The 57,105-nt window shown below is 70.4% G+C and carries 52 protein-coding genes (2 of these 52 running past the window's edge); 25 read left to right on the plus strand and 27 right to left on the minus strand.

Features of this window, described 5'->3' with window-relative positions; all coding sequences use genetic code 11:
* The 3 genes from ACFP1K_RS10235 to ACFP1K_RS10245 all read left to right on the plus strand — a co-directional run.
* On the plus strand, positions 1-283 hold the end of the coding sequence (locus tag ACFP1K_RS10235; protein WP_380749642.1) for a TetR family transcriptional regulator. Its footprint begins 380 nt before the window's first position; only the last 283 of its 663 coding nucleotides appear in the window; its start codon lies off the left edge, out of view; its stop codon occupies positions 281-283.
* A gap of 88 nt (positions 284-371) precedes the next feature.
* Positions 372-1,529 (plus strand): steroid 3-ketoacyl-CoA thiolase, encoded by a 1,158-nt coding sequence (locus tag ACFP1K_RS10240; RefSeq protein ID WP_380749648.1) that lies wholly within the window; start codon positions 372-374, stop codon positions 1,527-1,529.
* Positions 1,526-2,530 (plus strand): MBL fold metallo-hydrolase, encoded by a 1,005-nt coding sequence (locus tag ACFP1K_RS10245; protein WP_380749651.1) that lies wholly within the window; start codon positions 1,526-1,528, stop codon positions 2,528-2,530. The genes ACFP1K_RS10240 and ACFP1K_RS10245 overlap by 4 nt, the downstream gene beginning before the upstream one ends.
* A gap of 612 nt (positions 2,531-3,142) precedes the next feature.
* Here the strand turns inward: ACFP1K_RS10245 and ACFP1K_RS10250 are convergent.
* Entirely contained in the window at positions 3,143-4,366 is a 1,224-nt protein-coding gene (locus ACFP1K_RS10250) for an FAD-dependent monooxygenase (RefSeq protein ID WP_380749654.1), read from the minus strand.
* Positions 4,367-4,564: 198 nt separating this feature from the next.
* Here ACFP1K_RS10250 and ACFP1K_RS10255 point away from each other — a divergent pair, with 198 nt between their 5' ends.
* Both ACFP1K_RS10255 and ACFP1K_RS10260 read left to right on the plus strand, forming a co-directional pair.
* Positions 4,565-5,506 (plus strand): TetR/AcrR family transcriptional regulator C-terminal domain-containing protein, encoded by a 942-nt coding sequence (locus ACFP1K_RS10255; RefSeq protein WP_380749657.1) that lies wholly within the window; start codon positions 4,565-4,567, stop codon positions 5,504-5,506.
* A gap of 62 nt (positions 5,507-5,568) precedes the next feature.
* Positions 5,569-6,240, plus strand: a complete 672-nt coding sequence (locus ACFP1K_RS10260) for a FadR/GntR family transcriptional regulator (RefSeq protein ID WP_380749660.1) — start codon at positions 5,569-5,571, stop codon at positions 6,238-6,240.
* On the opposite strand, the gene ACFP1K_RS10265 is transcribed toward ACFP1K_RS10260, so the two are convergent.
* Together ACFP1K_RS10265 and ACFP1K_RS10270 are read right to left on the minus strand one after the other, a co-directional pair.
* Complete coding sequence (locus tag ACFP1K_RS10265) at positions 6,237-6,479, minus strand: hypothetical protein (protein WP_380749663.1); 243 nt, start codon at positions 6,477-6,479, stop codon at positions 6,237-6,239. The genes ACFP1K_RS10260 and ACFP1K_RS10265 overlap by 4 nt on opposite strands.
* A gap of 329 nt (positions 6,480-6,808) precedes the next feature.
* On the minus strand, positions 6,809-7,390 hold the full coding sequence (locus ACFP1K_RS10270) for a hypothetical protein (protein WP_380749666.1): 582 nt from the start codon (positions 7,388-7,390) through the stop codon (positions 6,809-6,811).
* Between the two features lie 545 nt (positions 7,391-7,935).
* Here ACFP1K_RS10270 and ACFP1K_RS10275 point away from each other — a divergent pair.
* The 3 genes from ACFP1K_RS10275 to ACFP1K_RS10285 all read left to right on the plus strand — a co-directional run bounded on the left by ACFP1K_RS10275 (position 7,936) and on the right by ACFP1K_RS10285 (position 11,342).
* Complete coding sequence (locus ACFP1K_RS10275; RefSeq protein ID WP_380749669.1) at positions 7,936-9,492, plus strand: serine/threonine-protein kinase; 1,557 nt, start codon at positions 7,936-7,938, stop codon at positions 9,490-9,492.
* A 100-nt stretch (positions 9,493-9,592) separates the two neighbouring features.
* On the plus strand, positions 9,593-9,973 hold the full coding sequence (locus ACFP1K_RS10280) for an effector-associated constant component EACC1 (RefSeq protein WP_380749672.1): 381 nt from the start codon (positions 9,593-9,595) through the stop codon (positions 9,971-9,973).
* Complete coding sequence (locus ACFP1K_RS10285; RefSeq protein ID WP_380749675.1) at positions 9,960-11,342, plus strand: caspase family protein; 1,383 nt, start codon at positions 9,960-9,962, stop codon at positions 11,340-11,342. Before ACFP1K_RS10280 ends, ACFP1K_RS10285 begins: the two co-directional genes overlap by 14 nt.
* Before the next feature lie 27 nt (positions 11,343-11,369).
* Here ACFP1K_RS10285 and ACFP1K_RS10290 read toward each other — a convergent pair whose 3' ends face one another.
* The 8 genes from ACFP1K_RS10290 to ACFP1K_RS10325 form a co-directional block, all read right to left on the minus strand.
* Positions 11,370-11,963: a superoxide dismutase family protein gene (locus tag ACFP1K_RS10290; protein WP_380749678.1), complete on the minus strand. Its 594-nt coding sequence runs from the start codon at positions 11,961-11,963 to the stop codon at positions 11,370-11,372.
* A 256-nt stretch (positions 11,964-12,219) separates the two neighbouring features.
* Positions 12,220-13,179 (minus strand): aldo/keto reductase, encoded by a 960-nt coding sequence (locus ACFP1K_RS10295; RefSeq protein WP_380749680.1) that lies wholly within the window; start codon positions 13,177-13,179, stop codon positions 12,220-12,222.
* A 220-nt stretch (positions 13,180-13,399) separates the two neighbouring features.
* Positions 13,400-14,428 carry an ABC transporter permease gene (locus ACFP1K_RS10300; RefSeq protein WP_380749683.1) on the minus strand — a complete coding sequence of 343 codons (1,029 nt, stop codon included), beginning with the start codon at positions 14,426-14,428 and terminating at the stop codon, positions 13,400-13,402.
* Between the two features lie 148 nt (positions 14,429-14,576).
* Positions 14,577-16,073, minus strand: coding sequence for a sugar ABC transporter ATP-binding protein (locus ACFP1K_RS10305; protein ID WP_380749686.1), 1,497 nt, complete (start codon positions 16,071-16,073; stop codon positions 14,577-14,579).
* Positions 16,073-17,137, minus strand: coding sequence for a sugar ABC transporter substrate-binding protein (locus tag ACFP1K_RS10310; RefSeq protein ID WP_380749689.1), 1,065 nt, complete (start codon positions 17,135-17,137; stop codon positions 16,073-16,075). Before ACFP1K_RS10310 ends, ACFP1K_RS10305 begins: the two co-directional genes overlap by 1 nt.
* A gap of 64 nt (positions 17,138-17,201) precedes the next feature.
* The gene (locus tag ACFP1K_RS10315) at positions 17,202-17,954 is read right to left on the minus strand and encodes an SDR family NAD(P)-dependent oxidoreductase (RefSeq protein ID WP_380749692.1); all 753 of its coding nucleotides are present in this window, start codon (positions 17,952-17,954) and stop codon (positions 17,202-17,204) included.
* Positions 17,951-19,255 carry an L-fuconate dehydratase gene (locus ACFP1K_RS10320; RefSeq protein WP_380749695.1) on the minus strand — a complete coding sequence of 435 codons (1,305 nt, stop codon included), beginning with the start codon at positions 19,253-19,255 and terminating at the stop codon, positions 17,951-17,953. The genes ACFP1K_RS10315 and ACFP1K_RS10320 overlap by 4 nt, the downstream gene beginning before the upstream one ends.
* Positions 19,252-20,118: a fumarylacetoacetate hydrolase family protein gene (locus ACFP1K_RS10325; protein ID WP_380749698.1), complete on the minus strand. Its 867-nt coding sequence runs from the start codon at positions 20,116-20,118 to the stop codon at positions 19,252-19,254. Before ACFP1K_RS10325 ends, ACFP1K_RS10320 begins: the two co-directional genes overlap by 4 nt.
* Before the next feature lie 254 nt (positions 20,119-20,372).
* On the opposite strand from ACFP1K_RS10325, the gene ACFP1K_RS10330 reads away from it, so the two are divergent.
* The 3 genes from ACFP1K_RS10330 to ACFP1K_RS10340 all read left to right on the plus strand — a co-directional run bounded on the left by ACFP1K_RS10330 (position 20,373) and on the right by ACFP1K_RS10340 (position 23,233).
* Positions 20,373-21,575 carry a cytochrome P450 gene (locus ACFP1K_RS10330; protein WP_380749701.1) on the plus strand — a complete coding sequence of 401 codons (1,203 nt, stop codon included), beginning with the start codon at positions 20,373-20,375 and terminating at the stop codon, positions 21,573-21,575.
* Between the two features lie 108 nt (positions 21,576-21,683).
* Positions 21,684-22,373 (plus strand): maleylpyruvate isomerase family mycothiol-dependent enzyme, encoded by a 690-nt coding sequence (locus ACFP1K_RS10335; RefSeq protein ID WP_380749704.1) that lies wholly within the window; start codon positions 21,684-21,686, stop codon positions 22,371-22,373.
* 56 nt (positions 22,374-22,429) lie between these two features.
* Positions 22,430-23,233: an SAM-dependent methyltransferase gene (locus ACFP1K_RS10340; protein ID WP_380749707.1), complete on the plus strand. Its 804-nt coding sequence runs from the start codon at positions 22,430-22,432 to the stop codon at positions 23,231-23,233.
* Positions 23,234-23,267: 34 nt separating this feature from the next.
* On the opposite strand, the gene ACFP1K_RS10345 is transcribed toward ACFP1K_RS10340, so the two are convergent.
* Positions 23,268-24,293, minus strand: a complete 1,026-nt coding sequence (locus ACFP1K_RS10345; protein WP_380749710.1) for a GDP-mannose 4,6-dehydratase — start codon at positions 24,291-24,293, stop codon at positions 23,268-23,270.
* A 322-nt stretch (positions 24,294-24,615) separates the two neighbouring features.
* Here ACFP1K_RS10345 and ACFP1K_RS10350 point away from each other — a divergent pair, with 322 nt between their 5' ends.
* The 3 genes from ACFP1K_RS10350 to ACFP1K_RS10360 are packed head-to-tail and all read left to right on the plus strand — an operon-like array spanning position 24,616 to position 27,707.
* Positions 24,616-25,905 carry a glycosyltransferase family 4 protein gene (locus ACFP1K_RS10350; RefSeq protein WP_380749713.1) on the plus strand — a complete coding sequence of 430 codons (1,290 nt, stop codon included), beginning with the start codon at positions 24,616-24,618 and terminating at the stop codon, positions 25,903-25,905.
* The gene (locus ACFP1K_RS10355; RefSeq protein ID WP_380749716.1) at positions 25,906-26,619 is read left to right on the plus strand and encodes a class I SAM-dependent methyltransferase; all 714 of its coding nucleotides are present in this window, start codon (positions 25,906-25,908) and stop codon (positions 26,617-26,619) included. It abuts the gene before it with no gap.
* The gene (locus tag ACFP1K_RS10360; protein WP_380749719.1) at positions 26,616-27,707 is read left to right on the plus strand and encodes a prenyltransferase; all 1,092 of its coding nucleotides are present in this window, start codon (positions 26,616-26,618) and stop codon (positions 27,705-27,707) included. The genes ACFP1K_RS10355 and ACFP1K_RS10360 overlap by 4 nt, the downstream gene beginning before the upstream one ends.
* A gap of 16 nt (positions 27,708-27,723) precedes the next feature.
* Here ACFP1K_RS10360 and ACFP1K_RS10365 read toward each other — a convergent pair whose 3' ends face one another.
* Entirely contained in the window at positions 27,724-28,362 is a 639-nt protein-coding gene (locus ACFP1K_RS10365) for a class I SAM-dependent methyltransferase (RefSeq protein ID WP_380749722.1), read from the minus strand.
* A gap of 147 nt (positions 28,363-28,509) precedes the next feature.
* Here ACFP1K_RS10365 and ACFP1K_RS10370 point away from each other — a divergent pair, with 147 nt between their 5' ends.
* From ACFP1K_RS10370 to ACFP1K_RS10380, 3 genes are read left to right on the plus strand one after another with little or no spacing between them, the layout of a single operon-like run.
* Positions 28,510-28,986: a pyridoxamine 5'-phosphate oxidase family protein gene (locus tag ACFP1K_RS10370; protein WP_380749725.1), complete on the plus strand. Its 477-nt coding sequence runs from the start codon at positions 28,510-28,512 to the stop codon at positions 28,984-28,986.
* A gap of 37 nt (positions 28,987-29,023) precedes the next feature.
* Complete coding sequence (locus tag ACFP1K_RS10375) at positions 29,024-29,218, plus strand: ferredoxin (protein WP_358549913.1); 195 nt, start codon at positions 29,024-29,026, stop codon at positions 29,216-29,218.
* A 23-nt stretch (positions 29,219-29,241) separates the two neighbouring features.
* Positions 29,242-30,327 carry an alcohol dehydrogenase catalytic domain-containing protein gene (locus ACFP1K_RS10380; protein ID WP_380749732.1) on the plus strand — a complete coding sequence of 362 codons (1,086 nt, stop codon included), beginning with the start codon at positions 29,242-29,244 and terminating at the stop codon, positions 30,325-30,327.
* A gap of 116 nt (positions 30,328-30,443) precedes the next feature.
* Here ACFP1K_RS10380 and ACFP1K_RS10385 read toward each other — a convergent pair whose 3' ends face one another.
* The 7 genes from ACFP1K_RS10385 to ACFP1K_RS10415 form a co-directional block, all read right to left on the minus strand.
* Positions 30,444-31,451 (minus strand): sugar phosphate isomerase/epimerase family protein, encoded by a 1,008-nt coding sequence (locus tag ACFP1K_RS10385; protein ID WP_380749735.1) that lies wholly within the window; start codon positions 31,449-31,451, stop codon positions 30,444-30,446.
* Between the two features lie 37 nt (positions 31,452-31,488).
* A complete protein-coding gene (locus ACFP1K_RS10390) occupies positions 31,489-32,631 on the minus strand; it encodes a Gfo/Idh/MocA family protein (protein ID WP_380749984.1) in 1,143 nt (380 codons plus the stop codon).
* A 49-nt stretch (positions 32,632-32,680) separates the two neighbouring features.
* Entirely contained in the window at positions 32,681-33,742 is a 1,062-nt protein-coding gene (locus tag ACFP1K_RS10395; RefSeq protein ID WP_380749742.1) for a substrate-binding domain-containing protein, read from the minus strand.
* A 190-nt stretch (positions 33,743-33,932) separates the two neighbouring features.
* The gene (locus tag ACFP1K_RS10400; protein WP_380749745.1) at positions 33,933-34,991 is read right to left on the minus strand and encodes an ABC transporter permease; all 1,059 of its coding nucleotides are present in this window, start codon (positions 34,989-34,991) and stop codon (positions 33,933-33,935) included.
* Positions 34,988-36,496 (minus strand): sugar ABC transporter ATP-binding protein, encoded by a 1,509-nt coding sequence (locus tag ACFP1K_RS10405; protein ID WP_380749753.1) that lies wholly within the window; start codon positions 36,494-36,496, stop codon positions 34,988-34,990. The genes ACFP1K_RS10400 and ACFP1K_RS10405 overlap by 4 nt, the downstream gene beginning before the upstream one ends.
* Before the next feature lie 76 nt (positions 36,497-36,572).
* Complete coding sequence (locus ACFP1K_RS10410) at positions 36,573-37,739, minus strand: ROK family transcriptional regulator (protein WP_380749756.1); 1,167 nt, start codon at positions 37,737-37,739, stop codon at positions 36,573-36,575.
* 195 nt (positions 37,740-37,934) lie between these two features.
* A complete protein-coding gene (locus ACFP1K_RS10415) occupies positions 37,935-38,831 on the minus strand; it encodes an SDR family oxidoreductase (RefSeq protein ID WP_380749759.1) in 897 nt (298 codons plus the stop codon).
* Positions 38,832-39,061: 230 nt separating this feature from the next.
* On the opposite strand from ACFP1K_RS10415, the gene ACFP1K_RS10420 reads away from it, so the two are divergent.
* The gene (locus ACFP1K_RS10420) at positions 39,062-40,120 is read left to right on the plus strand and encodes an NAD(P)H-dependent amine dehydrogenase family protein (protein WP_380749762.1); all 1,059 of its coding nucleotides are present in this window, start codon (positions 39,062-39,064) and stop codon (positions 40,118-40,120) included.
* Between the two features lie 11 nt (positions 40,121-40,131).
* On the opposite strand, the gene ACFP1K_RS10425 is transcribed toward ACFP1K_RS10420, so the two are convergent.
* From ACFP1K_RS10425 to ACFP1K_RS10440, 4 genes are all read right to left on the minus strand, one after another.
* Complete coding sequence (locus tag ACFP1K_RS10425; protein WP_380749765.1) at positions 40,132-40,734, minus strand: DUF305 domain-containing protein; 603 nt, start codon at positions 40,732-40,734, stop codon at positions 40,132-40,134.
* A gap of 67 nt (positions 40,735-40,801) precedes the next feature.
* Positions 40,802-41,905 (minus strand): MBL fold metallo-hydrolase, encoded by a 1,104-nt coding sequence (locus ACFP1K_RS10430; RefSeq protein WP_380749768.1) that lies wholly within the window; start codon positions 41,903-41,905, stop codon positions 40,802-40,804.
* 48 nt (positions 41,906-41,953) lie between these two features.
* Positions 41,954-43,306, minus strand: a complete 1,353-nt coding sequence (locus ACFP1K_RS10435; protein WP_380749771.1) for an MFS transporter — start codon at positions 43,304-43,306, stop codon at positions 41,954-41,956.
* Positions 43,303-43,878, minus strand: a complete 576-nt coding sequence (locus ACFP1K_RS10440; RefSeq protein ID WP_380749774.1) for a helix-turn-helix domain-containing protein — start codon at positions 43,876-43,878, stop codon at positions 43,303-43,305. The genes ACFP1K_RS10435 and ACFP1K_RS10440 overlap by 4 nt, the downstream gene beginning before the upstream one ends.
* Positions 43,879-44,124: 246 nt before the next feature.
* On the opposite strand from ACFP1K_RS10440, the gene ACFP1K_RS10445 reads away from it, so the two are divergent.
* From ACFP1K_RS10445 to ACFP1K_RS10465, 5 genes are all read left to right on the plus strand, one after another.
* Positions 44,125-46,731: a glycoside hydrolase family 9 protein gene (locus tag ACFP1K_RS10445; protein ID WP_380749777.1), complete on the plus strand. Its 2,607-nt coding sequence runs from the start codon at positions 44,125-44,127 to the stop codon at positions 46,729-46,731.
* Positions 46,732-47,038: 307 nt separating this feature from the next.
* Entirely contained in the window at positions 47,039-50,749 is a 3,711-nt protein-coding gene (locus tag ACFP1K_RS10450) for a multifunctional oxoglutarate decarboxylase/oxoglutarate dehydrogenase thiamine pyrophosphate-binding subunit/dihydrolipoyllysine-residue succinyltransferase subunit (RefSeq protein WP_380749780.1), read from the plus strand.
* A gap of 78 nt (positions 50,750-50,827) precedes the next feature.
* Positions 50,828-51,001: a DUF6104 family protein gene (locus ACFP1K_RS10455; RefSeq protein ID WP_380749987.1), complete on the plus strand. Its 174-nt coding sequence runs from the start codon at positions 50,828-50,830 to the stop codon at positions 50,999-51,001.
* Positions 51,002-51,102: 101 nt separating this feature from the next.
* Positions 51,103-51,897: a DUF4097 family beta strand repeat-containing protein gene (locus ACFP1K_RS10460; RefSeq protein ID WP_380749783.1), complete on the plus strand. Its 795-nt coding sequence runs from the start codon at positions 51,103-51,105 to the stop codon at positions 51,895-51,897.
* Positions 51,894-52,673, plus strand: coding sequence for a PadR family transcriptional regulator (locus tag ACFP1K_RS10465; RefSeq protein ID WP_380749786.1), 780 nt, complete (start codon positions 51,894-51,896; stop codon positions 52,671-52,673). The genes ACFP1K_RS10460 and ACFP1K_RS10465 overlap by 4 nt, the downstream gene beginning before the upstream one ends.
* Before the next feature lie 21 nt (positions 52,674-52,694).
* Here the strand turns inward: ACFP1K_RS10465 and ACFP1K_RS10470 are convergent, their stop codons facing one another.
* Positions 52,695-53,660 carry a zinc-binding dehydrogenase gene (locus ACFP1K_RS10470; RefSeq protein WP_380749789.1) on the minus strand — a complete coding sequence of 322 codons (966 nt, stop codon included), beginning with the start codon at positions 53,658-53,660 and terminating at the stop codon, positions 52,695-52,697.
* A gap of 655 nt (positions 53,661-54,315) precedes the next feature.
* Between ACFP1K_RS10470 and ACFP1K_RS10475 the strand changes: the two genes are divergently transcribed.
* Both ACFP1K_RS10475 and ACFP1K_RS10480 read left to right on the plus strand, forming a co-directional pair.
* A complete protein-coding gene (locus ACFP1K_RS10475; protein ID WP_380749792.1) occupies positions 54,316-55,047 on the plus strand; it encodes an Ig-like domain-containing protein in 732 nt (243 codons plus the stop codon).
* 253 nt (positions 55,048-55,300) lie between these two features.
* Complete coding sequence (locus tag ACFP1K_RS10480) at positions 55,301-55,975, plus strand: L,D-transpeptidase (protein ID WP_380749798.1); 675 nt, start codon at positions 55,301-55,303, stop codon at positions 55,973-55,975.
* 1 nt (position 55,976) lies between these two features.
* On the opposite strand, the gene ACFP1K_RS10485 is transcribed toward ACFP1K_RS10480, so the two are convergent.
* Positions 55,977-56,894 carry an ArsR/SmtB family transcription factor gene (locus ACFP1K_RS10485; protein WP_380749805.1) on the minus strand — a complete coding sequence of 306 codons (918 nt, stop codon included), beginning with the start codon at positions 56,892-56,894 and terminating at the stop codon, positions 55,977-55,979.
* Between the two features lie 113 nt (positions 56,895-57,007).
* On the minus strand, positions 57,008-57,105 hold the 3' end of the coding sequence (locus ACFP1K_RS10490) for a hypothetical protein (protein ID WP_380749810.1). Its footprint extends 343 nt past the window's final position; only the last 98 of its 441 coding nucleotides appear in the window; its start codon lies off the right edge, out of view; it ends in the stop codon at positions 57,008-57,010.

Raw genomic sequence — 57,105 nt, forward strand, 5'->3', positions numbered from 1 at the left:
GGGGCTGATGCGCGAGCCCGAGCTGGCCGACGCGCTGATCCGTTCACTGATCATGGCCGAGGTCGAGACGCCGTTCGGCGACCGCATGGCGGGGCTGCTGCTGCGGGTGTCCGGGCTCACCGTGGAGTCCGCGGACGAGGTGCAGTTCACGCTGGCCAGCTCGGTGTCCGGGGTCTGGGTGCAGGAGCTCCTCGAAATGCTGCGCGGGCGGCGCACGTACGAGCAGATCCAGCAGCGCATCGAGATCGTCGCCGAGCGGCTGCTGGCGGACTTCGGCTCCTGACAGGCAGGGGTTCCCGGTCGAACTGTAACCCGTTACTGTCTGGGGCTAGAACAATGTTCGGACCTGTCTCGGACCGTGGAGGAGCCGCATGGGCGCACCGGTGATCGTCGAAGCCGTCCGCACGCCGATCGGCAAGCGGAACGGCGTGCTGGCCGGGATCAAGCCCCAGGCGCTGCTCGCCGCGGCCATGAACGGCGTCGTCACCCGGTCGGGACTCGATCCGTCCGCCGTGGAACAGGTCTTCGCCGGCTGCGTCACCCAGGCGGGCGAGCAGGGCGGGCACATCGGGCGGCACGCCTGGCTGTACGCCGGGCTGCCGCACCAGGCCGGAGTGACCACCGTGGACGCCCAGTGCGGGTCGTCCCAGCAGGCCGTGCACCTGGTCGCGGCGCTGATCCAGGCCGGGGTCATCGAGGTGGGGGTCGCCTGCGGCGTCGAGTCCATGAGCCGCCAGCCGCTCGGCAGCAACGTACTGCCCGCCGACCCCCGGCCCGCCGACTGGTCCATCGACCTGCCCGACCAGTTCACCGCCGCCGAGCGCATCGCCCGGCGGCGCGGCCTCACCCGCGAGCGGCTCGACGCGTTCGGCGCGCGCTCGCAGCGGCTCGCCGCCAAGGCGTGGGCGGACGGGCGCTTCGACCGCGAGATCATCCCGGTCACCGCCCCCGTGCTCGGGCCGGACGGGCCGACCGGCGAGGAGCACACCGTCCTGCGGGACCAAGGGTTGCGCGAGACGACCGTGGAAGGGCTGGCTCAGCTGAAACCTGTTCTCGGTCCGGAGGGCATGCACACCGCGGGCACCTCGTCGCAGATCTCCGACGGCGCCGCGGCCGTCCTGCTGATGAGCGAGGCCGCCGCCGCCCGGCACGGCCTGCGCCCCCGGGCCCGCATCCTCGGGCAGGCGCTGGTGGGATCCGAACCGTACTACCACCTGGACGGCCCGGTGGACGCGACCGCGAAGGTGCTGAACTCCACCGGCATGAAGATCAGCGACCTGGACGTGTTCGAGGTCAACGAGGCGTTCGCGTCGATCGTCCTGTCGTGGAGCTCGGTGCACTCACCCGACCTCGACCTGGTCAACGTCAACGGCGGGGCCATCGCGCTCGGCCACCCCGTCGGGGCCACCGGCGCCCGGCTGGTCACCACGGCCCTGCACGAGCTGGAGAGATCCGGCTCCGCCACGGCCCTGGTGACCATGTGCGCCGGGGGCGCGCTGGCCACCGCGACCGTCCTCGAGCGCGCGTGAAGACCCGCCGCCGCCCCTACAGCGACCAGCGTCCCACCGACCTCGGCGGCGGGGTGTGGAGCGTCCCCGTGCCGATCCCCGGCAACCCTCTCGGGTACACGCTGGTGTACGCCGTCGAGTCACCCGGCGGGATCGTGCTGATCGACGCCGGCTGGAACCACGAGGACGCCTGGACCGCCCTGCGCGACGGCCTGGCGACCGTCGGCGTGAACGTGAGCGACCTGCGCGGCGTCGTCGTCACCCACTACCACCCCGACCACGCGGGCCTCGCCGGGCGGGTGCGGGAGGAGTCCGGCGGCTGGATCGCCATGCACCAGGCGGACGCCGATCTGGTCCGCCTCTACCGCGAGCTGGCCGGCGACGACGGCCGCCATCTGCAGGTCGAGATGATGCGCAAGGCGGGCGCCGGCGCGGACGCCGAAGCCATGGTCACCGCCGACCGCCCCATCCCCCCCGCCCAGCCCGACGTGGAACTCCAGGACCACGACCTGATCGACCTCCCCGGCCGCCCCCTGCGCGCCATCTGGACCCCCGGCCACACCCCCGGCCACCTCTGCCTCCACCTTGAGGACACCGACCGCATGTTCACCGGCGACCACGTCCTCCCCGGCATAACCCCCCACATCGGCATCTACCCCTACGACCGCTCCGACACCGACCCGCTGACCGACTACCTGGCCTCCCTGGACCGCCTCTCGGTCTACACCACCACCGAAGCCCTCCCCGCCCACGAGTGGACCTTCCCCGACGTAGCCACCCGAGCCGCCGAAATCCACCAGCACCACGAACAAAAACTGATAACCCTAGAAGCCCTCCTAACCCCCACCCCCCACACCATCTGGCAAATAGCCGAAAAAATGACCTGGAACCGCCCCTGGCCCGACCTAACCCCCATCCAACGAGGCCTAGCAGCCGGCGAAGCCGCCGCCCACCTCCGCACCCTAGAATCCCGAGGCAAAGCCCACCGCCACCCCAACGCCCACTTCTCCACCACCCCCTAACGAGACCTATCGGGCCAGCCGCTGACACAAAGCCCAGCAGCCCCCAGCGAGTGACCACTCCCTCCCCCCACACCCCCTGCCCCACCGCACGCCCCCCGCGCACCCCCGGCCCACGCCCCCCGCATACCCGGCCCGAGTACATCCCCGCCCCCCGCCCGTACCCCGGCCCGAGTACATCCCCGCGCACACCGCCCGCGCCTCCCCGCTCACACCTCGGCCTGCGCGTACCCCCGCCCGCGCACCCCCACCCCGCACCCCACGCCACGCACTAATCCGGCGCCGAGACGGCGGGACATGGTGCGGCGAAGTCGGCGCCGTATTGCGGCGGACAACCCGCAGTGGGTGCAGCGCCAGTGAAATGGTCCTCGCGGAGGACGCGCTCCGCGCGGAAAGCCGCAAGGGCTGTTCCCATGCGGGGGACACCCCCGCACCCCCGAGCCTGCCGGGCTCACCATGCTCCACCGCGACACCTTCCGGTCCCCCCTGACCCGGTTCCACACTCCGCCGTACGATCCCCGGCTCTCGTCCCCCTTGATGGGTGTGCGTTCCGGCACGAGGTCGGCGGGGCGCGGCACAGCGAAATACCGGTCGTCGGAGCTGGTCGCTCTGCCGTCAGCGATTTGCCGTGTCCGCGTGGCCGGAGGGGAGTCGTGAGTAGGACTTCAGCACGATGCCTTCCGACTTCTCGAACTGCTTGGCTATGAGCCGGCGCAATGGCCAGCGTGTCATCATGCGCATGGACAGGGCGCGTAGCGAGATCATCAACTGGGATCGCGGGGCGAAGCCGTTGATGCCTCCGGGCGGCAACTGCATGCCGGCGGCGACGTAGTCCCGCATCTCCTCCTGATAGCGGGAGAACGCCGCCTCGTGGTCGTCAGTGGACGCCAGTTCCCCCGCCAGGATGTAAGCGCCCACGATCGACATGCTGGTTCCAAGACCCGTCAGAGGGGAGCCGCAGTAACCGGCGTCGCCTACCAGCGCCACCCGTCCCCGCCACCACCGGTCCACACGTACCTGGCAGACCTCATCGAAGTAGAAGTCGCGCGCCGCCGGCATCGCGGCTAGCAGTGAGGGAACGCGCCATCCCGCCTCCGCCATCCTCCCGGCGAGAATCCGCTGCTGTTCGACCGCATCGAGCCGGTCGTAGTCCAACGGCGCCGAGGTGAAGGAGAGCGAGGCCTTGGCCGTCCCGCCGCGTTCCGGCCGTATCCCCGCCACCAGCCCGCCGGGGGCGTTGTACATCAGGAACCAGTTCTCCAGGTCGCCCGGATCAGGCACGGTGAAGTACGCGGTGTACGCACCAAGGTGCCGCACGTACTCCGACTCAGGTCCGAACGCGAGCCTGCGGACCGCGGACCGCGTCCCGTCGGCACCCACCACGAGGCCGAACCGCCGTACCGTCCCGCTCGCGAAGCCGACCTCGACCCCGTCCTCCCCCTGAGTGAGCGACACGATCCGATCACCGAAGAGGTACTCCACGCCCTCACGCGTGGCGTCGTAGAAGATCCGCGACAGATCCCCCCGCATGATCTCGATCTCCGCCACGATCCCCTCCCCTCCGAACGCCTCCGCGGGCAGCGAAGCCAACCGGCGCCCGTTCCGGCCGACAAGCGCGAGCCCACGCTCGTCGACACTGTCCCGGCGCACCTCGGGCATCACCCCCATCCACTCGACGACATCCCGCGCCACCCCGCGCAAATCGACCGCGTGACCCCCCGCACGAGGAGCCGGCGCCCGCTCCACGATCGTCGGCTCGAAGCCGTACCGGCGCAGCCAGTACGCCAGAGCAGGCCCGGCGATCCCGCCGCCGGAAATGAGCACGGTCTTGTCCTTCATGACGCCCCCTGATGTTGTGTACGGCGTACGCGCCGATGCGTACAAGCTACATTTCCCTCATGGAAGGCGCAATACCGATGAAGAACCCTCCAGAACGTACTAGTACACCCATCTCAGATAGCACCAGGACGTGCGCAGACTCACCGTGGAGCCACCTCTGGTGTACTAGTACAGAGAGCCGCCACCCCAGGAGCCGACGTGACCGACAAGAACCCCCCGTACCTCCGTATCGTCGACGACGTCCGCCGCCGCATAACCTCCGGCGACCTGCGCCCCGGCGACCGGATCCCGTCGGCCCGGAGGATCACCCAGGACTGGGGCGTCGCCATCGCCACCGCGACCAAGGCCCTCGCCACGCTCCGCCAGGAGGGCCTCACCACCGTCCACCCCGGTGTCGGCACGGTCGTCGCCGCCCGGACCCGGCAACCACCCCCGGCCCGCCCCCGCGAGGGAACCGACACCGACCTCACCCGCCGGCGCATCGTGCGGGCCGCCATCGACATCGCCGACGCCGAGGGCATGGCCGAGCTGTCCATGCGCCGCATCGCCACCGCCCTGGGCGTGGCCACGATGTCCCTGTACCGCCACGTCCCCGGCAAGGACGACCTCGTCCTCCTCATGATCGACGCCGCCCTCGGCGAGGAACCGTTCCCGGCGGCACGCCCGGACGGCTGGCGAGCCAGGCTCGCCTTCTGCGCCAGGCTGCAATGGACGCTCTTCCGCCGCCACCCGTGGCTGGCCCCGGCGATGTCCCTCACCCGCCCCCAGCTCGCCCCGAACGCCCTGATCCACACCGAATGGGTGCTCGGCGCGTTCGACGGGACCGGCCTCGGCCAGCACGAGCGCATGTACGTCCACATCATGATGTTCAGCTACGTCCGCGGCCTCGCCACGGCCCTCGAACCCGAGGCGGACGCGGAACGCGAGACCGGGATGACCAGCGACGAGTGGATGGAGTCGCACGAGCAGGCCTTCGAGACACTCGGTGCCACGGGCCCGCTGATGGCCGTCCTCCAGCTGGACGACTTCGACTTCGACCTGGACAAACTCTTCGAGTTCGGCCTGACCCGCTTCCTCGACGGCCTGGAGACCTTCCTGAGCCCGCCGCAGGACGCACGGTTCACAAGCACGTCACAGTGATCCCCTACACTCGAAGACATCGGATGTCTGTGCGCGACCAGTGTTCATGAGGTGATGTGCAGGTGGCGGTCACCGACGCCGCGATCGACAAGATCAAAGGAATGATCGTCTCCGGCGAGCTGGCCCCGGGCGCCAGGCTCCCCAAGGAGGCCGACCTGGCCGAACGCCTCGGCCTCTCCCGCAACTCCCTGCGCGAGGCCGTACGCGCCCTCTCCCTGATCAACGTCCTCGACGTCCGCCAGGGCGACGGCACCTACGTCACCAGCCTCGAGCCCCGCCTCCTTTTAGACGCCCTCTCCTTCGTCGTCGACTTCCACCGCGACGACACCGTCCTAGAGTTCTTCCAGGTCCGCCGCATCCTCGAACCCGCCGCCACCGCCCTGGCCGCCACCGCCATGACCCCCGAGGACATCAAAGACCTCAAATCCATCCTCGACGCCCTCCCGGAGAACCCCACCATCGAAGAGCTGGTCGCCAACGACCTCGAATTCCACCAGCGAATCGCCATAGGCTCCGGCAACACCGTCCTGGCCTCCCTCGTGGAAACCCTCTCCGCCCCCACCACCAGAGCCAGAATCTGGCGCGGCCTGACCCAGGAAGGCGCCACCACCAAAACCCAGGAACAACACCTCGCCATCTACGAGGCCATAGCCACCCACCAGCCCGACATAGCCCGCTCCTGGGCCACCGTCCACATCTCCGGCGTCGAAGAGTGGCTCCGCCGCGCCCTCTAGCGCCCGCGTCTGCTGATCGGCTCGGGCCGGTTGGCGATCCAGCGCAGCAACCGGAACGCCCGCTCGCTGATCACCTTGGATCCGAACAGCGCCGCGGCGGCGACGGTGAGCACGAGACCGATCAAGGCACAGACGAGCACCGTGCCCATCACCGGATGGGCCAGCCAGGCCAGCGCGGGACCGCCAAGTCCGGCGGCGCCGAAGCCGAGCGCGCGGATGTGCCCTGATGGACGGTTCATCGCACGTCACCGGCCGTGGATCCGGTAGGTGACCACAAGGGGACGAGCAGGCCCCTCAAGTAAGGCTTGCCTGCCTCAGGGAGGGATATTGTCACCCCTCCCGCTTGCGGGGACGCCGATTCTGGCTGCACAGTCGAAGTCATGGACACTTCGGACCTCTTCCGAGTTGAGGTCTGAAGGGCCACCCCTGAACTCAGTGATCTCTTGCTTGGCCGCGGAATCACTGAAGGAAGGGGTGGCCGGTTCACTGGGGGGATGTTCGCATCGACGTCGCGCGGCCTCGTGACCGGCACGCGGGACGACGTGCTGCTTGTGTCAGGCGGACATGGCTAGGATCTTCCGTCTTCCGGGACGAACTGCCCTGCTCTCTTCGCGCGCGGCGGGCGCTCGAACCGTGAGCCCGTGAGCCCCACCTGCTGATGACCGTCCTCCCAGCGCGTCTCCGGCTCTCTACGGATCCCGGGCCTGACCGGCACCGTGTCCTGGACGGCGGGCACTACATCCTGGACGGCGGGCACTACATCCTGGACGTCGGCAGGCGGCGCAGGCGAGGTGAGCTCGGGCGAGGCCATCTGCAGCATCCGCATCACGGCGTTCAACTGGGCGTCCGTGTCGGAGTCGGGATAGAGCAGCATGTCGATGAACCAGGCGAGCACATCGCCGGCGTGGAAGAGCCGCAAGGTGTCCTGAGCGGTGGTGTGACCGAGCCCCGGGTAGCAGCGGACCCCCTGCTCCAGCAGAGCCCTTTCGAGGTCGGCCCCCATGACGGCTTTGATCCTTGTCGTGGGTTCCCCGGAGATGTCGCGCAACAACGCGGTCACCTCACCGCGGCCGACGGTCAGATAGGGCTGTCCTCCCAGGCGCTGCCGCAGCGTCTGAGCGAGTTTGACTAGATGCGTCCTGGTCGGCATCGCGCCTCCCTGAAACCACGGGAAAAAAGTTAAACACCTTAAATCCTTACTACCCTGAATCGTGGCGAGATGTCGCTGGCAGCGCCCGGAGCCAGCCAGGGAGTGTGGGTGTTCTTCCTGGTCACAGGCAGCACATTGCTGTAAGTAACGAAAATCTCACCTTTGTCACCCAAACGATCAATCGCCATTTGTAACGTGCAGTTTTCGGCTCGATCAGATATTCCTGCATGAGAGCACCAAATCTGGAATAGTGCAGAAATGTTCCTATCCGACGCGACCTAGTGGATCGGATGGGCGGATAAGCACAGATCGCCGACGATGTACGCCTTACCGGCCGGGCGCCATCTGCTGCCGAGACACGAGGCCGTCCCGGGCCCACCCAAGCCTCCTGCGACAGACCTGATCGCCGTGCGCCTGGCACCCTGACACACGTACCGTGCTCGTCGAACTGCTCGACAGGGTCGCGAGTCACCGCAGTGTCATGTAATGGGGTGAGATGATCGGGAAAGTCACAATGGCAGGGGTGGCGTGGTAGGGATGGGCACATGTCGGAGGTGGCGTCGCTTTCGGGGGAGGATCCCGAGCGACTAGGTGAGTACCGGTTGGCCGGGCGACTCGGCGAAGGCGGGCAGGGGACCGTGTTTCTTGGGGTGTCCGCTTCGGGGGGGCGGGTGGCGGTCAAGCTTATGAAGTCGCGGCTTGATGATGAGCGGGCGCGGCGGAGGTTCGCGGGGGAAGTGGAGGCGGTGCGGAGGGTGGCGCCGTTCTGTACGGCGCAGGTGTTGGACGCGGATCTGTATGGGGATCGGCCGTACATCGTCAGTGAGTACGTGGAGGGGGTGTCGCTGCAGCGGCATGTCACCACCGAGGGGCCGCGGACCGGTGGGGCGATGGAGCGGATCGCGGTGGGGACGGCTACGGCGCTCGCCGCGATCCACGGTGCCGGGGTGGTGCACAGGGACTTCAAGCCGGGCAACGTGCTGCTCGGGACGGACGGGCCGCGTGTGATCGACTTCGGGATCTCCCGGCTGATGGACACCGTGACCACGACGGGGCGGGTGCCGGTCGGCACTCCCGCGTACATCTCCCCCGAGCAGCTCAAGGGGGAACGGGCCGGGCCGGCCGCCGACATGTTCGGCTGGGCCCTCACCGTCGCGTTCACCGCCAGTGGCCGGCACGCGTACGCCGCCCCCTCCCTGGAGGCCGTCTTCGGGCGCGTCCTGTTCGGCGAGCCGGACCTCGACCCGTTGTCCGGCCCGCTGCGTGAGCTGGTCGAGGAGTGCCTCCAGCCCGACCCCGGCGACCGCCCCACCGCGGAGGAGGTTCTCCGCTACCTCATCGCCCGCCGTACGTCCGCCGCTCCTCCGCCGCCGCCCGCGGAGACCCGCGCCATCGACGGCGACACCACGGAGGATCCCGCTCTGGTGGAGAGCCGCGTGCTGGAGGCCGGGGCCTCACTGGCGGCGCAGAAACCACCGCTCGCCGAGGATCCGTCCATCCGGACCCGGGAAGAAGCGGCCACGCTGCCCTTCGACGGGCAGATCGACGAGGACTCCAACCCCCCCACGCTCACCTTCAAGCTGGACCCGGTGGAGCCCGACGACGAGGACATCACGACCACGCCTCCCATCGACGACGACCTGACGACCCACCCGGCACCACCCCGCCGACCCCGCCCGCGCTGGGCCGGCCGGATATGGGCACTGGCCCTCCTCGTCGCCGGCACCGCCGGGATCGCGCTGTGGCTCGGCATCACCGCCCAGCAGGACGACCCAAGCTCCATATTCACCGGAAAGTGGACCGGCACCGCCGCACATCCCAGCGCCGGTCAGGTCTTCCCCGTGGAACTCGACCTCTCCCGAGGCGCCACCGCCCCCGGCAGCCTGCGCTGGGGCCTCGACCTCCACTGCACCGGCACCTTGATCAACAACAACACCACCCCCTCCTCGGCCACCTACCGCCTCGTCCAGATAAGTGGCAGCCCCTGCTACCCCGGCACCCTGACCCTCACCTCCACCGCCCCCGACCAGCTCATCTTCCAGGTCGTCCGCCAAGGCGAGAAGCTCCCCCGCTACTCCGGCACCGCCGTCCGCACGCCATGACCATGCGCACGAATTAGCGATAAGGACGTGCAACCGCCGACCACATCCCGTATTACTACGGATACAGCGGCGGTATACGAGGCATCGGAACAGGGGTGCCGTGGAGCGAGTTCGTCTAGCGATCACCGGTGACGACGCGGACGTGGCCACCGAGTCACTGTGGGAGTGGTTGTCCGGCGAGCCGGAACTGCGTGGCAGGCTCACATCGAGCACCGCGTCCCCGCGACGCGACACCATGGGCGTCGCGGTCGAGTTCGTGGTCGCCGTGGCCTCCGGCCTCGGAGCGTTGAACGCGCTCTCCCGGTCCCTCGTGGCCTGGCTGCGCGAGCAACGTTCCGACGTGACGGTGGAGGTCACCGGCCCCGGCGAGAACAAAGTGACCCTCACGGCCGCCCGCATCAAACCGGCGGACGCCGAGCGCATGCTGGAACGCGCGTTCCAGCTGTCGCAGGAGGAGAAGAACCCCGATGCGACTCGCTGATCCAGTCAGATCACGAGCAGTACTGATCGGAACGGCGAACTACCAGTCGCCACAAATGCCCGGTCTGCCGGCGGTACGGAACAACGTGGCCTCTCTCCAGCGCGTCCTGACGGATCCGCGGCTCGGAGCGCTCCACCCGTCGAGCTGCCGCACCATCGTCGACCCGCACGACTTCCGCGAGTTGTACCGTTTCACGCGCGCCGCCGCCATGGAGGCGCAGGACACCCTGCTCGTGTACTACGCGGGACACGGCCTCATCGGGCCTCGGCGCCACGAGCTGTACCTGTCGCTCACGGACACCGACCCCGATGACCTGCGGATCACCGCGCTGGACTTCGAGATGCTCCGCGAGATCATCCGGAGCAGTCCGGCCGTCAACCGGGTGCTCATCCTGGACTGCTGCTACAGCGGGCGCGCGGCGGTGCCGGCGATGGCCGGCGAGGAGGGCGCGGTGCTCGGCCAGATCGATATCTCCGGCACCTACACGCTGACATCCTCCCCGGCCAACCGTCCCTCCACCGCACCGTGGGACGAGACGTACACCACGTTCACCGGTGCGCTCCTCACCCTGCTGACCGAAGGTCTCCCCCAGGGGCCCGAGTTGCTGAGCCTCGGCCACATCTACCGTGCGCTGCGGCACAGCCTGATCACCGCGGGGCACCCCACACCGAGCCAGCTCGGCACCGACACCACCGATTCGCTGGCACTCACCCGCAACGCCGCCCACGGCGCCCCGCCCTCCCCGGCGCAGGCGCGGACCGCGCTGGCGGCACCCGAGGCGGGCGAGACCACGGAGGCCACCACTCCGTCCTCCGCGGCGAAGCGTCACGCCGTCGAGGACGGCCTCGACGTGAAAGGCAACAGGCTCGTCCACATCGCAGGGCCGGTGACCACGGTCGCCGCACAACTGGCGATCGCGGGACTGCTGTCGAGTTGGCTGGGGGAGACCTCGAGCTCGCAGGCGCTCGTCGTGATCTGGTGGGCCTGGCTCATCTGTGCGATATGGGCACTCGCGACAATCGTCATCAGGCTGACCAAGCCGTTCTCTCTGCGCGTCGACCGCCAGGGCATCGCCACCCGCCAGCGGAAACGCCGTATGGAGATCGACTGGAACGAGATCTCCTACGTCACTCTCCAGCCCCGCGGCGCGTTCCGGACGAAGGCGATCTGTGTCTATCCGTATTTCGGGAACGGCCACTCCCCCGCCGCGCACATGGCCGCGGAGTTGCCCACCACCCGCCGCTACCCACCGTGGCGCGAACCCAGGACGAATGTCCTCGTCATCGCCCACACCTGGCAGTTCACCGTCCCGCCCGCGAAGGTCGTAGCCGCACTGGAGCACTTCGGCGGTTCACGTTGGAGAGCCTGAAGACAGGTCGGACCAAGGCGGGCAGCCTCAGAACCCGACGTTGAGACAGGCCAGCCGGGGCCCGGCCTGTCCCGCGTGCCCCGTGTCGGTGTGCGTGTGCTCCGCGTGGATCACCACGGATTTGGCCTGCCGATCGGTGAACCGCCACGCGAGCACCGACTTGGCGAACCCGTTCCCCTTGGCGTCCGTGGTGAAGTCCAGCCAGACCTCGTTCTGGGGATTGGCGTATTTGGGATTTGTAGAGGGCGTAACAGGGTCTTTCATGTTCTGATAGTGCGGCCCGGCGTCGTCCGCTTTAGCCCCACATTGATTGACATGCGCGTGCGCGCCGTACTTGCGATCGGGCAGCAGTCCCCGCGTCCGAAGCATCACCTGCATGTGCCCGTCCGCACTCGGCACATAGCTGACAGCCGCCATGGCATTGGCGGGTACAAGCTTCTGATCGTACGTAATGGCTTCCCGCCCAGCCGCATAAGGCTCGAACCGCCCCACCGCCAGTGCCATCCCTCGCTCATCCGCCACCGGAAGCGCCCGCGACATGGGGTTTCCCGTCCCCTCGGCGGGCGCGGCCAGCAACCCCAAGGGCACCAGCAGCGTCGCCGCAACCAGACGAAACGCCATGATCGCCTCCTTTGTCCGCCCACTCGACTACATAGCCATATGCCCGATCAACCGGACATGACGTAGTTACCTAGAGTGAAGATTACGCAAGACAAAGACAATCACGCGTCCGGCCCAACCGTCAGCCTCATTCAATGCCCCGGCCTACCCGGCCAGTACACGACAACCTTGCGGCGACGCCTTTTCTACGGAATATCTCCCATTCCGGCTGTTTCAGCATTCCATCGGAACCTGGTCCCCAGGTGGTGGGTGCCGATCACGACTGGGGGCCGATCAGGTGTTCGGCTCTCAGGTCGGTCCAGAGGGCGTCGGGAGTGGTCATGGCGGCGAGGGTGGCGTTGGTGGTGATCTCGGCGGCGGAGCGGGCGCCTACCAGGACGGAGGTTACGGCGGGGTGGCGGGCGGGGAAGGCGAGGGCCGCTTGGGGGAGGGTCACGTTGTGGCGGTCGCAGACTTCGGCGATGCGGCGGGCGCGGTCGCGGAGGGGGGCCGGGGCGGGGGCGTATTCGAAGGTGCCGGTGGCGGCGTGGGTGGCCAGGAGGCCGCTGTTGAAGACACCGGCGGCTATCACGGCCACGCCTCGGGACTGGCAGAGGGGGAGGAGCTCGGCGCCCGACTGGTCCAGGAGTGTGTAGCGGCCGGCCAGGACGACCAGGTCGAGGTGGGTCTCCTCGACGAAGCGGGCGGGCATCTGCCACTGGTTCATGCCTACGCCGATGGCCTTGACGACGCCCTGGTCGCGGAGCTCCGCGAGGGCGGGGTAGGCCTCGGTGACGGCTTCCTTCCAGTGGTCGTCGGGGTCGTGGATGAGGGCGATGTCGACGTGGTCGTGGCCCAGGCGGGTCAGGCTTTCCTCAAGGGATCTGCGGACGCCGTCACGGGAGAAGTCCCAGACGCGGCGGTGGGTTCTCGGGACGTCGAAGCCCTGGTCGTCCTTGCCGGCGCCGTCGGCGGGGACCAGGAGACGTCCTACCTTGGTGGAGAGGGTGTAGGTGTGCCTCGGCCATTGGCGCAGGACCGCGCCCAGCCGTCGTTCCGAGAGCCCCAGGCCGTAGTGCGGGGCCGTGTCGAAGAACCTGACTCCGGCGTCCCACGCCGCCTTCACCGTCTCGACGGCCTGGTCGTCGCCGACGGGGGTGAACAGGTTGCCGATCGGCGCGGCGCCGTACCCTAACCGGGTCACCCAGGCGCCCCTGCCTACGACCACGTCCTCCATGTGATCCCTCCTTCGAAGTCATCGAGACGCATGGTTCCCACCCCGGCCGCCGTATGACGGCGCCGGATTCGCCGTAGCCGGTACCCGCCGTCGCGGCGCCGGAAAAGTGCAGTCCGAGGGAGGCGGACGATGACGGCGCGATGGTAGCGGCGCGGCGATGACGAGGCGGCGTTGACGGTGCGGTGGTGACCGTGTGGTGTGGGGGATGGGGTGGGCATGGTCAGTCTTGGGCTTGGCCGGTGGTCAGGCGGGCGAGCATCAGGGCTATGAGGATGATGGCGCCGTAGATGGCCTGGATCCATTGGGCGGAGACGCCGGCCAGGGTGAGGATGTTGTTGATCAAGCCTAGGACCAGGACGCCGCAGAGGGCGCCGAACAGTGTGCCCTTGCCGCCGTCCAGGCTTACGCCGCCGATCACGGCGGCGGCGAAGACGGTGAAGATCATGCCGTTGCCCTGGGCGGCGGCGACCGAGCCCAGGCGGCCGGTCATCAGGAGGCCGGCGAGGGCGGCCAGGAGGCTGCCGATGATGAAGACGGTCCACAGGACGCGGTCGGTGCGGACGCCCGCGGCGCGGGCGGCGTCGACGTTGCCGCCGATGGCGTAGATGGATCGGCCGTGGCGGAAGTAGCCGAGGACGACGATTCCGGCGATGTACGCGACGGCGCAGATCCAGATGGAAGCGGGGAGGCCGAGCCACCGCGCGTTGCCGAGGTAGAGGAAGGACTCGGGGAGGGCGAAGAGGTTCTGGCCGCCGGTGAAGCCGATCTGGAGGCCGCGCAGCACGATGAGCATGCCGAGCGTGACGATGAAGGCCGACAGCTTGAACCGCAGGATCAGCAGGCCGTTGAAGGCGCCGATCAGCATGCCGATCACCAGGCACAGCGGGATGGCGAGGACGGCGGGCCATTCGGTGCCGAGCCCGGCGGACGCGGCGGGGATGACCAGGCCGACGGCCAGCGCGGGGGCGAGGCCGACGGTCGACTCCAGGGAGAGGTCGAACTTCCCGGCGATCAGGATGAGGGCCTCGGCGAGCACGAGCAGGGACAGCTCGGTCTGCTGCTGGAGCACGTTGGTGAGGTTGTCGACGCTGAGGAACGCCGGCTCGATGAGGGCGCCCACCACGATGAGCAGCACGATCGCCGGGACCAGCGCGAGGTCGCGGAACCGGGCGAGCCGGACGGCACCGCCGCCGGTCCGTGTCCGCTGGGGGCCCGGGGAGCCGGGAGTGGTCACGGTGGTCTGAGTCATCGTTCGCCGGTGCCTTCCAGAACCGTCGGGGTGAGCACCCGCGGATATCCTTGTCGATCTTCTGACGGCGTGGTGCCCGCGGGGAAGGTCCCGCGGCGGCCGCCCGGTGCGAACGGCCGTGTCGTCGCCTGGCGGCGGGCTGGTCCGATCATTGTCCGCCGACGCCTTCCATGACGGCGACGAGGTCGGCGTCCGTCCAGCCGCGCGGGACCTCCTTGACGACGCGGCCGTGGAACATCACCAGGACGCGGTCGCAGATGCGCAGGTCGTCGAGCTCGTCGGAGACGAGGACGGTCCCGGCGCCGCGTTCGGTGGCGGCCTCGACGGCGCCGAGGAGGGCCTGCTTGGCGCGGACGTCGACCCCGGCGGTGGGGTTGATGACGACCAGGGCGGTGGGGTCGTCGGCGAGGGCCCTGGCCATGACGACCTTCTGGGCGTTGCCGCCGGAGAGGTCCTTCACGGGCTGGGACGGGCCCGTGGTCTTGATGTCCAGCTGCGTGATCATCCGTTCGGCGGCGGCTCGGCGCAGGCGCGGGGACACCGCGCCGAAGCGGCCGAGCCTGCGGGCGATCGGCAGGGTGGCGTTCTCCTCGACGGACAGCAGCGGGACGAAGCCCTCCTTGTGCCGGTCCTGCGGCACGAAGCCGAGCCCGGCGCGCAGGGCCGCCGCGACGTCACCGGGGCGGGGCCGGACGCCGTTGACCGTGACGGTGCCGCTGTCGGCGGCGTGCAGCCCGACCAGGGTCTCGGCGAGGCCCACCTTGCCGCTGCTGCCGGACCCGGCGAGGCCGACGATCTCCCCGGCCCGCACGGTGAGGTCGACGTCGCGGTACCGCTCCCCCAGCGTCAGCTTCTCGGCGCTGAGCACGACGTTCCCGCCCGCGGGCGCGGTGCGGCCGGAAAGGTACGCCGAGGCGTCCTCGCCGGTCATCGCGGCGACCAGCTCGTCGTGCGGCAGGTCGTCCACGGGCCGGGTGAGGACGTGCCGGGCGTCGCGGAACACGGTGACGGACTGGCAGACGCGGTACACCTCCTCCAGGTGGTGGGAGATGAACATCATCGTCACCCCCTGCTCGCGCAGGGCCCGCATCCGGGTGAACAGCCGCTCGATGGCGGGGCCGTCGAGCTGCGCGGTCGGTTCGTCCAGGATGATGAACCGCGCGCCGAACGACAGCGCCCGCGCGATCTCCAGCAGCTGCCGCTGCTCCACGTTCAGGTCCCCGGCGAGGCGCCCGGCGTCGACGTCCACGCCGTACTGGTCGAGCAGCTCGCGGGCCCGGGACCGCAGGGACCGCCAGTTGATGGGCCCGCTCCCGGCCTGGCGGTTGAGGAAGAGGTTCTCCGCGACGGTGAGCGCCGGGATGATCGTGGACTTCTGGTAGACGCACGCGACGGTGCGCCGCCAGCCGTCCCGGTCGGCCACGGACGGCGCGGGGCGCCCACCGAACAGCACCTCGCCCCCGTCGGGGCGTTGCAGGCCGGTGAGGATGGACACGAGTGTGGACTTGCCGGCGCCGTTCCGCCCGACCAGGGCGTGGGTCTCCCCTTCGGCGATGACGATGCCGGCGTCGTCGAGCGCCGTCGTGGGCCCGAAGCGCTTGGTGACGCTCCGGGCCTCGACGGCCGGTACGGCGGATGGGGACATCACTTGACCTGGTTACCCCAGAGCTGCGGGTCGTCCACGTTCTCCTTGGTGACCAGCGGCGCGGGCAACTGGTCCTCAAGGCGCCCGCCGCCGACGTCCACGATGGTGCTGTCGTGGTCGGTCGGGCCGGCGGTGAACTTCTTGCCCTCCAGCGCGGCCTTGGCGTACGTGAGGGCCCACTTGGCGTACAGGTCGGCGGGCTGGGACACGGTGGCGTCGATCTGCCCGTCCCTGATGGCCTGGAACTCCTGCGGGATGCCGTCGTTGGAGACGATGAAGATGTGCTTGGGGTCGGTCGGCGGCACCAGCAGGTTCTTGGACTTCAGCACCTGCAGGGTGGGCGCCAGGAACACGCCGCCGGCCTGCATGTAGATGCCGTTGATGTCGGGGTGCTGGGTGAGCCGGGTCTGCAGCGCGGCGGCGGCCTTGGTGCCCTCCCACTCGGTGGGCTCCTCGAACACCTGGATGCCGGGGTAGTTGGTCTTCATGCAGCCGGCGAACGCCTCGGAGCGGTCGCGGCCGTTGACCGAGGACAGCGAGCCCTGGAACTCGATGACCTTGCCCTTGCCCTTGAGCTGGTCGCCGAGGAACTTGCACGCCTTCTCGCCGTAGGCGCGGTTGTCGGCGCGGACCACCATGTACGTCGGGCCCTTGTCGGGCCGCGTGTCGACGGTGACGACCGGGATGTTCTTGGCCGCCAGCTGGTCCAGGGTGGTGGCGATGGCCCCGGTGTCCTGCGGCGCCATGACGACGGCCTTGGCCCCCTGGCTGACCAGGGCCTGGGTGTTGGACACCAGCTTGGCCACGTCGTTCTGGGAGTTGGTGGGGGGCATCAGGTCGATGCCGAGCTCACCGGCGAGCTGGGGCACGTACTTGTTGTACGAGTTCCAGAAGTCGGAGTCGGCACGGGGGAAGTCCACACCGACCTTCCCGCCGCCCGCCGCGGCGGCCGGGGCCGACGCCGAGGACGACGGTTCGGCGGTGGTGCCGCCGCCGCAGGCGGACAGCGTAAGGGTGGTGAGAGCGAACAGGGCCACGCAGGTGGCCGAGGATTGTCTTTTCAACTTGGCGCCTCGTTTCGACGGCGGGTGGGGGGACTCCGGGGCGCCGCTCGGGCGGCGACCGGCACTACCTTCGGTCATCGGGCCGGGGGCGAAGGCCCTGCATGCCCCCGTCGACGGCGAGCACGGTTCCGGTGGTACCGCCGGCGAGGGGGCTCGCCAGGTACGCGATGGCGGCGGCGACCTCCTCGGCGGTGACCAGGCGGCCCATGGGCTGGCGGCGTTCCAGCGCGCGGCGTTCGGCCTCGGCGTCCGGCGCGGCGTCGAGCAGCCGCCGCACCCAGGGGGTGTCGGCGGTGCCCGGCGTGACGCAGTTGACGCGGATGCCCTCGCGCAGGTGGTCGGCCGCCATGGCCAGGGTCAGCGACAGGATGGCCCCCTTGGACGCGCTGTACAGCGCGCGGTCGGGCAGGCCGGCGGTGGCCGCGATGGAGCAGGTGTTGACGACGGCGGCGTGCCCGGAGCGGCGCAGGTACGGCAGCGCGGCCCGGGTCGCCCGGACGGTGCCGAGCAGGTTGACGTCGAGGACGTGGAACCACTCCTCGTCGGGGTTGCCCTCGACGGTGCCCGCCGCGCCGATGCCGGCGTTGTTGACCAGGATGTCCAGGCCGCCGAGCCGCTCGGCCGCCGCGGTGACGGCGGCGCGCACCGCGGCGTCGTCGGTGACGTCGGCCTTGACGCCGAGGAACGGCTCCCCCGGCGGGTCGAGGTCCAGGCAGGCCACCTTGGCGCCGCGCTCGGCCAGCAGCGTGGCCGTGGCGAGGCCGATGCCGGACCCGCCGCCGGTGACCAGGGCGGCGAGGCCGCCGAACTCGCTCATGTCGTGCTCCCGTCGCCGTTCCAGGCGGGGCCGCCGGGGAAGGCGTACTCCGCCAGGGCCTCGGGCAGCAGCGCGGCGCTGAAGCCGGGCGCGGCGGGCGCCTGGTAGTGGCCGTTCCTGATGACCACCGGGTCGACGAAGTGCTCGTGCAGGTGGCCGACGTACTCGATGATCCGGTCGTCCGTGCTGCCGCTGACCGCCACGTAGTCGAACATCGCGAGGTGCTGCACCAGCTCGCACAGCCCGACCCCGCCGGCGTGCGGGCACACCGGCACGCCGAACTTGGCGGCGAGCAGCAGGATCGCGATGTTCTCGTTCACCCCGCCGACCCGGGCCGCGTCGAGCTGGACGACCGACAACGAACCGGCCTGCAGCATCTGCTTGAACACCACGCGGTTCTGCACGTGCTCGCCGGTCGCCACCTTGATCGGCGCCAGGGCGCGCGCGATGGTGGCGTGCCCGAGGACGTCGTCGGGGCTGGTCGGCTCCTCCACCCAGTACGGGTCGAACTCGCGCAGCGCGTTGACCCAGCTGATGGCCGAGCCGACGTCCCAGCGCTGGTTGGCGTCGATGGCGATGCGGAAGCCGGGGCCGCAGACCTCGCGGGCGATGCGCAGGCGGCGCCTGTCGTCCTCCAGGTCGGCGCCGACCTTCAGCTTGATCTGGGTGAAGCCGTCGTCGATGGCCTCTTTGCACAGGCGGCGCAGCTTGTCGTCGTCGTATCCGAGCCAGCCGGGCGAGGTGGTGTACGCGGGGTAGCCGTCGGCGGTGAGCCGGGCGATCCGCTCGGCACGCCCGGGCTCGGCGCGGCGCAGGATGTCCAGTGCCTCGCCGGGGGTGAGGGCGTCGCTGAGGTAGCGGAAGTCGACCAGCGAGACGATCTCCTCGGGCTCCATCTCGCCGAGCAGCCGCCACAGGGGCTTGCCTTCGAGCTTGGCCTTGAGGTCCCACAGCGCGTTGACGACCGCGGAGATCGCCATGTGCATGACGCCCTTCTCCGGGCCGAGCCAGCGCAGCTGGGAGTCGTGCGCCATCTCCTTGTACAGCGCGCCGAGGTCGTCCGGCCGCCGCCCGACGACGAACCGCTCCAGCGTGCGGATCGCGGCGGTCTGCACGTCGTTGCCGCGGCCGATGGTGAACGCGAACCCGTGGCCCTCGGCGCCCCCGGCGCAGCGCAGCACGACGTACGCGGCGGAGTAGTCGGGGTCGGGGTTCATGGCGTCGGACCCGTCGAGGTAACGGGAGGTGGGGAAGCGCACGTCGTGCGTCTCCATGGCGACGATGAGCGTGGCGTCGGTCATGCCTGTCCCACGATCTGCCGCTGGGCGCCGAGCCCCTCGATCTCCAGTTCCATGACGTCGCCCTCCCGGAGGTAGGGCCCGCCGGTGCCGAGCGCGACCCCGGCCGGCGTGCCGGTGTTGACCACGTCGCCGGGGTCGAGCACCATGAACCGGCTCAGGTACCGGACGATCTCCGCCACCGGGAAGATCATGTCCTTGGTGGTGCCGTACTGCCGCACGGTGCCGTTCACCGAGAGCCGCAGGCCGAGGTTCTGCGGGTCGGGCACCTCGTCGGCGGTCACCAGCCAGGGGCCGAGCGGGTTGAAGGTCTCGCACGACTTGCCCTTGTCCCACTGGCCGCCCCGTTCGAGCTGGAACTCCCGCTCGGAGACGTCGTTGGAGACGGCGTACCCGGCGACGCAGGCCAGCGCGTCCTCGTCGGTGTCCAGGTAGCGGGCGGTGGCGCCGATGACGACGGCGAGCTCGACCTCCCAGTCGGTCTTCACGCTGCCACGCGGCACCAGCACCTCGTCGTCCGGCCCCACCACGGTGTTGGATGCCTTCATGAACACGATCGGCTCGGCGGGCAGGGCCGCACCGGTCTCGGCGGCGTGGTCGCGGTAGTTGAGGCCGATGCAGACGATCTTTCCGGGCCGGGCGATCGGGGCGCCGATCCGCGCCGCGCCGGTCTCGTCGGGGCGCAGGAGCGGCAGCTCGTCGCGGTGGAGCGCCTCGCGGACGCGGGCCGTCCCGCCGCCGGCCAGGAAGGCGCCGTCCAGGTCCGCGCCGGGGCCGAGCAGGCCTCGCAGGTCACGCGGCCGTCCGTCGCCGTCCAGCACGGCGGGACGTTCCTGTCCTGGTGGTCCGACTCGCAGTAGCTTCACGCAACTTCCCCTACATTCATCGGATGTCTTGAGAGCAAAGACTACGCAGCGAGCTGTTGCAGTCAAGCGTGTCCCGGTATCAGTCCGACATACATCCGATCCTTCGACGCCGCGCCGGATACGCTTTAAAGTCGGCGCATCACCCGGCGCATCCGGCCCCCCGCCCCCGGCTTGACCACCCCCCGCGCCCGTAATAGAACACGTTTCAGTAACGTGTGTCCTTCAAGAGCTCGACTTGACCTCCAGGTGGCCTCATGGAAATCGACCTCGTCGACCAGGACTACTACGCGCTACACGGCGCCCCGCACGGCCAGTTCGAATGGCTGCGTGCCAACCATCCGGTCTTCTGGCACGAGAAAGGCGCGGAGGAGGGCTGGCCGGGGTTCTGGGCGGTCACCCGGCACGAGGACGTGGTCCACGTGTCCCGCCACTCCGAGCTGTTCTCCTCCAGCAGGAAGCTCGCGCTGTTCGACGAGATGCCCGAAGAGCAGGTCATGCTGCAGCGGATGATGATGCTCAACCAGGACCCGCCCGAGCACACCCGGCGGCGCTCCCTGGTGAACCGCGGCTTCACCCCGCGCCAGATCGGGCTGCTCGAAGAACATATAAGGGAGATCTGCCACAACCTGGTGGACGACGCCCGCGCCAAGGGCGACGTCGACTTCGTCACCGACGTGGCCGCGCCGCTCCCCCTGTACGTGATCTGCGAGCTGCTCGGCGCCCCGGTCGAGGACCGCAACAAGATCTTCGAGTGGTCCAACCGCATGATCGGCGCGCAGGACCCCGACTACGCCAGCAACCCCGACGACGGCCAGAACGCGGCGTTCGAGGTCTACGCGTACGCCAACGCGCTCGCCGAGCAGCGCCGCGTGAACCCCCAGCCGGACATCGTCACCAAGCTGCTCCAGCCGGACGAGAACGGCGAGACGCTCAGCGTCGAGGAATTCGACCTGTTCATCCTCCTGCTGGTCGTGGCGGGCAACGAGACCACCCGCAACGCCGCCTCCGGCGGCATGCTCGCCCTGTTCGAGCACCCCGAGCAGTGGGACCGCCTGGTGCGCGACCCGTCGCTGGCCGGCACGGCCGCCGACGAGATCGTCCGCTGGGTCTCCCCGGTCAACCTGTTCCGGCGCACCGCGACGCAGGACACCGTCCTCGGCGGCAGGGAGATCAAGGAGAACGACAAGGTCGTCGTCTTCTACTCCGCGGCCAACCGGGACGAATCGGTCTTCTCCCGGCCCGAGAGCTTCGACATCGGCCGCGACCCCAACCCGCACATCGGCTTCGGCGGCGGGGGTGCCCACTTCTGCCTGGGCAACCACCTGGCCAAGATGGAGCTGCGCGTGCTGTTCGAGGTGGTGGCCGAGCGCATGCCCGGCCTGCGTCCCGTGGGCGACGTCAAGCGGCTGCGCTCCTACTTCATCAACGGCATCAAGTCGATGCCCGTGGAGGTCTGAGCCGCCGCGTCCGCGCCCTCGGGTCGCGCCCGGGGGCGCGGGCCGGTACCGGCATCTATTTGACTGGCGTATATACAGACAAAGGACCGCGTTCGTATAGTCGCCGCCATGAATTTATTGAGCAACCCCCCACGGGGCGCGCAGATCGCCGTGGGCGTCGGCCGCGCCTACGCGGACTTCGCCTCGCTCGCGGAGGGGCTCACCCCGGAGCAGTGGCGGCTGCCCACCCGCTGCGCCGGCTGGCAGGTGCGGGACATCGCGGGCCACATCACCGGCCTCGCCAAGGACATCGCCGACGGCTTCGGCGGCACCCGCACCGGCGACCAGCAGGCCGCCGCGCTCCGCGACCGCGAGCCCGCCGAGCTGGTCAAGCCGCTGCGGCTCGCCGCCGGGTCCATCGTGGACCTCCTCAACGGGCTGGAGGAGCCGTCCTGGCAGAAGCCGGGCCCGGTGCCCGGCCTGACCATCGAGCAGAGCGCGATCCGGCTGTGGCACGACCTGTTCATCCACACCGACGACGTGCGGACGGCGCTCGGGCTGCCGTCCGACCGGGGCCCGGGGCTCGGCGCCTCCCTGGACGACGTGCTCCGGCGGCTGCAGGACGACGGCTTCGGGCCCGCGCGGTTCGTCCTCACCGGGGTGGACGGCGGGGGGCCGCAGGAGATCCGGTTCGGCCGCGCGGGGCCGCGGACCCCGGTGGTCACGATCGACGCGCTCGACTTCCTGATGGTGTCCACCGGGCGGACCGACCCGGCCTCCGTGGGTTTCGGGCGGGAGATCAACATCTATCGCGAGTGACCCTTACGATGGCCGGGACGCGGGTGCCCCCCACCCCGTGACCCGAGGAGACCGCGATGTCCGATCTGCGCCCCGCCCCCGCCGGGGTCGACCCCAACACCCCGAGCGCGGCGCGCATCTACGACTACGCCCTCGGCGGCAAGGACAACTACGAGGCGGACCGCGCGGCGGCGGAGAAGGCCTTCGCGATGGCGCCAGAGATGCCGCTGATGGCCCGGCAGAACCGCGAGTTCCTCGGGCGCGCGGTGCGGTTCCTCGCCGGTGAGGCCGGCATCAGGCAGTTCCTCGACATCGGTTCCGGGCTGCCCACCCAGCAGAACGTCCACCAGGTGGCGGCCGAGGCCGCCGAGGGCACCCGTGTGGTGTACGTCGACTACGACCCGCTGGTGGTGGCGCACGGGGACGCGCTGGTGGCCGACAGCGAGAACGTGACCTTCATCCGGGGCGACCTGCGCCAGATCGGCGACATCCTCTCCCATCCCGACCTACCGCGCCTCATCGACTTCAGTGAGCCGGTCGCCGTCCTGCTGGTCGCGGTGCTCCACTTCGTCCGGGACGAGGAGGGCCCGTACGAGGTCGTCTCCCGGCTGCGCGAGGTGATGGCCCCCGGCAGCTACCTCGCCGTCTCCCACGTCACCCCCGACCCCCACCCGGAGGAGACCGCCGAACTGGTCCAGGTCTCCACCAAGGCCGGCGCCCCCTGGGTCGCCCGCACCCGGGACGAGCTGCTGCGCTTCTTCGGCGACCTCGAGCTCGTCGAGCCCGGCCTCGTCACCGCCCCCGAGTGGCGCCCCGGCATCGCCCGCCCGGTCGACTTCGGCAAGATGTGGGTCCTGTCCGGGGTCGCCCGCAAACCGTGACGGCGCACCGGCCGGCGGGGACGGGAGCGACGGGTTAAGGCCAGGAGGAGTCCTGGTCGGGGTCGGCGCCGCCGGCGAGGAGGCGGGTGTCGGAGTCGACCATCATGGCGATGAGGTCCTCGAAGCCGACCGTCGGTTCCCAGCCGAGCTGGACGCGGGCCTTCTTGGGGTCGGCGCACAGCAGGTCGACCTCGGCGGGGCGGTGGAGGGACTGGTCGATCACCACGTGGCGTTCCCAGTCCAGGCCGGCGGCCTCGAAGGCGGCCAGGACCAGCTCGCGGACCGAGTGGGTGCGGCCGGTGCCGATGACGTAGTCCTCGGGGACCTCGGCCTGGAGCATCAGGCGCATGGCGCGGACGTAGTCGCCGGCGTAGCCCCAGTCGCGGCGGGCGTCGAGGTTGCCGAGGCGCAGGTCGGTGGTGAGGCCCACCTTGATGCGGGCGGCGCCCAGCGTGATCTTGCGGGTGACGAACTCGGCGCCACGCCGGGGGGACTCGTGGTTGAACAGGATGCCGGACACCGCGAACATGCCGTACGACTCGCGGTAGTTCTGGGTGAGGAAGTGCCCGTACGCCTTGGCCACCCCGTACGGCGAGCGCGGGTGGAACGGCGTCAGCTCGTTCTGCGGCGTCTCGCGGACCTGCCCGAACATCTCCGACGACGACGCCTGGTAGAAGCGGATCTGCCCGGAGGCCGTGGCCCGGGAGGAGGTGATCCCCGAGCAGACGCGGATGGCCTCCAGCATGCGCAGCACGCCCATGCCGGTGACCTCGGCGGTCAGCTCGGCCTGCTCCCACGACATCGGCACGAAGGAGATGGCGCCGAGGTTGTAGACCTCGTCGGGCCCGACCCGCTCCACCGCGGAGATGAGGGAGCCCTGGTCGAGCAGGTCGCCCCGGACGAGCTGCACGTCCTGGAGTTGCCTGCGCACCCGCGAGACCCGGGGGTTCGCCTGCCCACGCACCAGGCCCCAGACGTCGTAGCCCTGTTCGAGCAGGTGCTCCGCGAGGTAGGAACCGTCCTGCCCGGTGATGCCGGTGATCAGCGCACGCCTGGCCAACAGGTCCTCCAGTTTCTTCGGGCCCGCGGGGTTAGACGACTACGCCCGAACTTGGACTTTAAGCAGCGAATGTACCGCCACGAGGTCCGTCGAGCGCTATGGGCAACGTGGCGGCATGCGGCCAACCTACCTAGAACTGGTTCTACCGAGCCGCGTTCGGTTAGGCTAACAGCCCAGTTCGCGGGCTGTGCGGAGCAGATGAGGAGCGATTCCCGTCAAAGTAGAGGTCTAGCGCTAGATGGTAGTCTTCGCAGCTAAGATCGGCTTTTGCGGTACATGCCCTGTTTTTGGGCGATCGAGCACCGGCCCGGAAGGGGTGTCCGTGGAGGTTCCGAAGGACGCGCGGCCGCACGGCCCCGCCGGAGACCCGGACAGCCCCCTGAGGGTCGCGCTCCTGTCGTACCGAAGCAAACCCACCTGCGGCGGCCAGGGCGTCTACCTGCGCCACCTCAGCCGCGAGCTGGTCGCCCTCGGGCACAACGTCGAGGTCCTCTCCGGCCAGCCCTATCCCGAGCTGGACGAGGGCGTCGTGCTCACCAAGGTGCCGAGCCTCGACCTGTACCGCGACGAGGACCCCTTCCGCACGCCGGGGCTGAAGGAGTACCGCGACTGGATCGACATGCTCGAGGTCGCCACCATGTGGACGGCCGGTTTCCCCGAGCCGCTCACCTTCAGCCTGCGGGCCCTGCGCGAGCTCAAGAGCCGCCAGGGCGACTTCGACGTGGTGCAGGACAACCAGACCCTCGGCTACGGCCTGCTCGGCATCCAGAAGCTGTTCCCGGTGGTCGGCACCATCCACCACCCGATCAGCGTGGACCGGCGCATCGAGCTGCGCGCCGCCCCGCCGCGCAAGCAGCTGTCCATGCGCCGGTGGTACGGCTTCGTGCGGATGCAGAGCATCGTCGCGCCCCGCCTGAACCCGATCCTCACCGTCAGCGAGTCGAGCCTCGCCGACATCCACCGCGACTTCAACGTGCCGCAGCGCAACATGCGGCTCATCCCCCTCGGCGTGGACACGCGCTTCTTCCACCCCCGCCCGCACCTGCCCAGGCGCAAGGGGTCGATCGTCGCGGTGGCGAGCGCCGACTCCCCCATGAAGGGGGTCGCGACCCTGCTGCGCGCGGTCGCCAAGCTGGCCACCGAGCGCGACGTCAACCTGACCGTGGTCAGCAGGCCCACCCCTGGCGGCCCCACCGAGAAGCTCGTCCAGGAGCTCGCCCTCGGCGACCGGGTGCGCTTCGTGCACGGCATCTCCGACGACGAGCTCGGTGAGCTGATCGCGACGTCCGAGATCTCCGTGGTGCCCTCGCTGTACGAGGGCTTCTCGCTGCCCGCCGTCGAGCACATGGCCTGCGGCACCCCGCTGGTGGCCAGCCGCACCGGCGCGCTGCCCGAGGTGGTCGGCGACGCGGCCGTGCAGGTCGCCCCGGGCGACCCCGAGGAACTGGCCGGCGTGCTGCGCCGCCTGCATGACGCCCCGCAGGAGCGGGAGCGGGTCGGCAAGGCGGGCTACGACCGGGTCATGGAGCGGTTCACCTGGAACGTCGTGGCCAGGCGGACCGTGGAGGCGTACCGCGAGGCCATCCAGGCGAGGGCGAAAGGGGAGCGCTAGGTGCTGACGGTCGACTTCGGGAGGCTGCCGGTCGGACCGGGCCTTCGGGTGCTGGACCTCGGCTGCGGCGGCGGGCGGCACGCGTACGAGGTGCTGCGGCGCGGCGCCGACGTGGTGGCGTTCGACCAGGACGCGGCGGAGCTGCGCAGCGTGTCCATCATGTTCGCCGCGATGGACAAGGCGGGCGAGGTGCCCGCGGGTGCCACCGCGGAGACCGTGACGGGGGACGCGCTCGCCATGCCGTTCCCCGACGCGTCGTTCGACCGGGTGATCGCGGCCGAGGTGCTGGAGCACATCCCGGACGACATGGCGGCGATGCGCGAGATCCACCGCGTGCTCAGGCCGGGCGGCACCGCGGCGATCACCGTGCCGAGCTTCATCCCCGAGCGCATCTGCTGGGCGCTGTCGGAGGCGTACCACACGGCGCCCGGCGGCCACGTGCGGATCTACACCCTCGCCGAGCTGACCGCGAAGCTGAAGGCCACCGGGCTGGAGATCGGCCCGCACCACCACGCCCACGGGCTGCACTCGCCGTACTGGTGGATCAAGTGCGCGGTCGGCGTGAACGACGACGAGCATCCGCTGGCCAAGGCCTACCACCGGCTGCTGGTCTGGGACATCATGAAGCGCCCCGCGGCCACCCGGATCGCCGAGGCCGTGCTGAACCCGCTGATCGGGAAGAGCGTGGTGATCTACGTACGGAAGCCGGCATGACGGCAGGCGAGCGAATCCCCTCCGTGCCGGGGATCATCACCGCCGATCAGGTCGTCGCCACCGGGCGCAGCATCGCCGCGATCCAGGAGGACGACGGCGGCGTGCCCTGGCCCGAGGGCCACGTGGACGCGTGGAACCACGTCGAATGCCTGATGGCCATGTCCGTCGCCGGGCTCACCGCCGAGGCCCGCGCCGGGTACGACTGGCTGGTGCGGTACCAGCGCGCCGACGGTTCCTGGCCGCAGAAGGTCGTGCGCGGCCAGGCCACCGAGCCGGCCGGGGAGAGCAACCACGCCGCGTACCTCGCCGTCGGGGTGTGGCACGAGCTGCTGGTCACCGGGGACGAGGCGTTCGCCCGCCGCATGTGGCCGGTCGTGCGCCGCGCGCTGGACTTCGTGGTCGGGCTGCAGACCGCCCGCGGCGAGATCATCTGGCAGCGCAAGGCCACCGGTGAGCCCGCCGGGTTCGCCCTGCTGACCGGGTGCTCCTCCATCTACCAGGGGCTGCGCTGCGGCGTGCTGCTCGGCGAGCACCTCGGCGAGCGGCAGCCGGACTGGGAGCTGGCCGCCGGTCAGCTCGGCCACGTCATCGCGGCCCACCCCGAGGCGTTCGCCGACAAGAGCCGGTTCTCCATGGACTGGTACTACCCGGTGCTCGGCGGGGCGGTGCGCGGCGCGCAGGCGCGGGCCCGGCTGGCCGAGCGGTGGGACACCTTCGTGGTCCCCGGGCTCGGCGTGCGCTGCGTGTCCGACCAGCCGTGGGTCACCGCCGCGGAGTCCTGCGAGCTGGTGCTGGCGCTGGACGCCCTCGGGGACGCCGAGCGGGCGCACGCCGTGTTCCGCGACCTGCAGCACATGCGGCACGAGGACGGCTCGTACTGGACCGGCTGGCAGTTCGTGAACCGCAACTGGTTCCCCCGCGAGCAGTCGGCCTACACGGCCGCCGCGGTGGTGCTGGCCGCCGACGCACTGTCCGGCGCCACGCCCGCCGCGGCGCTGTTCCGGGACGCGGGCCGGTACACCCAGCCGGTGACCGACCCGGCCACCTGCGGCTGCTCGGCCACGCCGAGCACGCCGAGCCGCACCTGACCCCGCACCCGGCCTCTCAGGCGCCGAGGCGCTCCAGCACGCGCAGGGACCCCTCGACGCGGACCTCCTCGAACGAGCCGGAGGCCAGGGCGCGCTGGTACACGCGGTAGGGCCCCTGACCGCCCTTGGCGGGGTCGGGGTAGATGTCGTGGAAGACCAGCGCGCCGCCGGGCATGACGTGCGGGGACCAGCCCTCGTAGTCCTTGGTGGCGGGCTCCTCGGAGTGGGCGCCGTCGATGAAGAGCATCGCCAGCGGGGTGTTCCAGTAGCGGGCCACGATCTCCGAGCGGCCGACGACCGCGATGACGGTGTCCTCCAGCCCGGCCGCGGCGATGGTGGACCGGAAGAACGGCAGCGAGTCCATCTTGCCGAAGCGAAGGTCCATCAGCGTGGGGTCGTGGTGGGCCCAGCCCGGCTGGATCTCCTCCGAGCCGCGGTGGTGGTCGACGGTGAACACCACCGTGCCGGTCTCGCGGGCCGCGGCGCCGAGGTACACGGCGGACTTGCCGCAGTAGGTGCCGATCTCGCAGATGGGGCCGCGAGTGCCGTAGGCATGGGCGGTCTGGTACAGCGCCAGACCCTCCGGTTTCGGCATGAAGCCCTTGGCTCTCTCGGCCGCGTGCCGCAGGTCGGCCGGCAAGGACGGATCAGTCATGGTTTTCCCCTGAGTACGGCAACGGGGCAGAACACTACCGGTCAACGAACGACCACGGACAACCGTGCCCCCATCAAGATCCGATATGCCCGAACAATATTCCGGCGCACCCTTGCCTCCCCTGGTGGAACGTGTTCTACTTCCTGGGTGAACCAGCGTGCCCGCATCGTGATGAGCGACGACGAGGTGGCGGAGCTCCTCCGGGACTCCCGCAAGCTCCAGCTCGGCACCATCAACCCCGACGGAACGCCGCACATGGTGACGATGTTCTACGGCCTGGTCACCGGCCGCATCGCCTTCTGGACCTACGCCAAGGCCCAGAAGCGGCGGAACATCGAACGCGATCCCCGGGTGAGCTGCCTCATCGAGACGGGTGACGATTACTTCGAGCTGCGCGGCGTCCTGGTGTACGGCACCGCCCGCCTGATCGACGCCCCGGCCGAGGTGCTGGACGTCGGCATGGAGGTCACCAAGCGCATGGCCGGCCTCCCCGAGGACGGCCCGGCCGACGAGCTGCGCGGCTACGTCGAGCACACCGGCCGCAAGCGGGTCGCCTATGTCGTGGAGCCGACACGCGTGGTCTCCTGGGACCATCGCAAGCTGACCGCCCCCGCTTCGGCCTAGTCTCACCTTCATCCCCATCTATGCCAGGAGGGCACCGATGAAGATCAAGGTCGACTACGACGTCTGCGAGGCGAACGCCGTCTGCATGGGCCTCGCCCCCGAGGTCTTCGAAGTGGACGACGACGACAACCTGAACGTGCTGCTCCCCGAGCCACCGCCGGAGATGCTGGACCGCGTGCGCCACGCGGTCCGTTCCTGCCCGAAAGCCGCGCTCTCCCTCGAAGAGGAGTAGCACGCCCCCCTAGGAGGTCCTTCATGCGAGCCGCGCTCCTGCACGCCGTCGGGGATGACAAGCTCGACATCCGCGACGACTTCACCCTCGCCCCCATGGGCCCGACGGACGTCCGTGTGAAGATCAAGGCCACCGGGGTCTGTCACTCGGACCTGTCGGTGATGACCGGCGTGCTGCCCATGCCGCTGCCGGTGGTCCCCGGCCACGAGGGCGCGGGCGAGGTCCTGGAGGTCGGCGAGCACGTCACGTCGCTGGCCCCCGGCGACCACGTCATCATCAACTGGACCCCCGCCTGCGGCGCGTGCGAGCGTTGCGTGGGCGGCCAGCCGTACCTGTGCATGCACTACGTCATGGAGAGCTTCACCCTGGCCCGGTTCCGGTACGGCGGGGAGACCCAGGCGTACGGCATGGTCGGGTGCGGCACCTGGGCCGAAGAGATCATCGTCCCGTGGCAGGGCGCGATCAAGGTCGACCCCGAGGTGCCGTACGAGGTCGCGGCGCTCATCGGCTGCGGCATCACCACGGGGGTCGGCGCGGCCGTCAACACGGCGAAGGTGCGGCCCGGCTCCACCGTCGTGGTGATCGGCTGCGGCGGCGTCGGCCTGTCGGTGATCCAGGGCGCGCGGGTGTCCGGCGCCACGACGATCCTCGCGATCGACCCGCTGGAGTCCAAGCACGCCCTCGCCAAGAAGGTCGGCGCCACCGACGCCTGCACGCCGGACAAGATGATGGAGGCCATCGGCTCGCTCACCGGCGGCCAGGGCTTCGACTACGGCTTCGAGGTGGTCGGCAAGTCCCAGACCATCCTGGCGGCCTGGCAGGCCACCCGCAGGGGCGGCGACGTCGTCGTGGTCGGCGCGGGCGCGATGGACGACATGGTGTCGCTGCCCGCGTTCAACCTGATGTTCGACGGCAAGACGCTGCACAGCTCGCTGTACGGCGACAGCGACGTCCGCCGCGACTTCCCGCTGTTCGCGAGCATGTGGAAGGCGGGCAAGCTCGACCTGGAGAGCATGATCAGCTCCCGGATCCGGCTCGGCGACCTCAACGACGCCGTCGCGGCGCTGCGCGGCGGCGAGGTGCTGCGGCAGGTCGTGGTCTTCGACTGAGAAGCAGAGAAAGCAGAGACCGGCCCGCCGGAGCAGGGCGGGCCGGTCGGTCCGGAACGGGGCCGGCCGGTGAGGGGGGAAGGATCCGGCCGGCCGCCGTTCGGCTCAGGGGGCCGTCACTCCGAGGAGAAGGCCGCGTCGAAGGACGCGGTCGGGGGCGTGATGGCGTTCAGGCCGCGCACGAAGGCGAGGGACTCGGGGGCGCCGGACAGGCGGTCCATCCCGGCGTCCTCCCACTCGATCGAGATGGGGCCGTCGTACCCGATGGAGTTGAGGGCGCGGAAGCAGTCCTCCCAGGGCACGTCGCCCCGGCCGGTGGAGACGAAGTCCCAGCCTCGGCGCATGTCGGCCCACGGCAGGTGCGACGACAGCCGGCCGCGGCGGCCGTCCCCGGTGCGCACCTTGGCGTCCTTGCAGTCCACGTGGTAGATCCGGTCGGCGAAGTCCAGGATGAACCCGGCGGGGTCGAGCTCCTGCCACACCATGTGCGAGGGGTCCCAGTTGAGGCCGAACGCCGGCCGGTTCCCCACGGCCTCCAGGGCCCGCACGGTGGTGTGGTAGTCGTAGGCGATCTCGCTCGGGTGCACCTCGTGCGCGAAGCGCACGCCGACCTCGTCGTACACGTCCAGGATGGGGTTCCACCGGTCGGCGAAGTCCTGGTAGCCCGCCTCGATCATCGAGGGGGAGACCGGCGGGAACATCGCCACGGTGTGCCAGATGGACGAGCCGGTGAATCCCACCACCGTGCTCACACCCAGCTTGGCCGCCGCCCGAGCGGTGTCCTTCATCTCCTCGGCGGCCGCCCGGCGCACCTCCTCGGCGTCACCCGAGCCCCAGATGCGGGACGGCAGGATGCCCTTGTGGCGCTCGTCGATCGGGCTGTCGCACACCGCCTGGCCGACCAGGTGGTTGGAGATCGTCCAGACCTTCAGGCCGTGCTTGTCGAGGATCTCCAGCTTGCGGGGGATGTAGGAGTCGTCGGCCAGGGCCTTGTCGACCTCGAAGTGGTCGCCCCAGCAGGCGATCTCCAGGCCGTCGTAACCCCACTCGCCGGCGAGCCTGCACACCTCCTCGAACGGCAGGTCGGCCCACTGGCCGGTGAACAAGGTGATGGGTCGCGTCATGTCCGCTCCTTCGAAAATGCTGTGATGGCCGCGGCGGTCAGACCGTGGTCCAGCGGCTGTCGTCGGACGCGCTGCGTTCGACCGCGGCCAGCACCCGCTGCACCCGCAGGCCGTCGGCGAAGGACGGCTCGGGGTCGGTGCCCTCGCCGATCGCCTGCACGAAGTCCTTTACCTCGTGCGTGAACGTGTGCTCGTACCCGAGGCCGTGACCGGGCGGCCACCAGGCCCCCGCGTACGGGTGCCCGGCCTCGGTCACGTAGATGCGCCGGAATCCCGCCTCCTCGGCGGGCAGCGTCTGGTCGTGGAACCACAGCTCGTTCATCGACTCGAAGTCGAACGCGAGGCTGCCGAGCGCGCCGTTCACCTCGATGCGCATGGCGTTCTTGCGGCCGGTGGCGAACCGCGTGGCCTCGAACGACGCGACCGCGCCCCCCGACAGCCTGGCGGTGAACAGCGCGGCGTCGTCCACGGTGACCTGACCGGTCGCCCCGCCGCCGCCCGCGGCGCTCAGGCCGGCGGACTCCTCGGCGAGCGGCCGTTCCTTCACGAACGTCTCGGTGATCCCCGAGACCCCGGTCACGAGCTGGCCGGTGATGAACTGCGCGGTGTCCACGATGTGCGAGGCGATGTCGCCGAGGGCCCCGGAGCCCGCCTTGTCCTTCTGCAGCCGCCAGACCAGCGGGAACTGCGGATCGGTGATCCAGTCCTGGAGGTACTGGGCACGGACGTGCCTGATCTCGCCGAGGCGCCCCTCGGCGACCATCCGCCGGGCCAGCGCCACGGCGGGCACCCGGCGGTAGTTGAACGCGACCATGCTGCGCACGCCGCGCGCGGCGGCCCGCTCGGCGGCGGCCACCATGACCTCCGCCTCCTCCACGGTGTTGGCGAGCGGCTTCTCGCACAACACGTGCTTGCCGGCCTCCAGCGCCGCGATGGCGATCTCGGCGTGCGAGTCGCCCGGCGTGCAGATGTCCACGATCTGCACGTCGTCGCGCCTGACGAGCTCCTTCCAGTCGGTCTCCACCGCCGCCCAGCCGAGCTGGGCGGCGGCGGCGGCCGTACGTTCGGCGGACCGTCCGGACAGGACCGCCATGACCGGAGCGACCGGCAGGTCGAAGAACGCGCCGGCGCTGCGCCACGCCTGTGAGTGAACGCGCCCCATGAACGCGTATCCGACCATGCCGACCCCGAGCGCCGGCCTTGATTCAGTCACGAGAAACCCCCGATTGTCAGGATTCGAAGCCCAGCGGAAGGTACTTCTCCGCGTTCTCCTTGGTGATGGTCTCCGACGCCAGCGTGATGGACTGAGGCACCTGGTTCTCCACCAGGTCGCTCATGCCCTTGCCCTGCGCGATGAGGCGGGCCAGCTTGATGGCGGAGGACGCCATGGTGGGGCTGTAGGTCACCGTGGCCTCCAGCACCCCGCTGCCGGCCTGGATGTCGCGCATGGCGTTGGCCGAGCCCGCGCCGCCGACCATGAAGAACTCGTCGCGGCCCGCCTCCTTGATGGCGGCGAGCACGCCGATGCCCTGGTCGTCGTCGTGGTTCCAGATCGCGTCGATCTTCTTGTGCGCCTGGAGCAGGTTGCTGGCCACCTGGGTGCCGGACTCGACGGTGAACTTCGCGTCCTGCTGGGCGGTGACCGTGAAGCCGAAGGTCTTCAGCGCGTCGGCGAAGCCCTTGCTGCGGTCCTGGGTGAGCGGGAGCGTCGCGATGCCCTGGATCTCCAGGATCACCGGGTTGGCGGTGCCCTTCTCCTTGAGCTTGGCGCCGACGTAGTTGCCGGCGGCCACGCCCATGCCGTAGTTGTCGCCGCCGATCCAGGTCCGGTAGGACAGCTTGTCGGGGAAGACACGGTCCAGGTTGATGACCGGGATGCCGGCGTCCATGGCCCGGCGGGCGACCTGGTTGAGCTGCTCGCCGTCGTTGGGCAGCAGCACCAGCGCGCCGACCTTCGCCTGGATGAGCGACTCGACGGCGGAGATCTGCTGGTTGATGTCGTTGGTCGGCTCGACCGGCTTGAACTCGACATCGGTGTACTGCTTGGCCGCGGCCTCGGCGTTCTTGGCGATGGCGGCGATCCAGCCGTGGTCGGCGGCCGGCGCGGAGAAGCCGATGACGACCGTGGTGCCCGGCTTGTCGTTGTCGGTGCCGGCGGCCGGGGCCGCGGGGGCGGCCGAGGCGCTGGGGGCGGCGGCGGGTTCGTTGCTGGTGCAGGCCGTGACGAGCGCCCCTGCTCCGACAACGGCCCCGCTGACGAGGAATCCTCGCCTGCCGACGCGCTTTTCCATGGTGTCTTTCTCCTTTTCCGGGGGTGGGGGGTGCGGAACCCTCAAGGGCGAAATTTCGCTGAATATCCGTTTTAGAGGGGTGATGGGCACAGGCGAGCCCAGGCCACGGGGTCGGCCGCGGCCGCCTGCGGCTTCTGTCCCGGCCCCGGTACGCGCCCCGCCGTGTGCGCGGGGAACGCCCGGGGCCGGTCTATGTTCGCGAGTCCAGGCTGCGCCGCTGGAGGAGGACGGCGATGACGATGATGAGGCCCTTGGCGATCAGCTGGTCGCTGGTGTTCAGGCCGTTGAGGATGAACAGGTTGGTGATCAGCGTGAAGATCAGCAGGCCCAGGATCGAGCCGATGATCGTGCCGCGGCCACCGGTGAGCAGCGTGCCGCCGATGATGACCGCGGCGATGGCGTCCAGTTCGTACAGGTCGCCGTGGGTGCTGGAGCCCGTGGTGGTGCGCGCCATGATGATGATCGCGGCGATGCCGCAGCACAGGCCGGACAGCGCGTAGAGGATCAGCGTGTGCCGCCGCACGTTGATGCCGGCCAGCCGCGCCGCCTCGGGGTTGCCGCCCACGGCGTAGGTGCGGCGCCCGAACGTCGTCCGGTTGAGCACCAGCCAGCCGACCGCCACCACCAGCGCGAATATGTAGACCAGCAGCGGCAGGCCGAGCAGCCGCGTGGTCGACAGGTCCACGATGGCGGTGTTGTCCTGGCCGACCAGCTGGGTCTTGCGGTCGGACATCCGCTGGGCCAGGCCGCGCGCGGCGACCAGCATCGCCAGGGTGGCGATGAACGGCACCATGCGGCCGTAGGAGATGAGGAACCCGTTGACCAGCCCCGCCCCGGTGCCGACCAGGACGGCGCAGATGGCCATCACCACCGGCCCGTACTCCTGGGTGGCCAGCGTCGTGGCCCACACCGAGGCCAGCGCCATGATCGCGCCGACCGACAGGTCGATGCCACCGCCGATGATGACGAACGTCATGCCGACGGTGATGACACCGATGGTGGAGGCCAGCGCCAGGATGCTCACCATGTTGGAGGACGTGGCGAAGGTCTCCGGCGCGGTCACCAGGCCCACCACGGCCAGCAGGGCCAGCGCCACCACCAGGCCGAGGTGACGTGCCTGCCCGATGCCGCCGAGCACGCTCGCCGCGGTCGCGGTGCGCCGTGTGGCCACCGGCGGCGCGTCCTGGGGCCTGCCGGGTCCGGTCCGGATGTCCGGCGTGCCGTCGTGCGGCGCCCGTGCGTCCGTCACAACGCGCTCCCTTCCATGATCATGTCCAGTACGCGCGGCTCGTCGAGCTCGCGGGCGTCGGATTCGTGGATGACCCGGCCCTCGCGGAGCACCAGGACCCTGTCGGCGAGCCCCAGCACCTCGGGGACCTCGCTGGAGACCAGCAGGACGCCCACGCCCTCGTCGGCGAGCTGCCTGATCACCGCGTACAGCTCGGCGCGGGCGCCGACGTCGACGCCCCGGGTGGGCTCGTCCAGCAGCAGAAGCCTGCGCCCCTCCACCAGCCAGCGTGCGAGGACCGCCTTCTGCTGGTTGCCGCCGGACAGGGTGCGCACCGGCCGCCGGTGGTCGGGAGGACGGATGTCCATCGTCTTCACCAGCCGCTGGGCCGTCTCGCGCTCGGCGCGGCGGTCCACCCAGCCGAGCCTCGCGTACTTCCCGAGGCCCGCGATCGTGATGTTGCGTCCCACCGACTCGTTCATCAGCAGCGCCTGCGCCTTGCGCTCCTCGGGCGCCAGCCCCATGCCGAGCCGCACCGCCCGTGAGGTGCTGCCGGGACGCACGACCTCACCGGCCAGCATCACCTTCCCGGCCGTGGGCCGCCGGGCGCCGTACACGGTCTCGATGATCTCCGAGCGGCCCGAGCCGACCAGGCCGGCCAGCCCGACGATCTCGCCCTCCCGCACGGACAGGGAGACGTCGGCGAAGTGCTTGGGAACGGTGAGCCCTTCGACCCGCAGCACGTCCGGCCTGCCGTTGTGGGCGCCCGGCGCCGGGCGCGGCGGGAAGACGTACTCCACGTCCCTGCCGGTCATCAGCGACACGACCCGGGACGTCGGCGTGTCGCGCGCGGGCAGGCCGACGGCGGCCGTGCGGCCGTCCTTCAGCACGGTGACCCGGTCGCCGATCTCGCGGATCTCCTCCAGCCGGTGCGAGATGTACACCACCGCCACGCCTTCCTGGGTGAGGTCCCTGATCACGCGGAACAGGTTGCCCACCTCGTCGTGCGCCAGCGCGGCGGACGGCTCGTCCATGACGATCAGCCGCACGTCGTGGGACAGCGCCCTGGCCATGCTGACGATCTGCATGCCCGCGGCGGACAGCCGCCCCACCTCGATGGTCGGCCGGATCTCGCCGTGGCCGAGGCGGGCGAGCAGCTCGGCCGCCGCCCTGTTCATCCCGTTCCTGCGGGTGAAGCCGTACGACGAGCGCTCGTTGCCGAGGAAGATGTTCTCCGCGACCGACAGCCCGGCCACCAGGTCGAGCTCCTGGTAGATGGTCGCGATGCCGGATCTGATGGCGGCGATGGGATTGGCGAACTGCACCTCTTCGCCGCCGAAGGTGATGGTGCCCTCGTCCGGGCGGTGCGCCCCGGCCAGGATCTTGATCAGCGTCGACTTGCCCGCGCCGTTCTGCCCGAGCAGGCAGTGCACCTCTCCGGCCCGGACGTCCAGGTCGACGCCGTCCAGGGCGCGCACGCCGGGAAATTGCTTGACGATGCCTCGCATGACCAGCAGGTCGCTCACGGGGCCTCCGGTATGTGGGTCCGCGCGGGGACGGGGACGGGACGGGCGGTTCGGTCGGCGGGACGGGGGGACGGTCCTACTGGACGGAGAACACGTGATCGCTGATCAGCCGGGCGCCCCCGATGACGCCGGCCGTGTCTCCGAGTTCCGAGAGGACGATGGGCAGGTTCCCGGTGGCCAGCGGGAGGGATCTGCGGTAGATGACGCTCCTGATCTCCGCGAGTAGTACGTGGCCCAATCGGGCCACGCCCCCCGCGATGATCATCAGGCCGGGATTGAAGAAGCTGACGAGGCCGGCGAGCACCTGGCCCGCCTGCCGTCCGCCGTCCCTGATGAGCTGGAGGGCCACCGGGTCTCCGAGGGTCGCCGCCGCGGCGACGTCCTCCGCGGTCAGCCCACCCACCAGGGAGAGACGTTCGGTGAGGTACGGCGAGCGGGGGGCGGCGCGCACCGCCTCCCGTGCGAGGGCGGCGCCGCTGAAGTACGCCTCCAGGCAACCGGTGTTGCCGCACGTGCAGGTCGGCCCCTGATCATCGACCCGCATGTGCCCGATGTCGCCGGCACTGCCCGACACACCGCGGTAGATCTTGCCGTCGACCACGATGCCGCAGCCGACACCGGTGCCGATCTTGATGAGAAGGAAGTCGTCGACCTGCCGCGCCAGACCGGCGTGCAGCTCGCCGAGGGCCATGAGGTTGACGTCGTTGTCGACCTTGATCGGACAGCCGAGCTCCTGGCTGACCATGTCCCTGACCGGATAACGGTCCCAGCCGGGCATGATCGGCGGCGCCACCGGGACGCCCTCGGCGAAGCTCACCGGCCCCGGCACCCCGATGCCGGCCCCGTTGAGCTGCGTGAACAACCGCTGCTCGCGCAGCTTGCCGAGCAGGTCCAACGCGCGCTCCAGCACCGGCGCCGGGCCCTGCCGCACGTCGCACTGCTCGCTGACGTGGCCGAGGATCTCCAGCTCGCCGTTGGTGACCGCGACGTCGACCGAGGTCGCGCCGATGTCGATGCCCGCGAACCGGATGTCCGGCGAGAGCCGCACCATCCCCGAGCGGCGGCCGCCCCGCGAGGCGGCCAGTCCGGCCTGCTCCACGAGGCCCACCTCGATGAGGCGGTCCAGCTCCAGGTTCAGCTTGGAGCGGGAGAGCTCGACGACGTCGCCCAGTTCGGCCCGTGACCGTCCCCCGTCCCGCAGCAGGCGCAGCAGCGTCGCCTGGTGCGCGTTCTCTGGGCGCATGGGGATCCGCTTCACAGCCCCTCCGGGGTCGGGGTGATACGCCCCCGAAGCTAGACCACTTCCGCCGCCAGGTGAAGTGCTTTTTGATGACAATTCATAACTTTCGCCGCTATGAACGAAAGCTTGCTGACCTCCGGAGAAAAAGATGACCGGCGGAGTCACGAACTCCGCCGGTCCGGGTGAGGGCTCGGCTGTCTACAACATCGCGCGCATCGAGGCGGCGGCCTGCTCACCGAGGGTGGTCGGCTGGATGTGAGGCTCCTCGGTGAGGATGGTCTGCCAGTTGTCGGCGATCGCCTCGACGGTGAGGTCGTCGGTGCGCCAGCCGGGGCCCTCGGCGACGAAGATCCGGGAGACGCGCCCGCCGCCGACGGAGAACACCTCGCCGCTGGTCTCGCAGCTCTCGTGGGCGAGGAAGGCCACCAGCGGGCTGATCCGGTCGGGGCCGAGCTTCTCCTCCAGCTCGGCGGGCAGCAGGGCCTCGGTCATGCGGGTCCAAGCGATGGGCGCGATGGCGTTGGCCTTGATCCCGGCCCGGGCGCCCTCGATGCCGAGCGTCTTGGTCAGGCCCACCAGGCCCATCTTGGCGGTGGAGTAGTTGGCCTGGCCGAAGTTGCCGAACAGGCCAGCCGGGGAGGAGGTGTTGACGATGCGGCCGTACCGCTGCTCCTTCATGTGCGGGAACACCGCCCGGCTGACCAGGAAGGAGCCGCGGACGTGCACGGCGAGCACGGCGTCGAACTCCTCCACGGTCATCTTGCCGAACGACTTGTCGCGCAGGATGCCGGCGTTGTTGACCAGGATGTCCACCCGGCCGAACGCGTCCGTCGCGGTGCGGACGATGGCCTCGGCACCCTCGGGGGTGGCGACGCTGTCGGTGGAGGCGACCGCCTCGCCGCCGTTCTTGACGATCAGCTCGGCCACCTCGGCGGCGGGCCCGGCCGACGCCCCGGTGCCGTCCAGCGCGCCGCCGAGGTCGTTGATCACGAGCTTGGCGCCACGCTCGGCTAGCAGCAGCGCGTGCGACCTGCCGAGACCATGACCAGCTCCGGTGACGATCGCGACCTTCCCGTCGAACCTCAGTTCCGGCATGCCACCCACCCTTCGAGGAGAATAACCTTCTAGTAGCTCACTACGATAACGTGCGCCGCCCGCCACCCCCAGGAGCGCCGGATGTTATAAAGCGCACGGTTGCGGACAGTGATCGGTAGGGTGAATTTCTGCTATAGTTTTGCACTCGCGCGGGCGTGGGCCGAAAGCGGCCCTCCAGCCGGCATCATCGGCTGTACGGCCCCGTCCGGAACCCGGGCCGGAGGCCTCAGATGCCCGCACAGCCCCCCTTCCGCGTGATCCAGTGGGCCACCGGCGCCGTCGGCTCCTACGCCCTGCGCAGCGTGATCACCAGGCCCGAGTTCGAGCTGTCCGGCGTGCTGGTCTACGACCCCGACAAGATCGGCCTGGACGCCGGTCCGCTGGTCGGGCTGCCCGAGACCGGCGTCCACTGCGACGACGACGTCGACCGCGTGCTCGCCGCCGACGCCGACTGCGTGCTCCACATGCCGCTGCCCGCCGCGTACTTCGGCGGCGACTACGCCGCCGACCTCGAGACGGTCTGCACGCTGCTCGCCTCCGGCAAGAACGTCATCACCACCACCGGCTTCATCTACCCCCAGGTGTACGGCCCCGCGGTGGTCGAGCGCCTGGAGTCCGCCTGCCGCACCGGGGGCACCTCGGTGTACGGCACGGGCATCAACCCCGGCTTCATGAGCGACCTTCTCCCCCTGGCGCTGAGCGGCCTGTCCACCCGTCTCGACCACATCTACGTGCGCGAGTGCTCCGACTTCCTCGGCCACCCCTCCCGCCAGATCGTGATGGACCTCATCGGCTTCGGCCGCTCCCCCAAGGAGTACGCCTTAGCCGTCCGGCCCTTCCGCACCGTCCAGCGCGCCCTGTTCTCCGAGAGCGTCCAACTCGTCGCCGGCGCCCTCGGCGTCGAGCTGGACGAGGTCGAGGAGACCGACGAGTACGACCTGGCCACCGAAGAGTTCGAGATCACCGCCGGCGCCATCCGCCCCGGCACCGTCAGCGCCTCCCGCTGGATCTTCTCCGGCCTGGTCCGCGGCCGCCCCTTCATGACCGTCGAATGCGTCTACAAGTCCGACGCCTCGAAGGTCCACCGCTGGCCCAAGCCCGGCTTCGCCCTCCACATGGAGGGCATCCCCCAGCTGATGCTCACCGTCGACGAGGTCACCCACGGCCTGGCCGGCGCCGCGGCCCACGCCGTGAACTCCATCCCCGCCATCTGCACCGCCACCCCTGGCATCCACACCGTGCTGGACCTCCCCCTGACCACCGGCCGGGGCACCGCCCGCCTCCCCTGACCACGGCCTCGTCAGCGGCCGCCGCGCAGGCGGGCCAGGTGGGTGGCGACCTCGGCGACCTCGGCGCGCTGGGTGGCGGCGAGCGCGCGGGCGATGTCCTTGGTGGCGCGGTCCTTGCCCTCGTCCCTGGCCTTCTCCGCCAGCAGCATGCCGTAGCCGGTGTGCCGGGCCAAGGTGGTGAGCCACAGCTTGTCGAAGTCCGCGCCGGTCTTCCCCCGCAGCAGCACGAGCTGGGCCCCGGTCAGCATGCCGGGCATGTCGTGCATCGGGGGGTTGCTCGCGTCCGGCACGGTGAACTGCCACGCGCGCAGCCGCGCGGCCAGCGCCTCGACCCGCGACGCCTCCGCCGTGGTGATCTCGCGGGCGAGCTCGGTGACGTACGGATCCGCGGTCCGCCCGCCCACCAGCCCCGCCAGCGTGATCGCCTGCCGGTCGTGCAGGATCATCTCCCGGCAGAACAGCACGTCGGTGAGGTTGTACGGCACGTCGGCCTCGGTGACCTCACGGGGCACGCCCGCGGGCACCGCCGCCCCGGCGGGCACCCCGGCACACCCCGTCAGGGCCAGCAAGACGACCAGCCCGGCCCCGGAGACCAGCCTGCGGCCACCCTTCATCGGCACATCCTCGTTCCACCCCGGCACTCCCGTACGCGGGGGGATACGGGCGCGGGGCCCGCCGCGTTCAGCTCTGGTCGCTCACGTACCAGAGGTCCGGCGGGCCGGGCACCGGGTGCGCACGGGAGCGGGTGTGGAGGTACACGAGGTGGGCGAGGGTCTCGTTGGTGGCGGCGCGGCGCATGAACGGGGGGATGGTGCTCCAGGGGCGGGACCAGGTGAGCTTCTCCGCCAGGGACCAGCAGGAGATGCCGCCGGCGTCGCGGAGCACCTTCTCGATCTCGGCGAGCCGGTCGGCGTGGTGGGCGATCACGTGGTCGACGCGGGTGGCCAGTTCGAGGAAGCGGTACTCGTGGGCGGGGAGCACCTCGTCTATCGGGAGGTCCCGGACGGCGGCCAGGGCGTCCAGGTAGTCGGCGAGCGGGTCGGGGGCCGACTGGGAGTGGACGGCGACGATGGGGGTGATGCGGGCCAGCACGTGGTCGCCGGAGAACAGCACGCGGCGGTCTGGGGAGAAGAAGCACAGGTGGCCGGGCGAGTGGCCGGGGGTCCAGATCGCCTTGAGGTCCCAGCCGGGCAGGCCCAGCGCGGCGCCGTCCTCGATCAGGCGGTCGGGCCCGGCCATCGTGACGTAGTGCCTGATCATCATGGACGCGCCGGCCAGCTCGTCCAGCATCGGCGCCGGCACCCCCGAGCGCACCAGCGACGCCCGCTCGCGCGCCACGAGCACCTCGATCCCCGAGTCGTCGTAGCGGTCGTGCAGCAGGGCGGCGTCCGCCGGATGCAGCCCGATCCACGCCCCGGACGCCTCGCGCACCCGGCCCGCCAGCCCGTAGTGGTCGGGGTGGATGTGGGTGACGAGCACGGCCCGCACGTCGGTCAAGGCGTACCCCGCCACGGCCAGCCCGTCCGCCAGCGCCGTGTACGCCTCGTCGGTGTTCCACCCGGCGTCGATGATCGCCACGCCGTCCGGGAGCTCCAGCGCGTACACGAGGACGTACCGAAGCGGGTTCACCGGGATCGGCACCGGGATGGACCACAGCCCGGGCCGCACCCGCTCCACCGCGGGCATGCCCCCGCCGACCCACGCGGCCCGCTGCTCCTCGCTCGCCGGCGTCACCCTCCGCACCGGCCGTCCGGTCCTCACCGCGGCGCGTTCCTCGTCGGACATCCGTGCTCCCCTCGGGCGGTAGACCACGATTGTCCACCCGCGACAGAACTAGGTTCTACTCGGGGTGGGGGCCGGTGCGGGGACGCGGACGTACAGAAGGGCGGAGAGCAGGGTGATGCCGCCGACCAGCCACCACACGGCGGACGAGCCGATCGCCCCGGCCAGGGCGCCGAAGCCGACCGCGCTGAGGGCGGCGCCGAACTGCAGCTGAAGGGAGTCCACCGACATCAGCGTGGCCCGCCGCGACGACGCCACCCGCTCGTGCATCATCGCCACGCGCACCAGCTCGGCCACCGCCATCCCCGCGAACAGCGCGACGTACGCGGCACCCGCGGTCACCACCCCCGCCACCCCGCCCAGCACGGCCGACGCCGCCAGCACGGCGAGGGCCAGGGCGGAGACGACCGTCCCGGCCACCGCGGCCCTGGACGGCCGCCCGAGCGTCCGGGTCACCCAGGGCGCCACCCACGAGCCGAGGGCGTGGGCGCCGAAACCGCCCGCCGCCACGACGGCGTACGCGAGGCCGCCGGACTCGGCGTCCCCGGTCAGCTCGGCGAGCCTGCCGGGCGTGAGCAGCTCGATCACGGCCAGCCCGATGCCGAGGACGAACGCGATCGACACCAGGCGGCGCAGGCCGGGGTCCCGGACCGCCAGCCCCGCGCCGGAGCCGACCGTGACCGGCACGTCGCGCAGCACCGACCGCAGCGTGGGGCGGGCCCTCGGCGGCTCGGGCATGGCGGCGAGCACCACGACGAACAGGACGAGCGCGGCCACCGCGCCGGCGACCACCGGGACGGCCAGCCCGCCGGGCGCGACCAGCGGGATGAGGCCGCCGGCGAGCGTGGCGAGGCACAGAGAGACCGAGGACGCGGCCTCGCCCCTGGACAGCCCGTGCCGCAGGTCCGCGTCCGGCCCTGCGGCGCGGTGCAGCGTGTCGACGTACCACGCCTGGGCCGGGCCGCTGGACAGCGCGCGGGCCGTCCCCTGGAGCACCGCCCAGCCCGCGAACGGCCAGAACGTGGTGGCCGTGGCCATCAGCACCAGCGCCACCATGGACAGCAGCGCCGACGCGGCGAGCACCACGCGCCGTCCGATGACGTCGGCCAGGCCGCCCGTGGGCAGTTCGAGCACCACCACGACCACCGAGTGGATGGCCGTCACCGTGCCGACCTGCGCCAGGCTGAGGCCCCGGCCGGACATCAGCAGCACCATCACCGGCAGCGTCAGCCCGGCGGGCAGCCACATGAGCGCGCTGACCAGCGCGTACCGCCGCAGCGCCGAGCGCGGGGACGGCGGCGGCGGGCCGTCTCCCGCGGACGCCGGCGGCGGTTCCGCGGCGGAGCCGGGTGGGGCCGCGGCCGCGGCCGCGATCTCCTGGGGGTGGGGGCCGAAGGTGGTCATTCGGGATACGTCCTTGAGGGGAAGAGGGCCATGTGGAGGGAGACGCGCTCGCGGCCGGGGGCGTCCGCGTCCCGCGCCTCCAGCTCGTGCAGCAGAGCCAGGACGCGCTCACGCAGCGCGATGACCGACGCCGGGGTCAGCATCGCGAAGTCGTCGGACATGCCCGCGGCCTCGAGCCACTCGGGCCCGAGGACGACGCGTTCGCGCTCGAACAGCTCACGGGCGCGCACCAGCACCAGGACCTGCCGGTCGCGCATGTCGAACGCCGCCTCCCGGCCCTCGGCCGTGACCTCCAGCTCGGCCTCGTTCCACGCGGTGTACCGGTGGACCGACCGCCAGCGCCGCTCGCGGGCGTCACGCTGTTCGGGGTCCTCCTCCACGAAGCCGTACCGGGCGAGCTGCCGCAGGTGGTAGCTGGTGGAGCCGGAGCTCTCGCCGAACCTCGCGGCCAGCTCGGTGGCGGTGGCGGGACCTTCGACGCGCAGCGCGCCGAGCAGCCTCCCGCGCAGCGGGTGGGCGACGGCCTTGAGCGCGCGCGGATCGGTGACCCGGTACACGTCTGACTCGTCCATCCCACAAAGATAGATTTGCAAAACTAGTTTTGCAAATGTTCCTTTGGGGCTGCGGGTCTGAAAATTTCAGGACCGGTCACCCGGCGCGGCAGGGGCACGGGCGCCGGACGGGCCACGGGGCACCTGACCGCCTGTCTGGCCGGATGTGGTCCATTGACGCTGCGCTGGACCGTTGGAAGCATGCGGGCACGTTTTCACAACCCAATGTGGGAGCGCTCCCAAAATCTGACATCCTGGGGAAACCTCGTGATCAGACCATCCCGGCGGTGGGCGGCCTCGCTCGCCCTGACCGCGGTGGCCACCCTGGCCGCCTCCGCCCTGTCCGTCCCCGTCACGCATGCGGCCGGGACCGGCACGACAAGTACGGCCGCCGAGGAGGGACCCGAGCAGATCGTCAACGGGACCTTCGACAGCGGCAGCGGTCCCTGGTGGGGCACCGGCAACATCACGCTCGACGCCTCCTCCGGCCAGCTCTGCGCCGACGTCCCCGGCGGCACGACCAACCCCTGGGACGTGATCATCGGCCAGGACAACATCCCCCTGGTCGCCGGCGAGACGTACGCGTTCAGCGTGTTCGGCAGCGCCGACCCGCCCCGGGTGGCCCGGACGCTGATACAGCTTCCCGTCGACCCCTGGACGACCTACCTGGCCGAGAACCCCCAGATGACCACGGCCGGCGACACCCACGCCTACACGTTCACCGCGCCGACGAGCCTGCCGAACGCCCAGGTGGCGTTCCAGATCGGCGGCAGCGCCACCCCGTGGCGGTTCTGCGTGGACAACGTCTCGCTCAAGGGCGGCGCCGAGCCCGACGTGTACAAGCCCGACACCGGGCCGAGGGTCCGGGTGAACCAGGTGGCCTACCTGCCCAAGGGCCCGAAGAACGCCACCGTGGTGACCGAGGCGACCACCGCCCTGCCCTGGCGGCTGAACGACTCCTCCGGCCGCAAGGTGGCGAACGGCCAGACCACCCCGCGCGGCGTGGACGCCAGCTCCGGCCAGAACGTCCACTCGATCGACTTCAGCGGCGTCACCAAGACCGGCACCGGCTTCACGCTGGTCGCGGACGGCGAAACCAGCCGCCCGTTCGACATCGGCGGCACCGCCTACCGTGACCTGCGGGCCGACGCGCTGAAGTTCTACTACAGCCAGCGCAGCGGCACCCCGATCCTGGACAGCCTGCGGCCCGGCTACGGCAGGCCCGCCGGCCACGTGGGGGTCGCGCCCAACCAGGGCGACACCAACGTCCCCTGCCAGCCCGGCGTCTGCGACTACAGCCTGAACGTCGCCGGCGGCTGGTACGACGCGGGCGACCACGGCAAGTACGTGGTCAACGGCGGCATCTCGGTCGCGCAGCTCATGAGCGAGTTCGAGCGCACCAAGAACGCCGCCACGGCCGAGGCGCTCGGTGACTCCACGCTGGCGCTGCCCGAGAGCGGCAACGGTGTGCCCGACATCCTCGACGAGGCCCGCTGGGAGCAGGACTTCCTGCTCAAGATGCAGGTGCCGGACGGCAAGCCGTTCGCCGGCATGGCCCACCACAAGATCCACGACCAGAACTGGACCGGCCTGCCGCTCATGCCCCACCTGGACCCGCAGCTGCGCGAGCTGCACCCGGTGAGCACCGCGGCGACCCTCAACCTGGCCGCCACCGCCGCCCAGGCCGCCCGCCTGTTCGCCCCGTACGACGCGGCGTTCGCGGCGCGCAACCTGACCGCGGCCCGCAAGGCGTGGGACGCGGCCGTGGCCAACCCGAACCGGCTCGCCTCGGCGGCCGACGGCACCGGCGGCGGCGCCTACAACGACGACACCGTGAGCGACGAGTTCTACTGGGCCGCGGCGGAGCTGTACATCTCCACCGGCGAGGCCAAGTACAAGGACTACATCCTCGCCTCGCCGCTGCACACCTCCGACATCTGGCGCGAGCGGGGCTTCGACTGGGGCAGCACGGCCGCCCTCGGCCGCCTCGACCTCGCCACCGTGCCGAACGCCCTGCCCGGCCGGGCCGCCGTCCGCGCCTCCGTGGTCCAGGGCGCGGACAAGTACCTCGCCACGCTGGCCGCCCACCCGTACGGCATCCCGTACGGCGTGACCACCTACGACTGGGGCTCCAACAACCTCATCCTCAACAACATGGCGGTCATCGCCACCGCGTACGACCTCACCGGTCAGAAGAAGTACCTCGACGGGGTGCTCCAGGGCTGGAACTACATCTTCGGCCGCAACGCGCTGAACATGTCGTACGTCACCGGCTACGGCGAGGTGAACTCGCACAACCAGCACAGCCGGTGGTACTCCCACCAGCTCGACTCCTCGCTGCCGAACCCGCCGAAGGGCACCCTGTCCGGCGGCCCCAACTCGGGCATCCAGGACCCGGTCGCACAGTCCAAGCTCGCCGGCTGCGCGGCGCAGTTCTGCTACATCGACGACATCGAGTCCTGGTCGACCAACGAGCTGACGATCAACTGGAACTCGCCCCTGTCCTGGGTCTCGGCGTTCGTCGCGGGCCAGGGCGACGGCACGGTGAAGGCGCCCGGCAAGTGCCAGGTGACCTACACCACGCACGGCGCCTGGCCGAGCGGGTTCACCACGCAGGTGACCGTCAAGAACACCGGTAGCTCGACCATCGACGGCTGGACGCTCAAGTGGGCGTTCCTCGGCGGCCAGACGACCTCGCACGCCTGGAACACCGGCATCACCCAGAGCGGCGCCACCGTCAGCGCCAAGAACCTGTCCCACAACGCCAAGATCAAGCCGGGCCAGTCGGTCACCTTCGGCTTCAACGGCTCCGCCGCGCCGGGTCCCAACCCGTCGCCCGAGCTGTTCACGCTGAACGGCGCCGCCTGCGCCTGACGTCCGGACGTCCGGGCCGTCGCGTCCCCTCGCGACGGCCCGGACCCGGGCCGCACGGCCTGTAAGGCATGTGGTCCACGGAACTGTGACCTATGCCACGACGTCCGCGGCGGTGACAGCGCTACGGCTACACGGTGAGCAGGCACTCACCACCCGGACGGGCCACCCCCTCGTGACCAGTTTGAACGGTCCTGGGAGGATCGGGCCCAGACCACGTCCGAGAGCGCACGCGTCACTTCGTACGGCGAGTAGCCTTGGACAGGTTCCATTCTTGAACGCCGATCTGCGGAAGAGGGCGATTTCGGCCGTGTCGTCTGAGTCGTCGCGGACAAACCCGCTGGCCACCTTTGGACAGAACGAGTGGCTTGTCGATGAGCTGTACCAGAAGTACCTCCAGGACCCCGAATCCGTTGATCGCGCCTGGTGGAACTTCTTCGCTGACTACAACCCCGACTCCGGTACGAGCCGCACCGCGGCCCCCGCTGGGGCCAACGGCGCGACGCCCGACACCGCGCAGGTAGCCGCGCCGCCGTCCGCACCCCCGAAGGCCGAGCCCGAGCCCGCCGCGAAGCCCGTGGCCAAGGCCGCTCCGAAGGCCGCCCCCAAGCCCGCCGAGGCTCCCAAGCCCGCCGAGGCCGCCAAGCCGGCCACCTCCGGCGCCGAAGAGGTCCGCCTGCGCGGCGCCGCCGCCCGCACCGCGGCCAACATGGACGCCAGCCTGACCGTCCCCACGGCCACCAGCGTGCGGGTGATCCCGGCCAAGCTGCTGATCGACAACCGCATCGTCATCAACAACCACCTGTCCCGCGGGCGCGGCGGCAAGGTGTCGTTCACCCACCTGATCGGCTACGCCATCGTCAAGGCGCTCGCCGTGATGCCGGACATGAACCACTCCTACGCCGAGGTTGACGGCAAGCCGACCCTGGTCAAGCCCGAGCACGTCGGCATCGGCCTCGCCATCGACGTGCAGAAGAGCGACGGCAGCCGCCAGCTCCTGGTGCCGTCGATCAAGGCCGCCGAGTCGATGGACTTCCGCCAGTTCTGGATGGCCTACGAGGACATCGTCCGCAAGGCCCGCGCCGGCAAGCTCGGCGTGGACGACTTCCAGGGCACCACGATCAGCCTCACCAACCCCGGCACCATCGGCACCGTCCACTCGGTGCCCCGCCTGATGCCGGGCCAGGGCACGATCATCGGCGTCGGCGCGATGGAATACCCCGCCGAATACCAGGGCGCCTCCCCCGAGACGCTGAACCGCCTCGCGGTCAGCCGGGTCATGACCCTGACCAGCACCTACGACCACCGCATCATCCAGGGCGCCCAGTCGGGCGAGTTCCTGCGCCGCATCCACCGGCTGCTGCTCGGCGAGGACGGCTTCTACGACGAGGTGTTCCAGGCGCTGCGCATCCCGTACGAGCCGGTCCGCTGGGTCCAGGACATCTCGGCCTCGCACGACGACGACGTGGCCAAGTCCGCCCGGGTCATCGAGCTGATCCACGCCTACCGCGTGCGCGGCCACCTGATGGCCGACACCGATCCGCTCGAGTACAACCAGCGCAAGCACCCCGACCTCGACATCAAGTCCCACGGCCTCACGTTGTGGGACCTCGAGCGCGAGTTCGCCACCGGCGGGTTCGGCGGCAAGCCGCTGATGAAGCTGCGCGACATCCTCGGCGTGCTGCGCGACTCCTACTGCCGCACGGTCGGCATCGAGTACATGCACATCCAGAACCCCGAGGAGCGGGCCTGGATCCAGGGCCGCGTGGAGAAGGGGCACACCCGGCCGACCCGGGAGGAACAGCTCCACATCCTGCGCCGGCTCAACACCGCCGAGGCCTTCGAGACGTTCCTGCAGACCAAGTACGTCGGGCAGAAGCGGTTCTCGCTGGAGGGCGGCGAGTCGCTGATCCCGCTGCTCGACTCGGTGATCAGCTCCGCCGCCGAGGAGGGGCTGGACGAGGTCGTGATCGGCATGGCCCACCGCGGCCGGCTGAACGTCCTCGCCAATATCGTCGGCAAGTCCTACGCCCAGGTGTTCGGCGAGTTCGAGGGCAACCTCGACCCGCGCAGCGCGCACGGCTCCGGCGACGTCAAGTACCACCTCGGCGCCGGCGGCGACTTCACCGCCCCGGGCGGCCAGAAGATCGCGACGTCCGTGGTGGCCAACCCCTCCCACCTGGAGGCCGTCGACCCCGTCCTGGAGGGCGTGGTCCGCGCCAAGCAGGACCTCCTGGAGCGCGGCGAGGAGGGCTTCACCGTCTTCCCGCTGATGGTGCACGGCGACGCCGCCTTCGCCGGGCAGGGCGTGGTGGCCGAGACGCTGCACCTCTCGCAGCTTCGCGGGTACCGCACCGGCGGCACGGTGCACGTCGTGGTCAACAACCAGGTGGGCTTCACCACCTCGCCCGCGTCCTCGCGGTCCAGCGTGTACGCCACCGACGTCGCCCGCATGATCCAGGCGCCGATCTTCCACGTGAACGGCGACGACCCCGAGGCCGTCGTGCGGGTGGGCAAGCTCGCCTACGAGTACCGCAAGACGTTCCGCAAGGACGTCGTGATCGACCTCGTCTGCTACCGCCGCCGCGGCCACAACGAGGCCGACAACCCGAGCTTCACCCAGCCGCTGATGTACGACCTGATCGACGCCAAGCGGTCCATCCGCAAGCTGTACACCGAGGCGCTGATCGGGCGGGGCGACATCACGGTCGAGGAGGCCGAGCAGGCGCTGCGCGACTACCAGGAGCAGCTGGAGCGCGCGTTCACCGAGACCCGCGAGGCCGGCCACAAGCCGCTGGAGCCGGGAGCGGTCGTCAAGCCCGCCCCCGACGAGGTGGTGCCGTGGTCGCACGACGAGACCCCGTCCGCGGTCACCGAGGAGACCATCAAGCGGGTCGTCGAGACCCAGCTGAACCTCCCCGACGGCTTCACCGTCCACCCCCGCCTGGCCCCGGTGCTCCAGCGCCGCGGCCAGATGGTGAGCGAGGACACCGTCGACTGGGCCATGGGCGAGACCCTGGCGTTCGGCTCGCTGCTGCTGGACGGCCACCCGGTCCGCCTGGTCGGGCAGGACTCCCGGCGCGGCACCTTCGGCCAGCGGCACGCCGTGCTGGTCGACCGGGTCACCGGTGAGGACTACACGCCGCTGAAGACCTTCAACCAGGGCACCACGAAGTTCTACGTCTACGACTCCCTGCTGTCGGAGTTCGCGGCGATGGGCTTCGAGTACGGCTACAGCGTGGTGCGTCCCGACGCCCTGGTCGCCTGGGAGGCGCAGTTCGGCGACTTCGCCAACGGCGCCCAGTCGATCATCGACGAGTTCATCTCCTCGGGCGAGCAGAAGTGGGGCCAGCGCTCCTCGGTGGTGCTGCTGCTGCCGCACGGCTACGAGGGCCAGGGGCCGGACCACTCCTCCGCCCGGATCGAGCGGTTCCTCCAGATGTGCGCCCAGGACAACATGACGGTGGCGCAGCCGACCACCCCGGCGAACTACTTCCACCTGCTGCGCTGGCAGGTGCTGTCGGGCCGCCGCCGGCCGCTGATCGTCTTCACGCCCAAGTCGCTGCTGCGGCACAAGGCGGCGTCCTCGCCGGCCGCCGAGTTCACCTCCGGGGCCTTCCGGCCGGTGATCGGCGACTCCACGGTCAACCCCTCGGCCGTGCGCCGGGTGGTGCTGTGCTCGGGCCGGGTCTACTACGACCTGGCGGCGGCGCGGGACAAGCAGGAGCGCTCGGACGTCGCGGTCGTGCGGCTGGAGCGCATCTACCCGTTCCCGGCCGAGGAGCTGCGCGCCGAGCTGTCCCGCTACAGCCTGGACGCCGATCTGATCTGGGCACAGGACGAGCCGATCAACATGGGCCCGTGGCCGTACCTCACGCTGAAGCTCACCGAGGAGCCCGGCGTGCTCGGCGGGCGCGGGCTGCGGCGGGTGTCCCGTCCGGCGAACTCCTCGCCTGCGACGGGCTCGCACAACACGCACGACGCCGAGCTGGAGCACATCGTCGCCGAGAGCCTCGGCTGACGTTCGACCGCAGCGAAGTCCCCCACCGGCGTTTCGTGGGGGACTTCGCCGTATATGGATCATTCTTTGGGAGACGCGATGTACTTCACCGACCGGGGGATCGAGGAGCTCGTCGAGCGCCGCGGCGAAGAGGAGATCGGCATGATCTGGCTGGCCGAGCGGCTGCGCGAGTTCGTCGACCTCAATCCGGAGTTCGAGGTGCCGGTGGAACGGCTGGCCACGTGGCTGGCCCGGCTGGACGACGAGGACTGAACGGCACTCACGGGGAAACGCGATACATCTTGACTTTTCGCTGACGCGACATATCGTGTTTGTAGAACAAGTCGTCCCCCGCCGTCTGAAGGGCCAGTGTCATGCCCCAGTGGATCATCGATCAGCCCGACAAGCTGACGTTCGAGGCGGTCACCGCCCTCAACGTACGCATCGTGGCCGGGCGCCTGGCCGTGCTCGCCAGCGACGGGCCACCCAGCCTCGAAGTGAGCGAGATCGACACACCCCCTCTGATGGTCGAGCACGACGACGACGGCCGGCTCACCGTCGCGTACAAGGACCTCACCTGGGACGGCGTCCTCGGCTGGCTGCGGCCCGGCTCGCGGTCCATCACGCTGACGCTGACGGTGCCCAAGGAGTGCCCGGTGCAGGTGGGCGTGATCTCCGCCTCGGCGGTGATGGCGGGCTTCGAGAACCACACCGGCGTCAAGAGCGTGTCCGGCGAGATCGTGCTGGACGGGGTCAGCGGCGAGATCGAGGCCGAGACCGTGTCGGGACCGGTCGAGAGCCGCGGCCTGGTCGGCGACCTCCGCTTCACCAGCGTGGCCGGGGAGCTGACCGTCGCCGGCGGCACGCCCCGCCGGCTGCGCGCCAACACCGTGTCCGGCCGGATCACCGCCGACCTGGAGCTCCCGCCGACCGGGCACGTCACCCTGCACAGCGTGTCGGGCGCCGTGGTCGTGCGGCTGCCCCAGGACGCCGACACCGACGTGGCCCTGAGATCCACCTCCGGGCGCCTGAACTCGGTGTTCTCCGGCCTGAGCGCCACCAGCCGTCCCGGCGCGCGTTCGCTGTCCGGCAGGCTCGGCGGCGGGATGGCCTCCCTGTCGGCCTCCACGATCTCGGCTGATGTGACCCTTCTGAGGAGAGACCAGTGAGCCCCGTTTTCGCCCATGGGCGGCTCCGTTTGTACCTGCTGAAGCTGCTCGAGGAGAGCCCCAAGCACGGCTACGAGGTGATCCGCCTCCTGCAGGACCGCTTCCTCGGCGTCTACTCCCCGTCGCCCGGCACGATCTACCCGCGCCTGGCCCGCCTGGAGGAGGAGGGGCTGGTCACCCACGAGCTGGTGGACGGCAAGAAGGTCTTCACCATCTCCGACCGCGGCCGGGACGAGCTGAACGCGCGGCTGGACGAGCTGGCCGACCTCGAGCAGGAGATCTCCCAGTCGGTCCAGGACATCGCCCGTGAGGTCAAGGAGGACGTACGGGACACCGTGCGGTCCCTGCGCGACGAGCTGACCCAGATGGCCCGCGACGTGCGGCACGGCTCCCAGGAGGGCCATCAGGAGGCCCAGGACGGCGCTCGCGCGGCCCGCGACGAGATCCGTGCGGCACGCGACGAGTACCGCCGCGCCTGGCGCGACCAGAAGCAGTCCTGGCAGCAGCAGAAGCAGGAGTTCCAGCGCCAGAAGCAGGCGTGGAAAGAGGAGACCCAGCGCTGGAAGGAAGACTGGGTGCGCGGCATGTGGGGCGACGCGCGGCCCGGCCAGGACGCGCGGGACCACGACCAGGAGCTCGGCCAGATGCTCGGCGAGTTCGTCAGGGACATCCGGGAGCTCGCGGCGGCGGGCACGGTGACCGCGGAGACCCTGGCGGCCGCGCAGGACGCGCTGTACGACGCGACCACCAGGATCCGCGCCGCGGTGCGCCACTGACCTCGGTGGCGCGCCCCGGCGTCAGCCGACGGTGAAGACGATCTTCCCGAAGAACTCGCCGTCCCGCAGCGCGGCGAAGCCCTCGGCGGCCTTGTCCAGCGGCAGCACCCGGTCCACCACCGGCCGTACGCCGGTCTGGCCGAGGAAGGTGGCGAGCCGGGCGAGCTGCTCGCGGGTGCCCATGGTGGAGCCGACCACCGACAGCTGGAGGAAGAACACGCGGTTGAGGTCGGCCGGCGGCACCGCGCCGCTGGTCGCCCCGCTCACCACGACGCGCCCGCCGGGACGCAACGACTTCAGCGAGTGGTCCCAGGTGGCCTGGCCCACGGTCTCCATCACGGCGTCCACCCGCTCGGGCAGCCGCGCGCCCGGGGTGAAGACCTGGTCCGCGCCGAGTTCGAGCGCCCGGGCCCGCTTGCCCTCCGAACGGCTGGTCGCCCAGACGCGGTAGCCCGCGGCCCGCCCGAGGGTGATCAGCGCGGTCGCCACGCCGCCGCCCGCGCCCTGCACCAGCACCGTGGACCCCGGCTCCAGGCCGGCCTTCTCGAAGAGCATGCGGTACGCCGTCAGCCACGCCGTCGGCAGGCACGCGGCGTCCTCGAACGACAACTCCGCGGGCTTCGGCACCAGGTTGCCGCGCGGCACCGCGACCCGCTCGGCGAACGTCCCGTCGTGGACCTCCGACAGCAGGGAACGCCTCGGGTCCAGGGTCTCGTCCCCGTGCACCGGCGTGCCGATCACCGAGTGGACGATGACCTCGTTGCCGTCCTCGTCCACGCCGGCCGCGTCGCAGCCGAGCACGATGGGCAGGCGGTCCTGGCGGATGCCGACGCCCTGGAGCGTCCACAGGTCGTGGTGGTTGAGCGCCGTGGCCTTGACGGCCACCGTGGCCCAGCCCTCGCGGGGCTCGGGATCGGGGTGCTCGCCGAGCGTGAGCCCGGCGAGGGGGTTGTCGGGGTCGGTACGTGTGCACGTTACGGCGAACATGCCGGAACCCTATCCCCGCGCCTGATCCTTACCCGTCCCGCCCTCCCGCGCCATTTCCCGGCGCGTCCACGGCCGGGTTCCCACCACCCGTGGAATTACACTACGGGTATTCACCCGCACCTGCGGAGGTTGCCGGAAGAAGGCGCGAACTCCAGCGAATCAGCGCACATTCACGGGGCGACACACCCGAGGGCCGCCACGCGCGCGAAAGAAATTACCCGCCGTCGCCGCAGGCGGCGCCTAAGCGCGGTTTTCCCGCTCTGGCCGGGCATTTCGCCGCTCCGGCCCATCCTGCATATCCGTTTTATGGACATATATCGGTGGGGAGAGGCGTCATATTTTTTGCCTGCTGGCGCGAATCTCCCGCATGTCGGACAACGGACTGGACGTCGACCATGAGTAGGGTCGGACATGCAGGCGCGCCAGTATCAAGGTGCTCCTTTACTTTGAACTGCAAAAAGAAAAGGACCGCTTTATGATAGACGTCGGTCATCCTCGGTCTACACACCGTAACGTCGGTCGTTCGTGGCTGACAGCCTCTCTCACGGGCGCCCTCGCGCTGGGCGTACTCGCCGCGACACCGGGCACCGCGGGCGCCGTTCTGGCGCCGCAAGACCTGGGGACGAAAGCAGTCGCACTGCTTCCGGCCGCGCCCGTGCAGACAGGCTTCGCCGCCACCAGGCGGCAACTCATCCCCACGACCATCACGCTGACCGCATCCCGTAACCCGGCCAGGACGGGCGAGTCGATCACCTTCACCGCCACGGTGACGGCGACCGGCGTGATCCTTGCCACCGGGAACGTCGTGTTCCGCAACGGCTCCACGGACATCGGCACCGCACCGCTCGAAGGCGTCGCCCAGGCGACCTTCACCACGTCCGCCATGGCCGAGGGCACCCACCACATCACCGCCCACTACCAGGGCAACGCCTCCTTCGACCCGAGCACCTCGCCGATCGTGATCCTGAAGGTCGAGGCCCTGAAGGCGAAGGAGAAGGAGAAGCACGAGGTCAAGGAGGAGGCCCCTGAAGAGGAGGAGACACCCGTCGCCGTCCATGACGACGACAACGACGACGAGCTCGACCGCATCTGCCACAAGTTCCGCAACCACCGCGGTGAGGGCGGCTGGGAAGACAAGAGGTGGGAGAAGCTGCGCCAGCACTGCGAAGACCACTGGCACCGGAAGGACGACCGGGTAGTCGTGATCGACAAGGGCATCCGCCGCCACATCTACGGCCACTACGACCAGGGCGGCGGCCACCGCGAGTACTGGGACTCCCACAAGCAGCGCTGGGTCCCCGAGCACCGCTACCACAAGCCCCACCACAAGAAGATCCACCGCCACTACCACAAGCCCGTACAACGCCACTTCGCCGTAACGGGTTGACCTCCACCCGAGGGCCCGCCAAAACCACCCGGCGGGCCCTCCTCCCCCCCACCACCGTCTCCACCCGCGACTGCATCACTTCCGGGGGCCAAAGATGTACGTCCGCCGCCCATCAACCCGCGCGACGATCCTCATCACCGCGGTGGCGATAGCCGTACTGACAGCCGTGTCACTCATCACCTACCTGGCGATGAGAAAGGTCGACCGCCAGCTGGCCAAACCCCCGGTCCAACCCCCCATAGCCCCACAACCAGTGACAAAGAAGGAAATGGCCGCCCTCCCCCGAGCCACCACCTACGCAAGACTCAAGGCGGCCCAGCCCGACACCCCCCACACCCCCGCGACCCGCGAGATCGTCCACCCCAAGGTGGCGAAGGTCATCTACAAGGCCCCTGGCGGCCCACCTCTCGCCGTCCTCCCCACCACCCAACTCGACAACCCCACCTGGCTCCCGGTGATAGAAACCCGCCCAGGCTGGACCAGGGTCCTCCTCCCCACCCGCCCCAACGGCGCCACCGGCTGGCTGCACACCGCCGACGGCACCACCAAACAAACGACCAACCCGTACGAGATCCGCGTAGACCTGAGCGACCGCCGCCTCACTCTCCTGAAGAACACCCAGCCCACAGGCTCCTGGCCCGTCGCGGTGGGCGCCCCCGACACCCCCACCCCCGCCGGCCGCACCTTCCTGCTGGCCTCCCTCGCACCCCCCGAGATCACCTACAGCCCGCTGATCCTCCCCCTCGGCGCCCACTCGGACGTCCTGCAGACCTACGAGGGCGGCCCCGGCACCATAGGCATCCACGGCTGGCCCGACGCCGGCGTCTTCGGCAAGGCCCTCTCCCACGGCTGCATCCGCCTCCCCAAACAGGCCCTGACCACCCTCTCCCACCTCCCCCTCGGCACCGTGGTCCTCATCACCGCGTGACTCAACCGGCCACCTGCCGGTTGATCAGCGAATCCCCCAGCGGAGTACGCCGGTAGAGCACCTGCCGCCCATCCCGATGCCGCCCCACCAGCCCGGCCGCGTGCAACACCCGCAGGTGATAGGAAACCGTCGAGGGAGAAAGCCCGAGCCGCCGCGCCAGCGCCCCCGTCCCGTGCGGCGGATCCAGCCGCAACAGGATCCGAGCCCGGTTCTCCCCGAGCAACTCCGCCAGCAACGGCGCCGTGGCGGCCGGCGCCCGCCACAATTCCCCGATCCCCCGCGCCGGATAGCTGAGCACCATCGCACCCCCCGGCACGACCGTCGCCGACACGTAAGGCCACCCGAAGACCGACGGCACCAGCACCAGCCCCGCCGCCGGCACCGCCACCCTCCGGTCGCAGCAATGCGTCCACGCCCGCACCGTCCCTCCGCTCAGCGAGATCCCCCGGTGCAGATCCGCGAACAGCCCCGCGATCCCGCCGTTGGTGAACCGCACCGCCCGGTACAGCACATCCGCCTCCAGCACGTCGCTGACCTGCGCCCAGTGCGGCCCGAGCACCTTCCCCCAGTGCGCCCGCACCCTCCGCGCCACCTCCGCGGGCTCCCCCGGTGCCCACTCACCGCACCCCCCAAGAGCCGGCCCGCACCACGACTCCCCGATCAGCCCCGCGATCTCCTCGGCCAGCGTCGGCCGCGCCGCCCCCGGCACCGGCACCCACGCCGCGGGCAGGCACCGCTCCCTCCCCGGCAGCCCCACCCCGTCGTACCGCAGCCCGAGCAGCTGCCACCGCCGCAGGTGAACGACCTGATGCGCGGGCGCGCGCAGCAACTGAAGGCTCCGCACGGCCTCCCCCAGCGGTGAGATCGTGAACCGGATCCTGGTCACCGCCGACGTGTTGAGACGAACCTCGATCGGCACAGCCCGTATTCGCGAGCCGCCCCCGTTCGGCTTGCACGTACATCCCATACTTCCGAAACACGAGAAATGCCCGGCCCCTGGTGCGAGCCGGGCATCGGGATCAACTCTCCGGATCAGGTGATGGTGATCGAGGCGACCGGGTCGTCCTCCACCGGATCCGACCGTCCCGGCACGTCGTACGTGGCGAACAACACGTACTCACCAGGCGGGA

The organism is Sphaerisporangium aureirubrum (assembly GCF_042658925.1).
In the GTDB taxonomy this organism is placed as follows: domain Bacteria; phylum Actinomycetota; class Actinomycetes; order Streptosporangiales; family Streptosporangiaceae; genus Sphaerisporangium; species Sphaerisporangium aureirubrum.

Coding starts and splice junctions, on each gene's coding strand:
- ACFP1K_RS10365 (WP_380749722.1), bottom strand. CDS start 28,362: ATGACTGATCCGTCCTTGCCGGCCGACCTGCGGCACGCGGCCGAGAGA.
- ACFP1K_RS10375 (WP_358549913.1), top strand. CDS start 29,024: ATGAAGATCAAGGTCGACTACGACGTCTGCGAGGCGAACGCCGTCTGC.
- ACFP1K_RS10435 (WP_380749771.1), bottom strand. CDS start 43,306: ATGACCACCTTCGGCCCCCACCCCCAGGAGATCGCGGCCGCGGCCGCG.
- ACFP1K_RS10290 (WP_380749678.1), bottom strand. CDS start 11,963: ATGGCGTTTCGTCTGGTTGCGGCGACGCTGCTGGTGCCCTTGGGGTTG.
- ACFP1K_RS10410 (WP_380749756.1), bottom strand. CDS start 37,739: ATGCGCCCAGAGAACGCGCACCAGGCGACGCTGCTGCGCCTGCTGCGG.
- ACFP1K_RS10380 (WP_380749732.1), top strand. CDS start 29,242: ATGCGAGCCGCGCTCCTGCACGCCGTCGGGGATGACAAGCTCGACATC.
- ACFP1K_RS10240 (WP_380749648.1), top strand. CDS start 372: ATGGGCGCACCGGTGATCGTCGAAGCCGTCCGCACGCCGATCGGCAAG.
- ACFP1K_RS10340 (WP_380749707.1), top strand. CDS start 22,430: ATGTCCGATCTGCGCCCCGCCCCCGCCGGGGTCGACCCCAACACCCCG.
- ACFP1K_RS10395 (WP_380749742.1), bottom strand. CDS start 33,742: ATGGAAAAGCGCGTCGGCAGGCGAGGATTCCTCGTCAGCGGGGCCGTT.
- ACFP1K_RS10285 (WP_380749675.1), top strand. CDS start 9,960: ATGCGACTCGCTGATCCAGTCAGATCACGAGCAGTACTGATCGGAACG.
- ACFP1K_RS10275 (WP_380749669.1), top strand. CDS start 7,936: ATGTCGGAGGTGGCGTCGCTTTCGGGGGAGGATCCCGAGCGACTAGGT.
- ACFP1K_RS10265 (WP_380749663.1), bottom strand. CDS start 6,479: ATGAACCGTCCATCAGGGCACATCCGCGCGCTCGGCTTCGGCGCCGCC.
- ACFP1K_RS10455 (WP_380749987.1), top strand. CDS start 50,828: ATGTACTTCACCGACCGGGGGATCGAGGAGCTCGTCGAGCGCCGCGGC.
- ACFP1K_RS10420 (WP_380749762.1), top strand. CDS start 39,062: ATGCCCGCACAGCCCCCCTTCCGCGTGATCCAGTGGGCCACCGGCGCC.
- ACFP1K_RS10270 (WP_380749666.1), bottom strand. CDS start 7,390: ATGCCGACCAGGACGCATCTAGTCAAACTCGCTCAGACGCTGCGGCAG.
- ACFP1K_RS10470 (WP_380749789.1), bottom strand. CDS start 53,660: ATGTTCGCCGTAACGTGCACACGTACCGACCCCGACAACCCCCTCGCC.
- ACFP1K_RS10415 (WP_380749759.1), bottom strand. CDS start 38,831: ATGCCGGAACTGAGGTTCGACGGGAAGGTCGCGATCGTCACCGGAGCT.
- ACFP1K_RS10305 (WP_380749686.1), bottom strand. CDS start 16,073: ATGTCCCCATCCGCCGTACCGGCCGTCGAGGCCCGGAGCGTCACCAAG.
- ACFP1K_RS10300 (WP_380749683.1), bottom strand. CDS start 14,428: ATGACTCAGACCACCGTGACCACTCCCGGCTCCCCGGGCCCCCAGCGG.
- ACFP1K_RS10430 (WP_380749768.1), bottom strand. CDS start 41,905: ATGTCCGACGAGGAACGCGCCGCGGTGAGGACCGGACGGCCGGTGCGG.
- ACFP1K_RS10390 (WP_380749984.1), bottom strand. CDS start 32,631: ATGGTCGGATACGCGTTCATGGGGCGCGTTCACTCACAGGCGTGGCGC.
- ACFP1K_RS10315 (WP_380749692.1), bottom strand. CDS start 17,954: ATGAGCGAGTTCGGCGGCCTCGCCGCCCTGGTCACCGGCGGCGGGTCC.
- ACFP1K_RS10330 (WP_380749701.1), top strand. CDS start 20,373: ATGGAAATCGACCTCGTCGACCAGGACTACTACGCGCTACACGGCGCC.
- ACFP1K_RS10440 (WP_380749774.1), bottom strand. CDS start 43,878: ATGGACGAGTCAGACGTGTACCGGGTCACCGATCCGCGCGCGCTCAAG.
- ACFP1K_RS10320 (WP_380749695.1), bottom strand. CDS start 19,255: ATGACCGACGCCACGCTCATCGTCGCCATGGAGACGCACGACGTGCGC.
- ACFP1K_RS10460 (WP_380749783.1), top strand. CDS start 51,103: ATGCCCCAGTGGATCATCGATCAGCCCGACAAGCTGACGTTCGAGGCG.
- ACFP1K_RS10385 (WP_380749735.1), bottom strand. CDS start 31,451: ATGACGCGACCCATCACCTTGTTCACCGGCCAGTGGGCCGACCTGCCG.
- ACFP1K_RS10295 (WP_380749680.1), bottom strand. CDS start 13,179: ATGGAGGACGTGGTCGTAGGCAGGGGCGCCTGGGTGACCCGGTTAGGG.
- ACFP1K_RS10425 (WP_380749765.1), bottom strand. CDS start 40,734: ATGAAGGGTGGCCGCAGGCTGGTCTCCGGGGCCGGGCTGGTCGTCTTG.
- ACFP1K_RS10250 (WP_380749654.1), bottom strand. CDS start 4,366: ATGAAGGACAAGACCGTGCTCATTTCCGGCGGCGGGATCGCCGGGCCT.
- ACFP1K_RS10360 (WP_380749719.1), top strand. CDS start 26,616: ATGACGGCAGGCGAGCGAATCCCCTCCGTGCCGGGGATCATCACCGCC.
- ACFP1K_RS10335 (WP_380749704.1), top strand. CDS start 21,684: ATGAATTTATTGAGCAACCCCCCACGGGGCGCGCAGATCGCCGTGGGC.